Here is a 57671-nt window from a genome sequence, read left to right as displayed (position 1 = left end):
CGTGGATTGCTGCCGACCAACGGCACCTCGGGCGACGCCATTCGCGGTTGGCTCTCGGCCCATCGCGGGGCCGAGGCGCGCGCGGTCATGGCCCTGAACCCGCGCTACATCTTCTTCACCGTCAGTCCCGACGACGGCAAGGAGGCCACGGGCGCCGCCGGCGTCCCCCTGCCCGCGCGCCGCTCGGTGGCCGTGGACCCGTCGCGCTGGACCTATGGCGACGCCGTGTGGATCGAGGCCGACGGCGGCAACCTCATCGGGGCCCGCGCCAGCTATCGCGGCCTGGTCATGGCGCTCGACACCGGCTCGGCCATCCGCGGCCCCGTCCGCGCCGATCTCTACATCGGCCGGGGGGATGCGGCTGGGCAGGAAGCCGGCGCCGTGCGGCATCCCTTGCGGATGTGGCGGCTGACGCCGAAGGGGTGAGGCGGGGAGGTCAGGGCTGCATTCGACCCGAAGCGGAGGTTAGGCGTCTTTATCCGCAACATCGGGGGCATGACGATCCCATCGCTCCACCAGCCACAGGTATCCTGCATATACGGCTAGACCGAAGGCTCCCAATCCCAAAAGCAGCAGTGCCGCTTGATTGCCATCGACGTCCATCGGCCCCGGCATCCAGGCAATCGACAGTGCGGCTGCAATAAAGCCGATTCCGCTAAGTAATGGAGTGAAGGTTAGCGCGAGACGACGAGGCGCATACCAGTTCGGCTGTTTGTTAAATCCCCACTGCATGGGCAGTTTGGCATGACGGCCAAAGCGCATGTTCGCTCGCGTATACATCCATCCGGCCAAGCCAGTATAAATGGCAAGCAGTAAGATCGCTGTGATTTTCATGAGGAAAACATCACACAAACTGCCTATAGGTTCAATAGAACGCCGGTATATATACAGTCGTCGTGTGTCCGCTCCCCACCCTTAGCTGACTTCGCCCTACCGCCGCTTAAGACTGCCCAGGACGCCGCGCAGGAGTTCGCGGGTGATGGTCGAGCCGGCGGTGCGCAGGACGGACTTGGTCAGGGCTTCCATCGGGGTCTGACGGGACGAGGCGCGGGGGCGCGGCGCGGTGCGTTCGCGCGCAGGGGCGGGGGCGGAACGGGCGGCCTTTTCGGCGGCCTTGGCCTCGGCGGCGACGCTGGCGGTTTCGGCCTCGATGCGCTCGGCCTGGGCGCGGCGGGCGTTCAGCACCTCTTCGGCGGACTCGCGGTTGACGGCGGTGTCATAGGTCCCGCGCACCGGGCTGGCGGCCATGACGGCGGCGCGTTCGGCGTCGGTAGCGGGGCCGAGGCGCGAGTCCGGCGGACGGATTTTCGTCTGGGCCACCACGGTCGGGGCCCCCTTCTCATCGAGCGTCGAGACCAGGGCCTCGCCCACCCCCAGCCCCTGAATGGCCTCGGCGGTGTCGAAGGCGGGATTGGGGCGGAAGCTCTGGGCCGCGGCGCGCAGGCCCTTCTGTTCAGCGGGGGTATAGGCGCGCAGGGCGTGCTGCACCCGGTTGCCCAGCTGGGCCAGGACGGTGTCCGGGATGTCGGCCGGGTTCTGGGTGACGAAATAGACCCCGACGCCCTTGGAGCGGATCAGACGCACCACCTGCTCCACCTTTTCCAGCAGGCCCTTGGGCGCGTCGTTGAACAGCAGGTGGGCCTCGTCGAAGAAGAAGACCAGGCGCGGCTTCTCCGGGTCGCCGATCTCGGGCAGCTGCTCGAACAGTTCCGACAGCAGCCACAGCAGGAAGGCCGCATACAGGCGCGGGCTGTTCATCAGCCGGGTGGAATCCAGCACATTGACCTGACCCCGTCCGTCCAGCGAGGTGCGCATAATGTCCTCCAGCCGCAGGGCCGGTTCGCCGAAGAAGGCCTTGCCCCCCTGCTGCTCCAGTTGCAGTAGAGCGCGCTGGATGGCGGCGATGGAGGTGGGCGAGACATTGCCGACTTCGCGGCCGATGGTCTGGGCGTTCTCGCCGACATAGGCCAGCAAGGCGCGCAGGTCCTCGAGGTCCAGCAGCAGCAGGCCCTCCTTGTCGGCGACGTGGAAGGCGACGGTCAGGACGCCTTCCTGCACGTCGTTCAGCTCCAGCATCCGGGCCAGCAGGGTCGGGCCGACGTCGGACACGGTGGCGCGGATCGGGTGGCCCTTCTGGCCGTACAGGTCCCAGAAGACCACGGGCGCCGCCTTGCCGGTCAGGGTCAGCCCCATCTGGCCGGCGCGCTCGGCGAACCGGACCGTATCGCCCGGCTGGCTGATGCCCGACAGGTCGCCCTTCACGTCGGCGCAGAAGACCGGGACGCCGGCCTCGGAAAAGCCCTGGGCCATGATCTGCAGGGTCACTGTCTTCCCGGTGCCGGTGGCGCCCGCCACCACGCCGTGGCGGTTGGCGCGCTTGAACAGCAGGGTTTCAGCGGCGCCCTCGAAGGACTGGCCGAGGAAGAGGGCGGCGGGATTGTCGGTCATTCGGGCGGTCTCCGGCTTCCGGCGCATGGTTATCTGACACGGCGGGGGCTGCAAGGCGGAACCGCGAGGCTTTACAGCGATTGACGCTGTCCCCGACGCCCCCGACAGTCCCGCTCATGAAACTGCCTCTCACGGTTCCGACCTCCTCGGTCGCGCGCAACGCCCTGGTCCTGATCGCCGTCGTGGCGGGCGGGGCGGCGCTCTATTGGCTGCGGGACATCCTGACCCCCCTGGCCATGGCCATCTTCCTGATGATCATGATCGACGGGATGAAGCGCGCCATCGAGCATCGCACCCCGGTGCCGTCGCGCTTCGCCGGGGCGGCGGCCCTGATCGTCGTGGTGATCGGCTTCCTGCTGTCGATCTGGATCATCGTCGACGGGGCGGCGGGCTTCTTCACCGACGCCTCGGGCGCCTCAGCCGGCATCGGCCCCCGCCTGGACCATATCATCGCTGACGTCAGCGGCCTCGTCGGGGTCAAGGACCCCCCGACCCTTCAGGATCTGATCGCCGGCATCGACGTGCGCGGTTGGCTGACCCAGGCGGCGATGCAGGCGCAAGGGGTCGCCTCGGGCGCCTTCTTCGTCATGGTCTATCTGGGCTTCCTGCTGGCTTCGCAGGCGGGCTTTCGGAAGAAGATCGTCGCCATGTTCCCCGACCGGGGCGCGCGCAACGAGGCGCTGGAGGTGTTCAACCGCGTGCGCGGCGGGGTCGAGGGCTATCTGTGGGTCCAGGCCGTCACCGGCGTCATGATCTGCGCCGTGGCCTGGGCCATGATGCGGGCGGTGGGACTTCAGAACGCCGAGTTCTGGACCTTTGTCATCTTCATCGTCGGCTTCATTCCGGTGCTGGGCGGGGCCATCGCCGGCCTCGCCCCGCCCCTGTTCGCCCTGGTCCAGTTCGAGAGCTACTGGCCCGCCCTGATCCTCCTGATCGGTTTGCAGACCCTGCTGTTTGTGGTCGGCAATCTGGTTCAGCCGCGCATGCAGGGCGACAATCAGAACATCGATCCCGTGGTGGTCCTGCTGGCCCTGGCTCTGTGGGGCAAGATGTGGGGCGTGCCGGGGATGTTCCTGTCCACGCCGCTGGCGGTCATGGCCATGGCCATCCTGGCCGAGTTCAAGGGCTCGCGCTGGATGGCGGTCCTGCTCTCCGGCGACGGCGAGCCCTATGCCCCGCGCACGGCGGAGGCGAAGAAGGATCGCGGGGATGGTTGGTTCAAGCGTCTGTGGGGGCGCGGCAAGGCGCCGCATGAAAAAGAACGGAATGAAGGCTGATCCTGCCCTTGATCCGCCATATCTGCCGACTATCTGTTCAATCAGACGACGCGGCCTCCCTCCCCCCCTCCGGCCGCGAAGTCCAGAGGACCGGCGCTCCTTCCCCCTCCTGCGCCGGACCCGAGCAGGCCGTCGAGCGTTTACGTTCGACGGCCTTGTTCGTTTTAGGGCCCGGTTCAACCGGCGCGCCGTGCTGATCCGGGCGGAAATGGGGCGATTGCTGTCGTCATTGTGGCCTTGTGGAGGAGGAAACACTCCGCAGTGGGCCTCTCGCGCAACATGGTGCGCTGCACACAGGAATTCAGGGTCTTAGGCGCCTCTCGCGGCCTAGCCAGTTTCGCCAGCCGCGCTAAGGTGCGCCCGTCAAAATCCCTGCGGCCGCTGGCCGTGCTGTCCGAGACCTCACCATGTCCGCCGCTTCGCGCACTGTTTCCGCCACGCCAGCCACCCTGGAGGCGCTGGAGGCGGCCTATGCGCGCATTGTCGACGGCCCGCCGGGCGCTGCCGAAAAGTCCTTCCTGGCCCAGGCCTTCGACGACTACGCCGCCGATGAGACCCCTGAACTGGGCGGCGACGACCTGGCGGCCCTGCTGGCCCAGGTGTGGCGCTCGGCCAAGACGCGTCAGGCCGGCGAACCGGCCCGCGTCACCGTCGGCGCCCTGGTCGGGGCTGACGGCGCGCCGACCGGCTATGACAGCGTCCTGATCCTTCAGGACGACGCCCCCTTCCTGGTCGACAGCGTCCTGGGCGAGCTGGCTGACGCCGGCGTCACCGTCCGCGCCCTGTTCCACCCGGTGGCCGAGATCGAGGCCGGGCGTCGCGACTCGCTGATCATCGTCATCGTCGATCCACTGCCCCAGGAACGTCGCGACGTTCTGGGCGAAGGCCTGGCCCAGGCCATGGCCGACGTGCGCGCCGCCGTGGGCGACCACGGCGCCATGGTTCAGGCGATGCGCGACGCCGTCGAGCATCTGGAAACCGCGCCGCCCGCCGCCGTCGATCCTGCCGTGCTGGAAGAAAACATCGCCTTCCTGCGCTGGGCCAAGAGCGACCACTTCGTCTTCCTCGGCGCCCGCGACTACGCCTATCCGCGCAAGGCCGACGGCGGTTATGCCGCCGAGGCGCCGCTGGAGGTCTCGGATCAGGGGCTCGGCGTCCTCGGCGATCCCGAGCGCCGCGTCCTGCGTCGCGCCTCGGAACCGGCCGTCCTGACCGCCGCCATGCAGCGTCAGCTGGACCTCAGCGAGCCGGTGACGGTGGCCAAGGCCAATATCCGCAGCCGCGTCCATCGCCGCGCCTACATGGACTATGTCGGGGTCAAGCGTTACGGCGCGGACGGCAAGGCCTCGGGCGAGACCCGTTTCGTCGGCCTGTTCACCGCCGAGGCCTATGACAAGATGGCCAAGGAGGTGCCGCTGATCCGGCGCAAGGTGGCCAACGCTCTGGAGCGCGCCGGCAAGGCCCCGGGCAGCCACAACTACAAGCGCCTGAAGAATATCCTGGAGAATTATCCGCGCGACGAGCTGTTCCAGATCAGCGAGGACGAGCTGCTGGCAACGGCGCTGGGCATCCTGCACCTGTACGACCGCCCGCGCATCCGGCTGTTCTCGCGTCAGGACCCGTTCGACCGCTTCGTCTCGGTGCTCTGCTTCATCCCGCGTGAACGCTTCGACGCCGGCCTGCGCCAGCGCATCGGCGGCATCCTGGCCAAGGCCTGGGGCGGTCGGGTTTCGGCCTGGTATCCGCAGCTGTCGGACCAGCCGCTGACGCGCGTCCACTACATCATCGGCGTCGAGCCCGGCGCCCACCTCAACCCCGATCTCAAGGCCCTGGAGGCCGAGGTGGCCGAGGCCGGCCGCAGCTGGATCGACCGTTTCGAAACCGCCCTGCGCGCCGCCGATGTCGATGAAGTGGCGGTCGGTCCGACCAGCGCCAAATGGGCCGACAGCTTCGGCGTCTCCTACCGCGACCGCTATGACGCCGCCGAGGCCGTGGCCGATCTGGAGCAGTTCGACCGTCTTAACGACGGGTCGACGGGCGACGGCGTCCACGCCGAACCGGTGGCCGTCCGCGCCTTCCGCACGGCGGACGAAAGCACGCTGCAGTTCCGCTTCAAGCTTTACCGTCGCGGCTCGGCCGTGCCCCTGTCCGACGTTCTGCCGATCCTGGCCGACATGGGCCTGAAGACGCTGGAAGAATCGGACCACGTCGTCCGCACCACGGGCGACGCCCCCATCTATATCCACGACTTCCTGCTGGAAGACCCGCGCGGCGAGAGCCTGACCTTCGCCGACATCAAGGCCCCGTTCGAGGCCGCCTTCTCGGCGGTCTGGACCGGCCGCACCGAGAGCGACGGCTTCAACCGCCTGGTGCTGGAGCTGGGCGTCGACTGGCGCGAAGCGGCCTTGATCCGCACCCTCTCCCGCTATCGCCAGCAGACCGGCCTCGACCCGTCGCAGGCGGTGCAGGAAGCGGCCTTGCGCGAGTATCCGACCGTGGCCCGCGCCATCCTGTCGCTGTTCAAGGCCAAGTTCGACCCGGCCCACGGCGGCTCGGTCGCCGACCGCGAAGCCCTGGTCGCCGAGCTGAACGACAAGATCATCGCCCTGTTGCAGGACGTGAAGAGCCTGGATCACGATCGGGTGCTGCGCCGCATCGCCCTGCTGATCGGCGCCGTCAAGCGCACCAACTTCTATCAGGTCGACGCCGAGGGCACGCCCAAGGCGCACATCTCGATCAAGATCGCCTCGCGCGAGCTTGAAGACCTGCCCCTGCCCAAACCCTTCCGCGAAATCTTCGTCTGGGCCCCGCACATCGAGGGCGTCCACCTGCGCTTCGGCCCCGTGGCGCGCGGCGGCCTGCGCTGGTCGGACCGTCGCGACGACTTCCGCACCGAGGTCCTGGGCCTGGTGAAGGCGCAGCAGGTCAAGAACTCGGTCATCGTGCCGGTCGGCTCCAAGGGCGGCTTCTATCCCAAATGCCTGCCGGTCGGCGGCGACCGCGACGCCATCCAGGCCGAGGCCATCCGCGCCTACAAGACCTTCCTGTCCGGTCTGCTGGACATCACCGACAACATCGTCGGCGAGGGCGCGCCCATCCGCCCGGCCAATGTCATGGCCTGGGAAGGCGACGACCCCTATCTGGTCGTGGCCGCTGACAAGGGCACGGCGACCTTCTCCGACATCGCCAACGGCGTGAGCCAGTCCTACGGCTTCTGGCTGGACGACGCCTTCGCCTCGGGCGGTTCCGCCGGCTACGACCACAAGGAGATGGGCATCACCGCGCGCGGCGCCTGGGAGGCCGTCAAGCGCCACTTCCGCGAGATGGGCAAGGACATCCAGTCCGAGCCCTTCACCGTGGTCGGCGTGGGCGACATGTCCGGCGACGTCTTCGGCAACGGCATGCTGCTGTCCAAGGCGACGCAGGTCGTGGCCGCCTTCGATCACCGCGACATCTTCATCGACCCGAACCCGGACCCGGCCAAGTCGTGGGAAGAGCGCAAGCGCCTGTTCGAAACCCCGCGCACCAGCTGGCAGGACTATGACAAGAGCCTGATCTCGGAAGGCGGCGGCGTCTTCTCGCGCGCGGCCAAGACCATCACCCTGACGCCGCAGATCAAGGCCCTGCTGGACATCGAGGCCGACACCGTCGACCCGACGACCCTGATGCAGGCCATCCTCAAGGCGCGCGCCGAGCTGCTCTACTTCGGCGGCATCGGCACCTACATCAAGGGCGCGGGCGAGACCAACGCCCAGGCCGGCGACAAGGCCAACGACGCCATCCGCATCAACGGCGGCGAGGTCCGGGCCAAGGTCATCGGCGAAGGCGCCAACCTGGGCATGACCCAGCTGGGCCGCATCGAATCGGCGCGCGCGGGCGCCCGCATCAACACCGACGCCATCGACAACTCGGCGGGCGTGGACTCGTCCGACCATGAGGTGAACATCAAGATCCTCACCGGCGGCGCCATCGCCTCGGGCCGCCTTAAGGCCGAGGACCGCAACGCCCTGCTGAAGTCGATGACCGACGAGGTCGCCGACAAGGTCCTGGCGCACAACTACGACCAGACCCTGGCCCTGACCCTGCAACAGGCCGAAGGCGCGGATGCGCTGGACGCCCAGCAGGCCTTCATGCAGCACCTGACGGTCCTGGGTAAGCTGAACCGCGCGGTGGAATACCTGCCCGACGACGCCCGCATGGCCGAGATGAAGGCGCAGGGCTCGGCCCTGACTCGTCCCGAACTGGCGGTGCTGACAGCCTATTCCAAGCTGGAGCTGTTCGACGAGATCGTCGGGTCTTCGGCGCCTGACGACGCCTTCTTCGAGCGCCTGCTGGTCCATTACTTCCCGGCCCCGCTGGCGAAGTTCGAAGAGGACATGAAGGGCCACCGCCTGCGTCGCGACATCATCGCCACGGTGCTGTCGAACGAGATCGTCAACATGGCGGGCGCGACCTTCCCCGACCGCCTGCGCGCGGCGGCGGAATGCGACACGGCGGCCATGGTCACGGCCTTTGAAACCGCGCGTCAGGTCTTCCGCCTGGATCAGGCCTGGAACGCCGTCTCGGCCCTGGACCTCAAGATCCCGGCCGAGGCCCAGACGGCCCTCTATCGCGAGATCGCCTTGGTCCTGCGTCGCCAGACCTACTGGCTGGCCCGTCGCGCCGCCCGCACGGAAACCACGGTCGGCGGCATGATCGCCGCCTATCAACCGGCCGCCGACGCCCTGCGCACCGCTGGTCCCGCGGTGCTGTCGCGCTTCGAGCAACAGCGCTTCGAGGGCCGGGTCCAGGCCTTCGTGGCCCTGGGCGCCCCCGAAGACCTGGCGCGCGACATCGCCCTGCTGCGGCCCATGGTGGCCACGGCGGACATCGGCGATCTGGCCAATGAACTGGGCTGGAGCGCCCCGGCCATGGCCCGCCTCTATCACCAGGTGGGCGCCGCCTTCGACTTCGACCGTCTGCGCGTCGCCGCCGGCTCGATCGCGTCGGGCGATCACTTCGATCGTCTGGCCGTGCGTCGCTTGATCCAGGATCTGAGCGCCGAGCAGCAGCAGCTGACCCGCGCCGTGGCCTTGGCGTCGGTCGAGGCGGCGGGCGCGGGCGAGGAAAGCGCGGAACAGGCGGTCGACGCCTGGATCGGCGCGCGCATGGGTCAGGTCGAGGCGCTGCGCGCTGCGGTGGACGAGATCGAAGCCTCGGGCGCCGGCTGGACCTTCGCCAAGCTGACCATCGCCAACGGGGCCATCCGGGAGGTTCTGGGAAGCTAAGAAGCTTCCCAAGAGCGCTAACGCGAGCGACGCGGTCGCTCGCTGCTTGAGCGAGTCTAAGGGCGCTACGCTCGGCTCGCGGAGCCTCGCTACTTGAGCGCATGACCGCGCGCTTCGGCGTCGGTTCAGGGCCCGCTCGTTTCGTCGTTCGCGACGAGGCGGGCGGGCCTTGGCGTTTGGCGCCGCTTCGGGCTAGGTGGACGCCGCTGTTCAGAGATCCGCAAGGCAAGAAGACCCCCATGCCCAGGAAGTTTCTCGTCGTCGTCGACGACAGCCCCGAGTTCGGCGCGGCCCTGGGCTACGCCGCGCGTCGAGCCAAGTCGACCGGCGGCCGCGTCGTCCTGCTGCGCGCCCTGCCCGGGGGCTCGGACGAGCACTGGTCCGGCGTCCGCGACGAAATCCGCCGACAGCAGCGCGAAGAGGCCGAGGCCCTTCTGACCCGCATCGGCGAGGAAGCCGCTGACAAGTCCGGCTCCGCGCCTATCTTCATCATCGAAGAAGGCGATCCCCAGGGCGCCATTCGCAAGACCGTCGGGGCCGACCCCGACATCAAGATCCTGGTCCTCGCGGCGGGCTCGGGCTCGCGCGGTCCGGGGCCTCTCGTCTCCGCCGTGTTGAAACAGGGCGGGGCCTTCACCGGCCGCAAGCTGCCCGTGACCATCGTCCCCGGCGAACTGACCGACGCCGACATCGAGGACCTGGCGTGATTATCAGGGCGCTATCGCTCGCCGCGCGGCGGCTCGCTGCTTGAGCGAGCTTAGGGTCGCTACCGCTCGGCTCGCGGAGCCTCGCTGCTAGAGCGACGATTGGCGCCTCACGCGGCGTCCGTAGGGTCTTGAAGATGTCGCGCAGGGAGCGCATCTCCCGGCCATGTTCATCCAGACCGAACCCACGCCCAACCCCAATGTCCTGAAATTCCTGCCGGGCCGCGACGTGGCGCCCGAGGGCGTTCTGGAATATCGCACCATCGACGAAGCGGCGGCCTCGCCGCTGGCTGAGGCTCTGTTCGAGCTGGAGGGCGTCGAAGGCGTCTTTTTCGGCGCCGACTATGTCTCGGTGACGCGCGCCGCCCAGGGGCTGGAGTGGAGCCAGATGAAGGCCCCCATTTTGGCGGTCATCATGGATCACTTCGTCTCGGGCGCGCCGTTGACGCGCGGCGTCGAGGCGGCGGCTGAAGACGTCGGCGAGGACAGCGAGATCGTCGCCGAGATCAAGGGTCTGCTGGACAGCCGCATCCGCCCCGCTGTGGCCCAGGACGGCGGCGACATCCTGTTCGATCACTTCGATCTGGAAACCGGCGTGCTGCGTTTACGCATGCGTGGCGCCTGCTCGGGTTGCCCCTCCTCCTCGGCCACCTTGAAGTCCGGCGTCGAGCAGATGATGCGCCACTACATCCCCGAAGTGACCAGCGTCGAGCAGGTGATTTAAGGGCGCTACCGCTGTGGGTGCGGTCGCTCTCATGTTTGGGCGCTACCGCTCGCCGCGCGGCGGCTCTCTGCTTGAGCGCGCGAAGCGCCAGGCCGCGTCGGGTCGGGAGATCCCGAAGGGTCGACGACCGCGGCCCACAAGAACGCTCGCGTCGGGTCGAAAAGGCGGAGCCTTTTGACCGCGGCCCCCAAAAATGATGTTTCACATGAAACACTATCGTCCGAACGGGCCGTGGGGCATGATCGCCGCATGGCCCGCTTCAATTCCAATGAGGACGTCGGCGCCGAGGGACGCGCCCTCGGCGAGGCCCTGTCCGCCCTGCGCCGCGAGCGCGGGTTGAGCCAGGCCGAGGCCGGTCAGAGGATCGGCATGACCAGCCAGGGCTGGGGCCTGTACGAGGCCGGCAAGCGCCCCGGTCTATTCCGCCCCGACGTGCAGCGGCGCCTGACGGGCGCTCTGGACGCCACGCCCGAGGATCTGGCGCTTCTGATCGGCGCCGCCCCTGCCCCTCAGCCTAAACCCAGTGTTGACGGCCTTCAGGCGCGCGGTCGCGCCTTTGAAGCCGCGCCGGTCTCCAAGCGGCGGCTGCAACTCTCCACCGACGACCTAGCCCCCTGGGCAGCAGCCGGGACGGTGCTCGAGTACGCACCAGGCCGCTGGCCGCGCCGGGATCAGGGCTGTGTCATCGAGATGGACGACGGCTCTCTGCGGGCGCGCCTCTACGTCCGGTCTGACGAGGCGGAACTGGTGGTGCGCGGCGCCGGCGCCCTGCTGACCATCGAGCGAATTCCGCGCGCCCAGGCCCGCGCCGTCTCGGCGGTCGTCGCGCGCCTGGATGAATGATGAAACGAAACAGTTGTGTTTCATTGGGCTTCATGAAACTCTGCGGTCGTCATCGTCAGGGAGACGCCGCCCATGAACCGCCGTACTCAGGATATCGACGCCGTCGTGGGCTTGCGGATGGCGGCGCGCCGTTCGGCACTGGGCCTGTCGCAGACTGCCCTGGCCGTGCAACTGGGCGTCAGCTTCCAGCAGATTCAAAAATACGAAAAGGGCGCCAACCGCGTCTCGGCCTCACGCCTGCATCAGGTCGCGACAGTCCTGGGCTGTTCGGTGGCTGACTTCTTTCCGCCGCGGACGGACGACGCCGATCCGATGGCGGGACTTCATGCCCTGACCGCGACAGCGGACGGACGCGCCCTGGCCGAGGCCTTTCCGCGCATCGCCGATCCGGCGGTGCGTCAGGCGGTGACACGTGTGGTCGCGGCGCTGGCGTCGGCCTGATCGCCCCGATAGGAAGGCCGCGATGAGAGTTCTGATCGTGGATACGGCGCTGGGCGCCTGTACGGCCGCCGTGGTCGAGGGCGGGCGTCTGCTGGGCCTGCGCACCGAACTGATGACCAAGGGCCATCAGGAGCGTCTGGCCGGCATGACTCGCGACGCTGTGGCTGACGCGGGCGGCGGCTTCGGCGCGCTTGACCGGATCGGCGTCACCGTGGGGCCGGGGTCCTTCACCGGCCTGCGCGTCGGTTTGGCCTTTGCGCAGGGTCTGGGCGCGGCCCTGGCTCGTCCGGTCGTCGGCGTCTCGACGCTGGACGCCCTGGCCGGCTCGGTCGAGGCCGGGGGTCTGGTCGCCGCCGTCATCGACGCCCGCCGGGGTCAGGTCTATGCGCGCCTGTTCCGCGACGGCATCGCCCTGGGCGCGGCCGAGGCCCTGCCGCTGGACGTCGCCGTTGAACGTATTCTCGAGGCGGGCGCCGCGCCGACCCTGGTCGGATCGGGCGCGGTGCTGTTGAGCGAGACCTTCCCTGATCGTCTCGGAAAGGCCGTCTCGGAGCCGCTGGCGGCGCCGACGTCTGAGGCCCTGGCCCGGCTGACCGCCGCCGCCGATCGGGCGAACGCCCCGCCCCGCCCTCTTTATCTGCGCGCGCCCGACGCCACCCCGCCCAGCCGGCTGCCGGGCCAGCCGCGCCCGCCCGCATCGTGACCGAGACCCTCGCCGCCCTCCACGCCGAGGCCTTCGAGACGCCGTGGGACGCCGCCTCGTTGGCGGCCCTGCTGGCCTCGCCGGGCGTCTTCGCGGTTGAGGAAGCGGACGGCTTCATCCTGATCCGGGTCGTGGCCGACGAGGCGGAAATCCTGACCTTGGCCGTGCGGCCCGCCGCCCGCCGCAACGGCCTGGGAGGGCGTCTGGTCGAGACCGCCGTGGTGCGCGCGGCGGCGCTGGGGGCCGAGCGGATGTTCCTGGAAGTGGCCGAGGACAATGTCGCCGCCCGCGCCCTCTACGCCCGCACGGGGTTCACCGAGGCGGGGCGTCGTCGCGGATATTATGCGCGTCCGGATGGAAGTCGCGAGGACGCCCTGGTGCTGGGGCTGAACTTTTCTCGACAGCTTCCATAAGGCGACGGCTCAGCCTATCCTCCGGCCCATGGAACGGATCGAGAAACTTTGCGCCGACCGCGGCATGCGTATGACCGAACAGCGGCGCGTGATCGCCCGCGTGCTGTCGCAGGCCGAGGATCACCCTGACGTCGAGGAGCTGTACCGCCGCGCCTCGGCCATCGATCCGCATATCTCGATCGCCACCGTCTATCGCACCGTGCGCCTGTTCGAAGAGGCGGGCGTAGTCGAGAAGCATGACTTCGGCGACGGTCGCAGCCGGTATGAAGAGGCGGGCGACGACCACCACGACCACCTGATCGACACCAAGACCGGTGAGGTCATCGAGTTCTTCGACGCCGAGATCGAGCGTTTGAAGACTGAGATCGCCAAGCGTCTGGGCTTCGAACTGGTCGGTCACAAGCTGGAGCTCTACGGCCACGCGATCGAGGGCGTCGAGCCGGGCGAACGCGAGGGTCTGATCTACAAGCGTCACGCCGCGCGCGTCGAACCCACGGACAGCTGAGCCTGCGTCTGATCGCCTTGCCGTCGTCGGTTTCGGCGATCATAAGCCGGGCATGACTGATACGCTCGAAAAGCTCGTGGAAACGGCGGATGGCGCGGCTGCTTCGGCGGCGCCCAAACGCCTGTTCATCAAGACCTACGGCTGTCAGATGAACGTCTATGACTCGGAGCGTATGGCCGACGTCCTGCGCCCCCTGGGTTATGCGACCACGGACGCGCCCGAAGGCGCCGACTTCGTCATCCTCAATACCTGCCACATCCGCGAACGGGCCGCCGAGAAGGTCTATTCCGAGCTGGGCAAGCTGAAGCAGATGCGCGAGCGCAAGGTTGCGCGCGGCGACGGCGGCATGACCATCGCCGTCGCCGGCTGCGTCGCCCAGGCCGAGGGCGAGGAGATCATGAAGCGCCAGCCGGCGGTCGATCTGGTGGTCGGACCCCAGGCCTACCACCAGCTGCCGGAACTGCTGACCCGCACGGCGCGGGCGCGCGGCGAGCGCATCGGCGCCGACTTCGCCCCGCATGAAAAGTTCGACGCCCTGCCTGCCGCGCGCGGCGGCGACGGCCCGACCGCCTTCCTGACGGTGCAGGAGGGCTGCGACAAGTTCTGCACCTTCTGCGTCGTGCCCTATACGCGCGGCGCCGAGTGGTCGCGCCCGGTGGCGGCGGTCCTGGCCGAGGCTCGCGCCCTGGCCGACCGAGGCGTGCGCGAGGTCACCCTGCTGGGCCAGAACGTCAACGCCTATGACGGCGAAGGACCGGACGGAAAGCCGTATACGCTGGCGCGTCTGGCCTACGCCCTGGCCGAGATCCCGGGTCTGGACCGCATCCGCTACACGACCAGTCACGCCAACGACATGTCGGATGACCTGATCGCCGCCCACGCCGATCTGGACGCCCTGATGCCCTATCTGCACCTGCCGGTTCAGGCCGGGTCTGACCGGGTACTGCGGCTGATGAACCGCAAGCACGGGCGTCAGAAATACATCGACCTGATCGCTCGCATCCGTGCGGCCCGGCCCGACATGGCCATCGCCGGCGACTTCATCGTCGGCTTCCCCGGGGAGACGGATCGCGACTTCGAGGACACCCTCGATCTGGTGCGACAGGTCACCTATGCGGGGGCCTTCAGCTTCGTCTATTCGCCGCGTCCCGGCACGCCCGCCGCGACCATGGCGGGCCAGGTCGAGGAGGCCGTGGCGCTGGAGCGGCTGCACCGGCTTCAGGCCCTGCTGTTCGAACAACAGACTGTGTTCAACGCCGCCCAGGCGGGCAAGACCCTGAAGGTCCTGTTCGAAAAGAAGGGCCGGTATGACGGTCAGGCCATCGGCCGCTCGCCCTATCTCCAGGCAGTCCACGTCGATAGCGCGGATCATCTTCTGGGCCAGATCGTTCCGGTCGAGATCGTCAGCGGCGCCCAGAACAGTTTGAACGGGCGCCTCGTCGATCAAGGCACTATCTAGCTCGACACGCCTCCGACGAGGCGGCTTATTATTCTGCGTCCCTCAAGCAGCCTCATCCCGCCGGACGAGGCGTTAGGGACCCCAAGAAACGGCCCCTCAAGCAGCCTCGCTCCGCGAGCGAGGCGTTAGGGGCCCAAAAAAGGAAACCTATGGCGCGAGAGTCCGAGTTCCTGTCCCTGAGCGATCAGGCCTTGCGGGCCGTGATCGGCCCCAACAGCCGCCACGTCGCCCTGATCGAAGACGCCTTCAAGGTGCTGGTCGAGGCGCCGGGCGGGGGCGTGTCGATCAACGGCTCGGCGCGGGACCGGGCCCAGGCCAAGCGCGTCGTCGTTGTCCTGGCGACGCGGGCGGATACGGGCGCCGAGATCACCGAGGCCGACGTGCGCATGGCCCTGGGGGCCGCCGTAGCGCAGCCGCGCGCTGATCAGGGCCGGGTCGTGCCGGACGCCATCGCCCTGCCGGTTGGCCGACGCGGCGCGATCGCGCCCAAGACGGCGGCCCAGGCCCGCTATCTGGACCTGCTCAGCCGCTGCGAACTGACCTTTGGCGTTGGACCGGCTGGCACGGGCAAGACCTTCCTGGCGGCGGCCTATGGCGCGAGCCTGCTGCGGCGCGGCCAGGTGGACCGGCTGGTCATCACCCGCCCGGCGGTCGAGGCGGGCGAGAAGCTGGGCTTCCTGCCGGGCGATCTGAACGAGAAGGTCGACCCCTATCTGGCCCCGATCTGGGAGGCGCTGAACGACATTCTCGGCGTCGAGGACGTGCGTCGTCGCCGCGAGAAGGGCGAGATCGAAGCCGCCCCCATCGCCTTCATGCGCGGCCGCACCCTCAGCCACGCCTTCATCATCGTCGACGAGGCGCAGAACACCTCGCGGCTGCAGATGAAGATGGTCCTGACCCGCCTGGGTGAAGGCGCCCGCATGGTCGTCACTGGCGACCCGTCGCAGATCGACCTGCTGAACCCGCGCGATTCCGGCCTGCGCCATGCCCTGCGCATCCTCGAGGACGTGAAGGGGGTAGGCGTTCAGGCCTTCAAGGCCGAGGATGTGGTGCGTCACGCCATGGTCGAGCGTATCGTGCGCGCCTATGACGCCGATGCGGCGCGGGGGCGGCCCGCCGCCGATCTTGAGGACGACGCAGACTGATGATCGAGATCGAGGTCGAGGACGCAGCCTGGACGGCTGCCCTGCCTGATGTGGACGCTGTGGTGCTGCGCGCGGCGACGGCGGCGCTGGGCGCGGTCGAGGGCGACGTGGTGCTGCTGCTGACCGACGACGCCGGGGTGCAGGATCTGAACGCGCGCTTCCGCGACAAGGATCGGCCGACCAATGTCCTGTCCTTCCCGGCGGCTGAGAGCGCCTTTCCGCATCTGGGCGACGTGGTGCTGGGCTATGCCTATTGCGCCGCCGAGGCCGAGACCCAGGGCAAGACCCTCTCCGATCATCTGAGTCATCTGGTCGTCCACGGGGTGCTGCACCTCTTGGGCCGCGACCATGAAGACGAGGCCGAGGCCGAGGAGATGGAGGCCGAGGAGCGCGAGATCCTGGCCGCGCTCGGCGTCGCCGATCCCTACGCCATCGAACACGAGGCTGATGCATGAACGACCGTTTGTCGGCCCTTTGGGGGGGCGTGCTGACGAACCGCTGGGGACGGATCGCCCTGGCCCTGCTGGCCGGCGCCGCCGCCGCCCTGGCGCATCCCCCGTTCGGCATCCTGCCGGGCCTGCTGGGCTATCCGCTGCTGATGCTGCTGGCCGAACGGTCGCGCACGGTGAAGGGCGGCTTCTGGGTCGGCTGGCTGGCCGGATTTTCTTACTTCTTCATCGGCTGCTGGTGGGTGGCCGAGGCCTTCCTGGTCAACAAGGATCAGGCCTGGATGGCGCCCTTCGCCGCCAGCCTTTTGCCCATGGGACTGGGGCTCTTCTTCGGCGCGGCCACGGCTCTCTATCGTCGCTTCGCCCCGCAAGGCGTGCGGCGGGTCCTGCTGTTTGCGGCCCTGTTCGCCATGCTGGAATGGTTGCGAGGCCATGTCCTGACCGGCTTTCCCTGGAACCCGACCGGGGCCAGCTGGCAGGCGGGTTCGGCCATGTCGCAGTTCGCCTCGGTGGCCGGCGTCTATGGCTTGGGGCTGGTTACGCTGGCGGCGGTTTCGGCCCTGGGTCTTCTGGCGAGCGGCGGCCCGCGTCGTCCGCGCCTGATCGCCGCCGGTCTGGGCGTCGCGGTTCTCGCGGGCCTGTTCGGCTTCGGCGCCCTGCGCTTGTCGTCGGCTGAGCGCGTGGACGGCCCGACCCTGGTGCGTCTGGTTCAGGCCGACATTCCGCAAGAATCCAAATGGTCGCCCGAGGCCTATCAGGCCATCGTCGATCGCTACGTCGCCCTGACGGCCCAGCCGGGGGCCGCCCTGCCCGACGTGGTTGTCTGGCCCGAGGGCGCCCTGCCCGCCACGGCCAACGACGTCTTCAACTCCCCGGACGCCCAGGCCATCGCCGGCGCCCTTCAGACGGGTCAAACCCTGCTGATGGGCATCAGCCGCGGTGAGGCGGACCCGACCGCCGAGGGCGGCGCCCGCTACTACAACAGCCTGTTCGCCCTGCATGACGAGGGCGCGGCGGGCCTGCGGATCGGGGCCATCTACGACAAGCACCGTCTGGTGCCCTTCGGCGAATACCTGCCCATGGGCCGTCTGATGAGCCAGATCGGCGTACGCAGCCTGGTCCACGTCCCGTCCGACTTCAGCGCCGGGCCCAAGCCAGCGCCGATCAGCCTAGTCAATGCGCCGAACGTCCAGCCGCTGATCTGCTATGAAAGCCTCTATCCGGGCTTCACCCCGGCCAGCGGCGCGACGCGCCCGGCCTGGATCGTCAATGTCTCCAACGACGCCTGGTTCGGCGCCACCTCGGGTCCGCGTCAGCACCTGAACCTGGCCAGCTATCGCGCCATCGAGACGGGTCTGCCCATCGCCCGCGCCACGCCCACCGGCGTCTCGGCCATGATCGACCCCTGGGGCCGCATCGTGGACGGCAAGCGGCTGGACCCGGGCCATGCCGGGGTCATCGACGTGCGCCTGCCCGAACCGGCGGCCCCGACCCTTTATGGCCGCTGGGGCGACGGCCTGTTCGGACTGCTGTTGGTGCTTATGTTGGGCGGCGGTTTATCCTGGCGACGGCGCAAGGCGCTTGCATGACCAAGATGGACGACGAGGAACGCGAAGACCTCAAGCGAACCCGTCACATCGACGAGCCCTTGGGCGCGCGCCTGCGCGCCCTGCGAGAGGATCGCGGTCTTACGCAGGCCCAGATGGGTCATGAGCTGGGGATTTCCGCCAATCAGTGGGGGCGGCACGAAAGCGGCAAGAACCGTGTCCCGGCGGCGCGGCTTTGGCAGTTCTGCAAAGTGATGAACGTCGATGTGGCCGCCATCTACGAAGGGCTGCCTTTCCAGATTCTGCGGGACGGCGAATACAGCGTCGCGGGAATGGGAGAAAGAGAATGGGCCCCGGGCCTGGCCGGGCATCCGGCGGAGGCGGCGCCCCAACCCCTGGTGCAACGGATCGGCGCCGTCGTGCGGCAGCTCCCCGAAGCGCGTCAGCGCACGGCGCTCGCGATTGTTCGAGCGCTGAAGGGCGAAGAAGAAGGGTGAGCGGACTGTAGGGGGGGCGCCTGCACCCCCATCACGCGAATTGTCGTGACACCGCTGGCTATCCGTCGCATTTCGGGACAATTGAGAAATTGAGTTCGGCGTAGTTTTTAGGCGAGAACGCACGATGGTCAGAGGCTCGGCAGAGGACGGTCCCCATCCGGTAGACCGTCACGTCGGTCGGCGGGTTTGCGACAAGCGCATCGCTCTCGGCTATAATCAAAGCGATCTGGGGCGGGCTCTGGGCCTGACCTTCCAGCAGATTCAGAAGTACGAGAAGGGCGCCAACCGCATCTCGGCCTCCAAGCTCTGGGACATCGCTCGCTTCTTCAAGGTCGATATCAGCTACTTTTTCGAGGGCCTGACGACACCGGCTCCGGGCATGGCCGAGGGCGAGGGCGAGGCCTTCGTGCATGACTTTCCGACCACGCGCCAGAGCATCGAGATCGGTCGTCTGGCGCCGCGTTTGTCGGTACGGCAGCAGAAGCTGATCCTGGACATGATGCGGGAAATGGCCGGCTCCGAGAGCGTCGCCGAAAAGGGCTAGGACGACCAGGCTCGGAATTGAAAAGGCGCGGATCGCTCCGCGCCTTTTTTGCTGTCTGCTGTCCTCTGGGATCAACCAGCCAGGGCGGCTTCCGAGGCCACGATGCGGCTGGCGGCGTGGACCACGGCGCCGATGCGCAGGGCGGCCTGGACCTGAAGGTTGGGCACGCCGTGCTTGCGCAGTTCGCCTTCGTGGGCGTCAAGGCAGGCGCCGCAGCCGTTGATGGCCGAGACGGCGGTGGACCACAGCTCGAAGTCCAGCTTCTCGACGCCCGGGTTGGCGATGACGTTCATGCGCAGCTTGGCCGGCAGGGTCGTGTACTCGTTGTTCTTCATCAGGTGCAGCGAGCGGTAGTAGATGTTGTTCATGCCCATGATGGCGGCGGCGGCCTTGGCCGCGGTCAGGGCCTCGGGCGACAGGACGGTCGCGGCCTGGGCCTCGATGGCCTTGACGACCGGGGCGACGCCGATGGCGTGGGCCGAGGCCAGGAAGCAGCCCCACTTCTGCTGGTCGTTCAGCACGGTCTCATTGGCCAGCGAGGACAGGTTCAGCGAGATGTCCTTGGCGTAGGCCGGGATCATTTCACGCAGGGCGTCGATGGACATGGAAACTTCCTTCAGATCAACGGCGCCGCTTGCGCCGGACACAATATGGGGAGGGCCGACGCCCCCGTCAGGGCTGGGCGTCGGGCATGAAAAAGGCGGCGACAGTCGCCCGCCGCCGCCTCTTCCAGAGGGGGCGGCCCGAACCCTACAAACGCGGTCCGGGCCGTACCTGGGCCAGTACTTAAGCGGCCAGGGTCTCGCCGCCGACCGGGCGGTTGCAGGCGCACAGTTCGTCGGTCTGCAGGGCGTCGACGACGCGCAGCGTGTCTTCCGGCGAACGGCCGACGTTCAGGTTGGTGACATAGACGTGCTGGACGACATTGTGCGGATCGACGACGAAGGTGGCGCGCAGGGCGACGCCGTTTTCTTCGTCCAGGATGCCCAGGTCGCGCGCGAGCTTGCCGCCGGTGTCAGCGAACTGCCAGATGGGCAGCTTGTTCAGGTCAGCGTGGTCGCGGCGCCAGGCCAGCTTGACGAACTCGTTGTCGGTCGAACCGCCGAGTACGACGGTGTCGCGGTCTTCGAAGTCCTTGCCCAGCTTGGCGAAGGCGGCGATTTCGGTCGGGCAGACGAAGGTGAAGTCCTTCGGGTAGAAGAAGATGACCTTCCACTTGCCGTCAAAGCTGTCCTGCGTCAGCGTTTCAAACGCGGAGACGCCGTTTTCTTCATGGTCGTTGAAGCCCGGCTTCACGCCAGTGATCTTGAATTCAGGCAGTTTTTGACCGACGCCCAGCATAGTGGAGCTCCATTCTGACAATATAAGACAGGCGGCGACGCAGGGAGGCGCATCGCCGTTGGGCTTCAGATGGGGGGTGGGGCCGCGGAAGTCAAATCGATGATTTCACAATCACGAATAGATTTTCATTATGGAAGGGCGGTGGACGCCAAGCATGTCTGTTCGGGATGGCTATAAATTTTCCTGCTGAATGACCCAAAGTTTATCGATTTTCCTTTGGCGTCGAAGCGGGCGTAGGCTCCTCGAAACAATCGGCCAACAGGAGGAAAACCATGGACGGACAAGCAGGCGGCCCCACCCCTCTTCACGATCCCAGCAAGGAGCCAGCCGCGCTGCGCTCGCTTCTGGGGCGCACCAACCGCGACTGGTGGCCCAACCAGATCGCGATGGACATCCTGCATCAGCAGGGCAAGTCGGGCGACCCGATGGGCGAAGGCTTCGACTACGCCGAGGCGTTCAAGTCCCTGGATCTGGCCGCAGTCAAGCGTGACCTGACCGCCCTGATGACCGACAGCCAGCCTTGGTGGCCGGCGGACTATGGTCACTACGGCCCCTTCTTCATCCGCATGGCCTGGCACTCGGCCGGCACCTATCGCACCGGGGACGGGCGCGGCGGCGCCGGCGCGGGCCAGCAGCGCTTCGCCCCGCTCAACTCCTGGCCGGACAACGGCAACCTGGACAAGGCGCGCCGCCTGCTGTGGCCGATCAAGCAGAAGTACGGCGCCAAGCTATCGTGGGCCGACCTGATGATCCTGGCCGGCAATGTCGCCATCGAAAGCATGGGCGGCCCGGTCTTCGGCTTTGGCGGCGGCCGCGCCGACGTCTGGGAGCCCGAGAAGGACGTCTATTGGGGCACGGAAGAGAACTGGGTCGGCGACGAAGCCAACCAGACCCGCATCCAGCCCGACAAGGGCATGGCCCTGGAAGACCCCCTGGCCGCCATCCAGATGGGCCTGATCTATGTGAACCCCGAAGGCCCCGGCGGCGTGCCCGAAGCCCTGGCCTCGGCCCGCGACATCCGCGAGACCTTCGCCCGCATGGGCATGAACGACGAGGAGACGGCCGCCCTGACCGCGGGCGGCCACACCTTCGGCAAGGCCCACGGCGCCGGCGACGCCTCCAAGGTCGGCGTCAGCCCAGAGGGGGCCGACATCGCTCAGCAGGGCCTGGGCTGGATCTCGGGCCACGAAAGCGGCATCGGCGACCACACCATCACCTCGGGCATCGAGGGCGCCTGGACCCCCACGCCGATCACCTGGGACATGACCTATTTCGACATGTTGCTGGACCACGACTACGAACTGGTCCGCAGCCCGGCGGGCGCCAAGCAGTGGCAGCCGGTGGGCAATCCGCCGGAGACCCTGGCCCCGGCGGCCCATACGCCGGGCAAGCGCGTGCCGACGATGATGACGACCGCCGACATGGCCTTCAAGATCGACCCGATCTATCGCCCGATCATGGAGCGGTTCCGCGCCGATCCGGCCTATTTCGGCGACGCTTTCGCCCGCGCCTGGTTCAAGCTGTGCCACCGCGACATGGGCCCCAAGGCCCGCTATCTCGGCCCGGACGTGCCGGCTGAGGACCTGATCTGGCAAGACCCGATCCCGCCCCACACCGGACCGGCCCTGTCGGATGCCGACGTCAAGGTCCTGAAAGACATCATCGCGGCGTCCGGCCTGTCGGTCGCCGATCTGGTCTCGACGGCCTGGGCGGCGGCCGTGACCTTCCGCGGCTCGGACCATCGCGGCGGCGCCAACGGCGGGCGTCTGCGCCTGGCCCCGCAAAAGGACTGGGACGTCAACGAACCGGCCCGGCTGGCGCGGGTGCTGAAGGTCTATGAGGAGATCAAGGGCGGCTTGAGCCTGAACGTCTCCATCGCCGACCTGATCGTCCTCGGCGGGGTCGTCGGCGTCGAACAGGCGATCAAGGCGGCCGGTCATGATGTGGCGGTGCCCTTCACGCCCGGCCGCACCGACGCCTCGCAGGAGCAGACCGACGTCGACGGTTTCAAGGTGCTGGAGCCTCGCGCCGACGGCTTCCGCAACTATCTGCAGGTCCGCTTCAACGTCCCGACCGAGGAGCTGCTGATCGACCGGGCGCAACTGCTGGGTCTGACGGCGCCGCAGATGGCGGTGTTGGTCGGCGGCTTGCGGGTTCTGGGCGCCAACCACGGCGGATCGAAACACGGCGTCTTCACCGACCGTCCGGGCCAACTGACCAACGACTTCTTCGTCAACCTGCTGGACATGAGGACCGGCTGGAAACAGGTCGACGGCGAGGGTGACGAGACCTTCGTCGGCACGGATCGTCTGACCGGCGAACAGCTGTGGACCGCCACCCGCACCGACCTGGTGTTCGGCTCCAACGCCCAGCTGCGCGCCCTGTCCGAGGTCTATGCCTCGGCTGACGCGGGCGAGAAGTTCGTGCGGGACTTCGTCGCCGCCTGGACCAAGGTGATGAACGCCGACCGCTTCGATCTGCACTAGGCGCAAAGGAGGCGCCGCAGCCCGGCGGGCTCGCGGCGCCTTTATTCATCAATGGTTTCGATTGTCTTTGAAAACACGATAGAGCGCGCCTATGTGGGGCGGATGCTTCCCACCCTGCGACAGCTCCACTATCTCAAGCTCCTGGCCGAACACGCCTCGTTCAGCCGCGCCGCCGAGGCGGCCCACGTCAGCCAGCCGGCCCTGTCGGCGGGGGTGCAGGAACTGGAGAAGATCCTGGGCGCCCCGGTGGTCGAGCGCACGCGCGGCGCGGTGCAACTGACCGCCGTCGGCGCCGAAGCGGTCAAGCGCGCCGAAGACGTCCTGGCCCGCACCGAGGACCTGGTCGAGGCGGCCAAGAACGCGGGCAAGCCCCTGTCGGGCCGCTTCCGTCTGGGGATCATCCCCACCGTCGCCCCCTTCCTCCTGCCCCGCGCCCTGCCCGGCCTGCGAGACCAGTATCCGGCCCTGCGCCTCTTCATCCGCGAGGACCTGACCCCGCGCCTGATCGCCGGGCTGAAGGCCGGGCAACTCGACGCCGCCGTCATCGCCCTGCCCTATGAGGCGCCGGGCATCGACCACGCCCGCATCGGCGACGACGAGATTCTGGCCGCCGCCCCGGTCGGCCACCCTCTGGCGGGCCTCGGTCCCATCCCCGAGGGGATGCTGAAGTCCGACGACCTGATCCTGCTGGAGGACGGCCACTGTCTGCGCGATCAGGCGCTGGCGGCGGTCAATATCGAGGCCCCGCGCGGCGAGGACGTCTTCGCCGCCACCTCCCTGCACACCCTGGTCCAGATGGTCTCCGCCGGCCTGGGCGTCAGCTTCCTGCCGCAGATGGCCGTGACCGCAGGGCTGGCCGACAACCCCGGCGTCGTCGTCCGCCCCATCTCCGCCGACGCCCCCCGCCGCGAGATCGTCGTCGCCTGGCGCGCCGGCTCCAGCCGCGCCGCCGAAGCCCGCCTGCTGGCCGAGGCCCTCAAACTCGACTAGGCGGCGAGGCGCCGCGGCCCCTTGGCCGCCATGCCGTCCTCTCGCCCCGCCCCACCCACCGCCGTCATCCTCGGGCTTGACCCGAGGATCCAGCGTGGCAGCGCGCTCGACCTTTCCGGCGTCTCGTAGGCGGATGACCCGATCCTCGGGTCAATCCTGAGGATGACGGCCAGCAGCTCAATGCGGATTTGCAGTCAGGTAGGCTGAGGGCCAATGTCCGAGGATGACACCTAAGACCAGCTACGACGCGCTTTTGGACGAAGTCTGCATAACGTGGGGCTTCTGCGGATGTGTGAAGAACGACAAGCCGCTCCATGTCGACGACTTCATCCCTCCCTCCGGGCCTGTAGCGGCGGATCAGTTCGTGGAGTGGGTGTTCCTAGCGGACAATATGAATCCGAACTCCGAACCAGAGAAGTGGCGGGGTCAAAAGGATGCGATTAGGGCTGCATTTGTTGAGCATATGGGCGGAGAGGTCGTTGACGCCGAACGCTTGTGCTGAGGGCTGAACGCCCTCGCCCCCAAACAAGAAGGCCGGCGGATCGCTCCGTCGGCCTTCTAATTTCAGACGACTGCCTGAGACCTATTCAGCCTCGCCGCGCGCCAGGTTGCGCAGGACGTAGGGCATGACGCCGCCGGCCTTGAAGTAGTCCAGCTCGGTCTGGTTATCGATGCGGCAGCGGACCGGGAAGCGGGCCATCTTGCCGTCCGACGGACGGAACATCTCGACCCACAGGTCCTGACGCGGCTTCAGCTTGCCGATGTTGGCGTCGGTCAGACCGCGGATGGTGACGATCTCTTCGCCGGTCAGGCCCAGCTTGGCCCAGCCGTCCTGCTTGAACTGCAGCGGAACCACGCCCATGCCGACCAGGTTCGAGCGGTGGATGCGCTCGTAGCTTTCGGCGATGACGGCGCGAACGCCCAGCAGGCGGGTGCCCTTGGCTGCCCAGTCGCGCGACGAGCCGGTGCCGTATTCCTTGCCGGCGAAGACGACCAGAGGACGGCCTTCCGACTGGTAACGCATGGCTGCGTCATAGATCGACATCGTGTCTTCCGAGGGGAAGTGCTTGGTGACGCCGCCCTCGATGTCGGGGGTGATCTTGTTGCGGATGCGGATGTTGGCGAAGGTGCCGCGCATCATGACTTCGTGGTTGCCGCGGCGGGCGCCGTAGCTGTTGAAGTCCAGGGCGTCGACGCCGTGGTTGGTCAGATAGACGCCGGCGGGCGAGGCCTTCTTGATCGAACCGGCCGGGCTGATGTGGTCGGTGGTGATCGAGTCGCCGAAGATGCCCAGGATGCGGGCCTCGACGATGTCGGTGACCGCCGAAGGCTCCATCGACAGACCCTCGAAATAGGGCGGGTTGGCGACGTAGGTCGACTTGTCGTCCCATTCATAGGTCTGACCGCCCGTGACCTTGATGGCCTGCCAGTGCTTGTCGCCCTTGAAGACGTCCTTGTAGCGCTTGGCGAACATGGCCGGGGTGACGGACTTCTTCTGGATGTCGGCGATCTCTTGCGAGGTCGGCCACACGTCCTTCAGGAAGACGTCATTGCCCTTCTTGTCCTGACCGATCGGGTCCTTGGTGATGTCGATGCGCATCGAACCGGCCAGAGCATAGGCCACGACCAGCGGCGGCGAGGCCAGGTAGTTGGCCTGGACGTCCGGGTTCACGCGGCCTTCGAAGTTGCGGTTGCCCGACAGGACCGAGGTCGCGACCAGGCCGTTGTCGTTGATCGCCTTCGAGATGGCCGGGTCCAGCGGGCCCGAGTTGCCGATGCAGGTGGTGCAGCCATAGCCGACCAGGTTGAAGCCCATGGCGTCCAGGTCTTTCTGGAGGCCGGCGTCGGTCAGATAGTCGGTGACGACCTGCGAGCCGGGGGCCAGCGAGGTCTTGACCCAGGGCTTGACCTTCATGCCCAGGGCATGGGCCTTGCGCGCCACCAGACCGGCGGCGATCAGGACGCTGGGGTTCGAGGTGTTGGTGCACGAGGTGATGGCGGCGATGACCACGTCGCCGTCGCCGACGGTGAACTTCTGGCCTTCGACGGCCACGCGGCCGGCGTCGTTCACGCGACCGAAGACGTCGGTCAGGGCGGTTTCGAAGGCCGGGGCGGCGGTGGTCAGCTCAACGCGGTCCTGCGGACGCTTGGGGCCGGCCAGCGACGGCACGACCGTCGAGATGTCCAGTTCCAGAACATCGGTGAAGACGGGGTCTTCCGAGGTTTCGTCGATCCACAGGCCCTGGGCCTTGGCATAGGCTTCGACCAGGGCGACGCGCGCCTTGTCGCGGCCCGTGGCCGTCAGATAGTCGATGGTGGCTTGGCTGACGGGGAAGAAGCCGCAGGTGGCGCCGTATTCCGGGGCCATGTTGGCGATGGTGGCCTGATCCTCGATGGTCATGCCGGCGATGGCGGGACCGAAGAATTCGACGAACTTGCCGACCACGCCCTTCTTGCGCAGCATCTGGGTGACGGTCAGGACCAGGTCGGTCGCGGTGGCGCCTTCCGGCATCTTGCCCGACAGCCTGAAGCCGATGACTTCCGGGATCAGCATGGGGATCGGCTGGCCCAGCATGGCGGCTTCGGCCTCGATGCCGCCGACGCCCCAGCCCAGAACGGCCAGGCCGTTGATCATGGTGGTGTGGCTGTCGGTGCCGACGACGGTGTCGGGATAGGCGACGGTCGTCTTGCCTTCGGTCAGGGTCCAGACGGTCTGGGCCAGGTTCTCCAGGTTCACCTGGTGGCAGATGCCGGTGCCGGGGGGCACGACGCGGAAGTTGTTGAAGGCCGACGACCCCCAGCGCAGGAAGTTGTAGCGCTCGATGTTGCGCTCATATTCGCGCTCGACGTTCTGGCCGAAGGCCTTGGCGTTGCCGAAGTGGTCGACCATGACCGAGTGGTCGATGACCAGGTCGACGGGGACCAGCGGATTGATCTTGGCGGCGTCGGCGCCCAGCTTGGCCATGGCGTCGCGCATGGCGGCCAGGTCGACGACGGCGGGCACGCCGGTGAAGTCCTGCATCAGCACGCGGGCCGGACGGAAGGCGATCTCGTGCTCGACGGCGCCCTTGTTCTCGATCCAGGCGGCGACGGCCTTCAGGTCGTCTTCGGTGACGGAGACGCCGTCTTCGTTGCGCAGCAGGTTCTCGAGCAGCACCTTCATCGAGCGCGGCAGACGGGAAATCCCGGCCAGACCGGCTTCCTCGGCGGCGGGAAGGCTGTAATAGGCGTACTTCTTGCGCCCGACCGAAAGGTCCTGACGGGTCTTGAGGCTGTCAATCGACGGCATGGAGAGGGTCCTCTGACAAACGCCGCCCGACAATTCGGTTGCGCCTTCGCGCGCTGGACGCCGGGGCACACAGGTCCCAGGCGCGCGCGGCGAAAGCCTGCTGCGGCGCTTGCGCGTATAGTCCTGTGCGCGGGAGCCGTCCATGTATCCACAACGTCCTCGTGGACATTGAGAGAGGTTCGCAAATCGGCGGGGCCATGCTGAAGACGGTCGACATCCAGTCCCTGAGCCTGTCGCGCGGCGAGCGTGTCCTGTTCCACGGCCTGTCGGTGCGGCTTCCGGCGGGCGAGGCCGTGGCCCTTACGGGGGCCAACGGGGCGGGCAAGACCAGTCTGCTGCGGGCTGTGGCGGGCTTTATCCGGCCCGATGCGGGCACGATCACATTTTCCGGCGGGCCGAATGCCGGACCCGGCTTGGACGGCGAGACGCTGGAGCCGGAGACCGCGCGACGCGACGGCGTCCATCTGCTGGGCCACCTCGAAGGCCTGAAGCCGACGCGGACGGCGCGTCAGGAGTTCGACTTTCAGACCGCTTGGCTGGGCGGGACCGGCGCGGCGCGCGAGGCGGCGGTCGCCCGGCTGTCGCTGAAGCCTCTGCTGGATCTGGAGACGAGGAAGCTGTCTGCGGGGCAGAAGCGGCGTCTGTCGCTGGCGCGGCTGATCGCGGCCCCCCGCGCTCTGTGGCTGCTGGACGAGCCCCTGGCCCCGCTGGACGAGCGCTGGCGCACGGTGGCCGCCGAGCTGATGACGGCCCATCTGGCGTCCGGCGGTATGATCCTGGCGGCGGTGCACGACCCCCTGCCTGTCCCGGCGCGCAATCTCGACCTCGGAGGCCTGGCATGAGGGCCGTCCGGGTCCTGTTCGGCCGCGAGCTGTCGCTGGCCTGGGGCGGAGGCGGCGGGCCTCTGCTGGCTTGCGGCTTCATGCTGTGCCTGACCGCCATCCTGCCGCTGGCGGCAGGTGGCGATCCGCGCGTCCTGGCCCCGGCGGCCTCGGGCGCCAGCTGGATGGCCCTGGCCCTGGCCTCGCTGCTGTCGCTGGAGCGGCTGTTCGAGCGCGATCTGGAAGACGGGGCGCTGGACCTCCTGGCGCTCGGCCCCCTGCCGCTGGAGGCGACGGTGGCGATCAAGGCTGTGGCGCAATGGCTGGCCACGGGCCTGCCGCTGGCGCTCGCGGCGCCCGTTGCGGCCCTGGCCCTGGGCCAGCCGGCGCACCTGATCGGCCTGACGGCGCTGGCGGCGGCCATCGGCGGTCTGGGCTTCGCCTTCACCGGGGCTCTCGGCGCGGCGCTGGCGCTCGGGGCCAGGCGCGGGGGGCTGCTGATCGCCGTGGTGGTCTTGCCGCTGTTCATTCCGCCGGTGGTGTTCGGCGCGGGCGCCCTGACGCGGGCGGCCAATGGTCAGGACCCGGCGTCGGCGTTGGCTCTGCTGGCCGCCTATGTCCTGTTCGCCATGGTCATCGCGCCGGTCGCCGGCGCGGCGGCGATCCGCAACGCTCAAGGTTAGCCTTCCTTTGCCGTCATCCCGGACAAGGCTCGCTGGCGAGCCGAAGATCCGGGACCCAGGCGGGGATGTTCTCGCGGGTGTCGATGACGTCCAGAGCCGACGCCTGGGTCCCAGATCGGCCTGGCGGCCGTCCGGGGATGACGGAGAGTTTTAACCGCGCGGCTTCAGCGTGACGTAGAGGGCGCCGTCGCCGCCGTGGCGACGGTGGGCTGAGGCGAAGCCGGACACTACGCCGCGCAGATGCGGCCCGGTCAGCCAATCGTGCACCGAGCTGCGGATCACCCCGCCGCCGCGCCGTCCCTGCCCGGTGATGACCAGAACCGAGCGCAGCCCCCGCGCCTGACAGCCCATCAAGAAACCGCGCAGCTGATCTTCGGCCTCGAACCGGCCGAAGCCGTGCAGGTCGATGCGGGCCTCGATGGGATCGCGTTCACGCGACAGGCGGCGCTGGCGGCGCGGTTCCAGTTCCTCGGGTGTCGGACGGGCGCGGGCCGGCGACGGCGTGGCCGGGGCCGTGAACCCGAGCGCCTCGAAGGTCGGCGTCTGATCGGGTGCATTGCGTTTCTTGCCCGCGACGCCGCGCGCGGGCTTGGCCGCCGCCGAGGCTGGCAGGGGCGCGGCCTCGGGATCAGGCATGACCGCGCCGGGTGTGACGCGCGCGGCCTTGCGGCGTGTGGGCGGGGTCACCGTCCCGGTCACGCGGGCCCAGATACGTTTGTCGTCGTCGGAAGAAGCGGGCGGGCCTTTCTTGGCCACCTCAGTCCTCGTTGTCGTCGAAGACGTCGCCCATGTCGGATCCTGGCCCGGGCTCATGGGCCAGCAGATCACCCGGTTGGCAGTCCAGTTCGCGGCATAGGGCGTCCAGTGTCGAAAAGCGCACGGCGCGCGCCTTGCCGGTCTTGAGGATCGACAGGTTGGCCACGGTCACGCCGACGCGGTCGGCTAGCTCCGTCAACGACATGCGCCGTTCGGCAAGGATTCGGTCGAGTTGGACGCGGATGGCCATGGGGTCAGCTTAACGTTTCCAGATCAGATCGTCAGTTCGGATTCGCGGCGTAGGCGCGCGCCTTCACGGAACACCTCCGCCAGAACAAAAACGACGAGGATGGAGAAGACGGGGGTGAGCAGGTCGCTGATCCCTTGCGGCTCCATGACGCCGGGCGCCAGGCGGGCGGCGACCAGGCCTTGCGCCATCCAGACGCCGCCGGTGACGATGGCCAGGATCAGGCCGATCTGGCGCAGGCGGCGCACATTATCGGGCTGGAAGGGGTCGCCGAGGGTCAGGGTGCGGAAAATCTTGCGCAGGCCGCGCAGGATCATCAGGAAGCCGCCGAAATAGGCGGTCATGGCCCCGACGCCGAACAGCAGCAGCGGGCGGGTCAACGGCATCTGACGACCATCGGCGCCGTCGCTGACGGTCACGTTCAGGTTGTCGATGGGAATGAAGATGGAGGCGATCCAGAGCAGCAGCAGCACGCCGGTGATCAGGGCCAGCAGGACATAGGCCACATCCAGCGCGATCTTCAGCAGGCTGGAGACGGAGCCGGGACCCAATGTTTTGAGCGGGGGGCGCAGCTTGCCGCCGGTCAGGCGCGACGCACTTTTCCCGATGGACGCCAGTTTCGGGAGGTGCATGAAGTCAGGTCTCAGGCCGGGGGGTTCAGGCGGCGATCGCCGCGCGGGGTCCGGCAGACCCTCACGCGGCGCTATTCTTCGCGGTGTTCATGTCGATCGTCAAAGCCCCCGATGCGATCCCGTGTGGGATCACAGGCTCTGGATCAGCAGGGCGACGGCGGCGGCGGGCAGGGAGGCCAGCAGAAGGGCGTTAAAGAAGCCGTGGCCGACGCGGTCCATCCAGATCGAGGTTTTCATCGCTTGCATCGTATCTCTCCGTGGTTGCACGATTTTCGTGCGTTTCTGTTGTGCCGCTGGGTGAACGTTGCGTTGTTTTCGCTTCGTTTGAACGGTGCGACCCCCGTTCTTGAGATTGAAGATAGGGGCGACCCCGTCGAAAAGCACGTTACATATCGTTTAACGATGTTAAACTTCCGCAATGCATCGGACGGGACTAAGGTGGCCCAATGAATCTCAAGCTGATCAAGGGGATGCGGCTGGTGGCCGCGACCCACAATCCCGGCAAGGCGCGCGAGATCGAAGCCCTGCTGGACGGAAATTACAGGATCGTCACGGCTGGCAGCCTCAACCTGCCTGAACCGGATGAGACCGAGAGCACATTCGTCGGCAACGCCATGCTGAAGGCCCGCCACGCCGCTGAGGCCTCGGGCGAGGTCTCGCTGGCCGACGACTCCGGCCTGTCGGTCGCGGCCCTGGACGGGGCGCCGGGCATTTTTTCGGCGCGCTGGGCCGGGCCGGGCAAGGACTTCGTCCTGGCTATGAAGAAGGTCGAGGAACGGCTGGAGGAGATCGGCTCCACCGATCGCCGGGCCTGGTTCACCTCGGCTCTGGCTGTGGCCTGGCCCGACGGCCCCTGCGTTGTAGTTGAAGGCCGCATTGACGGCGAACTGGTCTTCCCGCCGCGCGGCGATCGGGGCTTCGGCTATGACCCTATCTTCCGCCCCGACGGCTCGGACCTGACGTTCGGCGAAATGGACCCGGTCGAGAAGGACGCCATCAGCCACCGCGCCCTCGCCTTCGCCCGGCTCAAGGCGGCGCTGATTGACTGACTAACCATGGCCCTTCTCCCCACCGGGGGAGAAGGTGGCTCGCCCCCGGGCATCGCCTTCGGCGATCCCGAGGACAGGCTCCACGAGACGGATGAGGGGGACGTCAACTCCCTCCTCTACGAAGGCCCGAGATGCTCCACCCGCCCCCTCATCCGAGCGGCTCCGCCGCCCACCTTCTCCCCCGAGGGGAGAAGGGAGAATTGAGCGATACCCTCGCCCTTTACGTTCACTGGCCCTACTGCGCCCGCATCTGCCCCTATTGCGACTTCAACGTCGTGCGCGACCGGGGGCGGGTCGAGGAGCAGGCCGGGCTGGTCCAGGCCATCCTGGCGGACATGGAGGCGCAAGGCTCGCTGGTCGGGCCGCGCCGTCTGGCCTCGATCTTCTTCGGCGGCGGCACGCCCTCGCTGATGCCGCCCGAGGCCGTGGCGGCGGTGATCGCGCGGGCCAAGACGCTCTTTCCTCCCGCTGGCGAGATCGAGATCACGCTGGAGGCCAACCCCACCGACGCCGAGGCAGGCCGCTACGCCGAACTGGCCGCCGCCGGGATCAACCGCCTGTCGATGGGGGTGCAGTCGTTCGACGACGCTGCGCTGAAATTTCTCGGCCGCGACCATTCGGCGGCGGAGGCGCGTCGCGCGGTTCAGACGGCGGCTGCGGCCTTCCCGCGCCTGTCCATCGACCTGATCTACGCCCGACCGGGGCAATCCGTGGCCGACTGGACGGCGGAGCTGACCATGGCCCTGGACCTGGGGTTCGAGCACATCTCGCCCTATCAACTGACCATAGAGCCGACGACGGCCTTCGGCCGGGCCTTCGCGCGGGGTGCGCTGACCCCGCCTGACGAGGATCTGGCGGCGTCTCTCTATGAGGCCACGCAAGAGGTGCTCGAGGGCGCGGGGTTCGAGGCCTATGAGGTGTCCAACCACGCCCGCGACGTGGCGGCCCGGTCCAGCCACAACCTGCACGTCTGGCGCGGCGGCGACTATCTGGGCCTCGGTCCAGGCGCCCACGGACGACTGACTCTTGAAGGCGAGCGGACGGCTGTCGTCGCCCATCGCCGCATCGCCGACTATGTCGCCGGCGTCGCGGTGGGAACCCCCTGGGCCGAGCGCGAGAGGCTGGACGCTCAAGGCGCCGCCGAGGAACGGGTTCTGCTGGGCCTGCGCACCGTCGAGGGCGTGCCGCTGACGCTGCTGCACACCCTGGGCCTGTCGGAGACGGCCGGACCGCTCGCCGACTTGATCGCCGACGGCTTCCTCGGGCTGCAAGACGGCCGCGTCGCCGCCACGGCGCGAGGGCGGCCTCTGCTCGACGCCGTGCTGAAAGCCCTGCTGACCTAGGCGCGCGACCTAGACCCGAAGGGCCGGGGCTGGCAGGGTCGCGCCGATGTCAGACGCCTCCCTTTTCCCGCCGACCGCCCCGCCCGCGCGCTCTGTCGCGCCCGGCCTCTATCTGGTGGCCACGCCCATCGGCAACCTCCGTGACATGACGCTGAGGGCGCTCGATGTTCTGGCCGCCGCCGATCTTGTCCTGGCGGAGGACACCCGCGTCACGGCCAAGCTGCTGACCGCCTATGGTCTGCGCGCCAAGCTGGAGCGTTGCGACGACCACGCCTCGGCGCGCGCCGCCGAGATCGCCGTTGAGCGGCTGAAGGCGGGCGAGGTGGTGGCCCTGGTCTCGGACGCCGGCACGCCCCTGGTCTCGGACCCCGGCTATGTCGTGGCGCGCGCGGCCATCAACGCGGGCCTGCCGGTCCATCCCATTCCCGGCGCTTCCAGCCTGCTGGCCGCCCTCTGCCTGGCGGGCCAGCCCGCCGACCGGGTGCTGTTCGCCGGCTTCCTGCCGCCCAAGTCGGGGGCGCGAAAGACCATGCTGGAGGAGTTGCGCACCGGACGGCAAACCCTGGTCTTCTTCGAAAGCGGCCCGCGTCTGAAGGACAGCCTGACCGACATGGCCGAGGTGCTGGGCGACCGTCCCGCCGCCGTCACCCGCGAACTGACCAAACTCTATGAGGAGGCCGTGCGCGGCACCCTTTCGGAACTGGCCGTCGACCCGCGCTGCGACGCGCCCAAGGGCGAGATCGTCATCGTCATCGGCCCCGGCGAGGCCGAGGTCGCCAGCGCCGCCGACGCTGATGCGGCCCTGACCGAGGCCATGACCCGCCTGCCGCCCGGTGAAGCCGCCGCCGAGGTGTCCAAGGCGCTGAACCTGCCCCGCAAGCCCCTCTACAAGCGGGCGCTGGAAATGCAGGGCCGGGGGTGAAGCCCCGCCTGCGGCCTTCGCTGTCGCCGCCTCGGCCCCCAAAACGGGTAAAGTCGGGCTGGCGTCAGGCGTTGGGCGGACGGTCGCACCGACAGGGCCACGCCGCCGAATGGATCGCCGCCGTCTGGCTGATGCTCAAGGGCTACCAGATCCTGGCCTTTCGTCTGAAAGGCCGCGGCGGCGAGATCGACATCCTGGCCCGGCGCGGCCGCACCCTGGCGGTGGTCGAGGTCAAGCGGCGACGCACGATCGAGGCCGCCATCCTGTCGCTGGGGCCGGAACAGCACGGTCGACTGGCCGCCGCCGGACAGGCGCTGGCCCGCAGCCGCCCCTCGCTGCAGGGCCTGAACCTGAGGATTGATATGGTGGCGCTGGCTCCCGGACGATTTCCGCGTCATCTTTGCGGAGTGACGAGCACAGGAACGGACATCGCGTGACGCGCGACGAAGCCGAGATCATTCTGGCCCAGGCGGGAACCGCCGAGGACGACGGCTTTCCGCTGCTCGAATGCGCCATCGCCTGCGCTATCCACGACTATCCGTTCCGCGATCCCGAGCCGGTCCGCCTGCTGGCCGACCAGGCCGCCCAGAGGGTCAAGGAACGCGCCGCCAACGAAAGCCCCGACGACGCCCTGGCCGAGACCATGGCCTCGGACCTGCGGCTGAACGGCGACCTGCTGAATTACGACCACCCCGGCAACACCGACGTCATCGACGTGGCCGAGCGGAGACGCGGCCTGTCTGCGGCTCTGGTGGTCTTCTACCTCGACGCCGCGCGCCGCGCGGGGCTGAAGGCGGCGGCGGTGGACTTTCCCGGCCACATCCTGTTGCGGGTCGAGACGCCCGAGGGGCCGGTGGCGCTGGACCCCTTCAGCCAGGGCCGTCTGGTTTTGCCCAGCGAACTGACGCGGCGCGCCCTGCTGGCCGGTCTGACGCCGCACGTGGCCGATCGTCTGGACCTGCTGATGGCCCCGGTCAGCGACCGCAAGGCCCTGATCCGGTTGCAGAACGTCCTGTTCGCCCGCGCCCTGATGATCGAGGACTATGACGGCGCCGAACGCTCCGCCCTGCGCCGCGCCCTTCTGGATCCCGAGGATCACCGGCCCTGGCTGGACGTCGCCGCCGCCCGCGAGAAGCAGGGGGCGCTAACTGGCGCTCTGGATGCCCTGTCCCGCGCCCGCGCTGTCGACGGCCCCGCCGACGCCCATCGCGCCAGCATGGACCGGGTGCGGATGCGCCTGAACTAGCCCCGCTCGCTCCGCCGTCATCCTCGGGCTTGACCCGAGGATCGGACGAAGCGGCGCTCTCGACTTTTCCAGCGTCGCGCGGACGGACGGCCCGATCCTCGGGTCAAGCCCGAGGATGACGCTGAAAAGGCAAGGCGATGGTAAAGAGCGGCGCACGCCCTTGCGTCTGGGCTCCTCGCCGCGCATCTGCAAAGCTCAGACGCGTGAAAGGACTTCCATGCTCAAAGTCGCCATCCAGATGGATCCGCTCGAGGCGGTGAACGTCGAGTCCGACACCACCTTCCTGATGGCCCTGTCCGGTCAGGCGCGTGGCCACAAGCTGTGGATCTACGACTTCCGCACCCTGGCGCTGGACGAAGGCCGTCTGTTCTGCCGCGCCCGTCCGGTGACGGTGAACACGGTCCAGGGCGAGCACGCCGACTTCGGTCCTGAAGTGGTTCTCGATCTGGCCGAGGACGTGGACGTCATCCTGATGCGTCAGGACCCGCCCTTCGACATGGCCTATGTCACCGCCACCTATCTGCTGGAGCGCGTGCATCCGAAGACCCTGGTGGTCAACAATCCGGCCGAGGTCCGCTCGGCGCCCGAGAAACTGATCGCCACCCTCTTCCCCGGCCTGCAGCCGCCGACCCTGGTGTCCTCGGACCCGGTCGCCCTGGTCGACTTCCACCGCCGTCACGGCGATGTGGTGCTCAAGCCCCTGCACGGCGCCGCCGGTTCGGGCGTGGTGCGGCTGAAAGCCGACGATCCCAATCTGGAAGCCCTGATCGAGATCCACGCCGCCGGATCGCGCGACCCGCTGGTGATCCAGAAATTCATCCCCGCCGTGGCCAAGGGCGACAAGCGCATCATCCTGATCGACGGTGAGGCGGTCGGCGCCATCAACCGCATCCCGGCCAAGGATCAGGTCCGTTCCAACCTGCGCGTCGGCGGCACGGCGGCGCCGGTCGAACTGACCCCGCGCGACCTGGAAATCTGCGCCGCCATCGGCCCCCATCTGAAGGAACGCGGCCTGATCTTCGTCGGCATCGACGTGATCGGCGACTACCTGACCGAGATCAACGTCACCTCGCCCACCGGCGCCCAGCAGATGCTGAAGTTCTCGGGCGTCGACGCCACGGCCCTGATGTGGGACGTGATCGAGAAGAAGAAGGCCGAGGCGGTCTGAGATTGATCGCATAACGACGCTCTTGCAGTTGCTTTGAGTTCGTGATTTGTTCCCTTCCGGTCAGCGGGAGGGAGCCTATGGTCGCGCGGGTGGTGACGGTCGCTTTCGACGGGGTCGAGGCGCGGCGGGTCGATGTCGAGGTGCAGCAGGTGGCGACGCCCGCCGGGGCCTTCGCCATCGTCGGCCTGCCGGACAAGGCGGTGGCCGAGAGCCGCGAGCGGGTGCGCGGCGCCTTTGCGGGCATCGGCCTGGCCCTGCCGCCCAAGAAGGTCATCGCCAATCTGGCCCCCGCCGATCTGCCCAAGGAGGGCAGTCATTTCGACCTGCCCATCGCCCTGGCCCTGCTGGCCTCGATGGGGGTGATCGCGCCCGACGCCCTCGACGGATGGGCGGCCGTGGGCGAGCTGGGTCTGGACGGACGGATCGCGGCGGTGGGCGGAACGCTGCCGGCGGCCATGGCGGCCGGGGCCATGGGTCTGGGCCTCATCTGTCCCGAGGCCAACGGACCCGAAGCCGCCTGGGCCGGAGACGTGGCCATCCTGGCGCCCCGCTCCCTGATCGGCCTGATCAATCATTTCCGGGGCACACAGGTGCTGCGCGCCCCCGAGCCCGGCCCGGTGACGACGGGGGGCGTCGTCCCTGACCTGCGCGAGGTCAAGGGTCAGGAGAGCGCCAAGCGGGCGCTGGAGATCGCGGCGGCGGGCGGCCACAACCTGCTCTTCATCGGCCCGCCCGGATCGGGCAAGTCGATGATGGCCCAGCGGCTGCCGGGCTTGCTGCCGCCGCTGACGCCGCAGGAACTGCTGGAGACCTCTATGGTCTGGTCGGTGGCCGGTCTGATCCAGCGCGGGGCCCTCACAAGGGATCGGCCCTTCCGCTCGCCGCATCATTCCGCCTCCATGGCCGCCCTGACCGGCGGCGGGCTGCGGGCCAAGCCGGGCGAGGCGTCCCTGGCCCACAACGGCGTCCTCTTCCTCGACGAACTGCCGGAATATTCGGCCCAGGCGCTCGACAGTCTGCGTCAGCCGCTGGAGACCGGCGAGATCATGGTGGCGCGCGCCAACGCCCACGTCCGCTATCCAGCCCGTTTCCAGCTGGTGGCGGCGATGAACCCCTGCCGCTGCGGCCTCGGCGGATCGGGACGCGGGGCCTGTGGCAAGGCTCCCCGTTGCCAGCGCGACTATCAGAACCGCATCTCCGGCCCGATGTTCGACCGCATCGACCTGACGGTGGAGACGCCGCCCGTCACCGCCGCCGACATGGCCCTGCCCCCGCCCGCCGAAGGCACGGCCGAGGCCGCCATCCGGGTGGCGACCGCCCGCGCCCAGCAGGAGGAACGCGTCCGCGCGGCCGGTTTCGACCCCGACAAGGCGCGCGATCAGGCCATCAACGCCCGCGCCTCGGGCGAGACCTTGGACCGCTTCGCCACGCCCGATGACGCTGGGCGCGCCCTGCTGATGCGGGCCGGCGAGGCCGGTGGGCTGACCGCGCGTGGCTGGACCCGGACCCTGCGGCTCGCGCGCACCATCGCCGATCTGGACGGCTCGACCGGGGTGCTGCGTCGCCACGTCGCCGAGGCCCTGATGTATCGCCGCACAACCGTCGGGGCCCAGGGCGATTTCGACCGGCAGACCGCGCACCGCAGCGAGACGCCCGCCTTCTGAGGTCTGAAATCCTCGTTCGGCCACGCTTAACCCTTGGGCGCTACAGTGATCCCTATGGCCCAGGCACGCAGAACGCACGCACCGACCGAGATCACGCCCGCCGCCCGCCCCGGAGCGCCCTCGGACGCGCCGGAACAGCAGTTCCTGCGGCTGATGAGCCATGAGATGCGGACCCCCCTGAACGGGGTGATCGGCATGCTGGGCCTGCTGTCGCGGACCAAGCTGGACGGCGCCCAGCGCGCCTATGCCGAGGCGGCGCAGAAGTCGGCGGAACACCTGCTGGGCCTGGTCAACGACCTGCTGGACTTCGCCCGGCTGGAGGCCGGGGCGCTGGAGTTCGACGCCTCTCCCGTCGATCTGGAAGGCCTGACGCGCGGCGTGGCCGAACTGCTGAGCCCCAAGGCGCACGACAAGGGACTGGAGCTCGTCTGGTCGGTCGCCGCCGACGCGCCCGACGTCATCGCCGACGAAGGCCGTCTGCGTCAGGTTCTGTTCAATCTGGCGGGCAACGCCGTGAAATTCACCGACCGGGGCGGCGTCCGCCTGACAGTCGAACACGCCGGCGGGACCGCCGCGCGCCCGCGTCTGGCCTTCGTCATCGACGACACGGGCCCGGGTGTGCCGGAAGAGGCGCGGGTCCGCATCTTCGACGAGTTCGGCCACGCCGACGCCTCCGACGCCGCCCGCTTCGACGGGGCGGGTCTGGGTCTGGCCGTGGTCCGCCGTCTGGCCCAGGCCATGGGCGGGACGGTCGCCGTGTCCGATCGACCCGACGGCCCTGGCGCCCGTTTCCGATTCGAGGCCCCCTTCCCGGTCGCCGACACTGCGCCGCGCGCCCGTCCGCTGGACGGCGTCGTCGTGGCTGTGCGCACCCCCGACCCCTTCGTGCGTCAGGCGGCCACGGCCCAGATCGAGGCCTCGGGCGGTCGCGTGGCGCGTCAGGCGGGCGTGACCCTGATCGACCACGCCATGGCCGAGGACGGGGCCCTGATGGTCAGGCCGTCGCAGGGCGAGGCCATCATCCTGCTGAAACCCGGCGAGCGCGATCTGATCGACCGCTATCGGGCGGCGGGTTTCCACGGCTATCTGATCAAACCGCTACGTCGGGCCTCCCTGGCCGAGCGGGTGCTGGCGGCGGCGGGGCGCCGCAAGGGCCTGACTGTCGCCGTCGGGCGCGGACCGGACGACGACCGCGTCACGCCTGTGGCCTTCAAGGGCCTGCGGGTCCTGCTGGTCGAGGACAATCCGGTCGGCGCCCTGCTGGCCAAGACCCTGCTGCGCCGCGAAGGCTGCGTGGTCCAGACCGCCGCCGACGGCCATGAGGCCCTGTTGACGCTGAAGGACGCCCGCTTCGATCTGATCTTCATGGACATGCGGATGCCGCGCATGGACGGTCCCGCCGCCGTTCGCGCTTTGAGAGCGCGCGGCGAGCGCACCCCCATTGTGGCCCTGACCGCCAACGCCTTCGCCGAGGACCGCATCGCCTGTCTGGAGGCGGGCATGAACGACCATCTGACCAAGCCGCTGGAGGCCGACGCCCTGCGCGCCGCCCTGACCCGCTGGACGAACGTCGGCAACCGCGCCAAGGTCGGCGCTCAGTAACCACGACCGCCCGTTTCCGGCGGCGTCCGCCGGAGACCTGCATGACCGATACGAAGACGCCCGCTTCCGAGGTTGCGGCCCTGCAACCGTCGCCGAAAGGCCTGGGCGTTCTGAAGGCGGCGTTTCACGAGCGACGCACCCTGGCCATGCTGCTGCTGGGGTTTTCCGCCGGCCTGCCCTTCGCCATGCTGTTCGGCACCCTGAACGCCTGGCTGTCGGATGCCGGCGTGTCGGTGGCCACTATCGGCATTCTGTCCTGGGTCGGCCTGTTCGGCGCCTTCAAATTCCTCTGGTCGCCTTCGGTCGGCCTGACGCCGCCGATCATCGGCAAGATGGGGCGGCGTCGGTCGTGGCTGATCCTGTGTCAGGTCGTTGTGGTGGGGGCGCTGCTGACCATCGCCTTGTCGCATCCGGGCACGGGCGCGATCGCCCTGCTGGCGGGCGCGGCGGCGCTCGGCGCCTTCGCCTCGGCCACACAGGACATCGTTATCGACACCTGGCGGATCGAGGTCGCCGACGAACGCGTGCCAGTGGACTTGCTGTCGACGGTCTATCAGTTGGGTTTCCGCACGGCGGCCCTGATCGGCGGGGCGGGCGCCCTGGTGTTGGCGGACACGTTAGGCTGGTCGACGACCTTCGTCATCGGCGCGGGCCTGATGGGCCTGGGGCTGTTGGGCACGCTGATCGCGCCGGAGCCCAAGCCCGCGCCGAAGCAGGCCATCGCGCGCGAACGTATCGGTTCGCCGCGCCTGCGCATGATTGCTCTGGCCGCCACCCTGCTCGCCTGGGCCTGGGCCGCCTTCATGCTGATCCGTTTCATGGTCACGGCGCTGAGTGTCACGCCGGCGCCGAGCGCGGGTGAGTTCACCGCCACCTGGGGGCCGTGGATCGTCGGCGGCGCCGTTATCCTGCCCGCAGCCCTGGCTGGATTGATCGTCTGGCGCGGCGGCAAGACCGGGCCGGTCCAGGCGGAACGCGACGCGCCACCGTTCTTGAACACCCTGTACGACGCCATTCTGGCGCCTCTGGTCGAACTCATGGGGCGTCTGGGTTGGGGGGCGATCATCGTCCTGGGCCTGATCCTGACCTATCGCATCACCGACGGCGTCTGGGGACCGTTCGCCTTCCCCTTCTACATGGGCGATACGGGCGGGGCGCTGGGCCACACCAAGACCGAGGTCGCTCTGGCCTCGAAGACCTTCGGCGTGGTCATGACCATCCTCGGCATCGGTCTCGGCGGCTGGGCCCTGCTGGTCATCGGCCGGATGGCCAGCCTGCTGCTGGGCGCCGCCTTGTCGGCGGCCACCAATCTGCTGATGATGGATCTGGCGTTGGGCGCGCCGGTCATCCACGGCTTCATGCAGGTCAGCGGCCTCTACAAGCTGTTTGGCTTGTTCCACGTCGGCGAGCCCTTGGCGCGGCTGATGCTGGCCATCGCCGGGGAAAACATCGCTGGCGGTTTCGCTGGGGCGGCCTTCGTCGCCTATCTGTCGGCCCTTTCGAACAAGATGTTCGGCGCTGTCCAGTTCGCGGTCTTCACCTCCCTGGCCCTGCTGATCGGCACCCTTGGCCGGGGGGCTCTGGGCGAGCTGATCGAGCGTCAGGGCTATGCCGCCATGTTCGTCATCGCCGCCTGGCTGGGCGTCATCGCCGTGGTCTTCTGCGCCATGGAGTGGGTGCGTTTGACGGCGGAGCGACGTAGCCTGAATCTGAAAGCCTAGACCCGAAACGCAAATGGGGCGGCCGAAGGCGCCCCACCTGAATAGTCCAGCGACCAAGGCGTGTCGGTCAGTCCTCGACCGACGCGCCCTCGGCGTAGGCGGCGAAGGTGGCGGCGGTCATGATCTCGTTGACCGAGGCGCCCAGGGGTACGATCTGCACCGACTTCTCCAGACCGACCAGCAGCGGGCCGATCACCGTGGCGCCGCCCAGGGACTGCACCAGACGGGTCGAGATGGCCGCCGAATGGATGGCCGGCATGACCAGGACGTTGGCGTCGCCGGTCAGGCGCATGAAGGGATAGTTGGCGCGGGCTTCCGGGTTCAGCGCCAGCTCGGGCGGCATTTCGCCTTCGTATTCGAAGTCGACGTCCATGCTGTCCAGGATGCGGATGGCCTCGCGGACCTTCTCGCCGCGATCACCGGGAGGATCGCCGAAGGTCGAGTAGCTGAGGAAGGCGACGCGCGGCTTGCGGCCCAGCTTCTTGACTGTGGCGGCGGCCTTGATGGCGATCTCGGCCAGTTCGGCGGCGTTGGGCAGTTCGTGGATCGAGGTGTCGGCCACGAACAGGGTGCGGCCCTTGGCCAGCAGGATCGACAGGCCGATCATGCGGTCCGTGACGTCCAGGACGCGGCGGACCTCCTTCAGGGCCATGTTGAAATTGCGGGTCACGCCGGTGACCATGCAGTCGGCCTGACCGCGCGCGACCATGGTGGCGCCGAAGTAGTTGCGGTCCTGATTGATCATGCGCTGCACATCGCGACGCAGATAGCCGCGACGGTTCAGGCGCTCATACAGCCAGTCGGTGTATTCGACATTGTGGCCCGAGGTGCGGGCGTTGACGATCTCGATGCCCAGATCGTCGAAGTTCAGGCCCGCCTCGGCGGCGTTCTGACGGATCAGGTCCTCGCGGCCGACCAGGATGGGGGTGCCCAACTCGGCTTGCTTGAAGGCCCAGGCGGCGCGGATCACCGACTGTTCTTCGCCCTCCGCGAAGACCACGCGTTGCTTGGGTCCCGAGCGCACGGCCGACGAGATCTTCTGCATCAGGGCGGCGGACGGGTCGACGCGCTGCTTCAGCGCGATGCGATAGGCGTCCATGTCCTCGATCGGCTTGCGGGCCACGCCGGTGTCCATCGCCGTCTGGGCGATGAAGGGCGGGATGTACCAGATCAGGCGCGGGTCGAACGGGGTCGGGATGATGTATTCCGGGCCGAACTTCAGCTTGCGGCCGCGATAGGCGGCGGCGACTTCGTCCGGCACGTCCTCACGGGCCAGGGCCGCCAGGGCGTGGGCGCAGGCGATCTTCATCTCATGGTTGATCTGGCGCGCGCGCACATCCAGGGCGCCGCGGAACAGATAGGGGAAGGCCAGGACGTTGTTGACCTGGTTCACATAGTCCGAGCGGCCGGTGGCGATGATGGCGTCAGACCGCACGGACTTGACGTCTTCCGGGGTGATTTCCGGGTCGGGGTTGGCCATGGCGAAGATGATCGGATTGGGCGCCATGGAGGCGACCATTTCCTTGGAGATGGCGCCCTTGGCGGACAGGCCCAGCACCACATCGGCGCCGACCATGGCCTCGGCCAGGGTGCGCAGATGGGTGTCGGTGGCATGCGCCGTCTGCCACTGCGAGACGTTGTCGCGGCCCTTGTAGATCACCCCTTCGCGGTCGCAGATGACGGTGTTCTCGGCCTTGACCCCGGCCGCCTTCATCAGGGCGATGGACGACAGGCCGGCGGCGCCGGCGCCTGACAGGACGACCTTGATGTCTTCCAGCTTCTTGCCGGCGACATGGCAGGCGTTGATCAGGGCGGCGGTCGAGATGATGGCCGTGCCGTGCTGGTCGTCATGGAAGACCGGGATGTCCAGCAGGTCCTGGAGCTGCGCCTCGATCTCGAAGCATTCCGGGGACTTGATGTCCTCCAGGTTGATGCCGCCCCAGGTGTCGCCGATGTTCTTGACCACGGTGACGAACTCGTCCGGGTCGGTGGTCTTGACCTCCACGTCGAAGCTGTCGACGTCGGCGAAGCGTTTGAACAGAACCGACTTGCCCTCCATCACCGGCTTGGAGGCCATGTGACCGAGGTTGCCCAGGCCGAGGATGGCCGTGCCGTTCGAGATGACGGCGACCAGATTGCCCTTGGCGGTATAGTCGTAGGCCTTGTCCGCATCGGCGGCGATGGCCAGGACCGGCACGGCCACGCCCGGCGAATAGGCCAGCGACAGGTCGCGCTGGGTCGCCATCGGCTTGGTAGGGGCCATGGAGATCTTGCCCGGCGTCGGCGCGCTGTGGAACTCCAGGGCGTCGTCGTCGGAGAAGGTCTGTTTGTCGGTCAATTCGGGCATTTCGATCTCGGGAAGGGCAGGCGCCCGTCGTTCCTAGATCGTGGGACGGGTGGGGACAACCGTTGACGCAGCGTCAGGCCGCTGAATGCTCAGCTTTGTGGCAAAAGCCCTGTGCGCTCGGTTTCGACGGGGCCGGTCATGAAGACGTGGCCGGACGCCTCGTCCCAGTCGATGATCAGTTCGCCGCCGTCGACCACGACGGTCGCCTTGCGCTCGGTCAGGCCGCGCCGGGCGGTGGCCACGAGCGCCGCGCAGGCGCCGGTGCCGCAGGCCAGGGTCAGACCCGCGCCGCGTTCCCACACCCGCAGGCGGATATGGCCGCGGTCGATGACCCTGGCGAAGCCGACGTTGACCCCCTCGGGAAACAGCGGGTGGTGCTCGATCAGGGAGCCCGAGCCGCGCACGAAGGCGTCGTCCTGCTGGTCGGTGAAGAAGACGACGTGGGGGTTGCCCATCGAGACCGCGCCCGGCGTGTGCAGCAGGGGGGCGTCGATCGGCCCGACCTGAAGCTCGATGCCGCGCGTGTCCATCTCCTCGGCCAGCGGCACCTCGGTCCAGTCGAGGCGGGGTTGGCCCATGTCCACCGTCACCTGATGATCGCCCGCCCGCCGCGCTGTGGTGGGCCCGCCGAGCGTGTCGATCACCACTTCTTCCTTGCCTGTGGCCTCCAGCAGCAGCCATCCCACGCAGCGCAGGGCGTTGCCGCAGGTCTGGACCATCGAGCCGTCAGCGTTCCACACGCGCATGAAGGCGTCCGCGCTCTCGGACGGCTCGACGCCGATCAACTGGTCAAAGCCGCCGAGGCCGACCTCAGGCGCGGCCAGGGCGCGCACCTCGGCTTCGGTCGGATGAAACGGCGCTTCAAAGGCCTGGACGACGATGAACGCGTTTCCGGCGCCGTTCATGCGGATGTAGGGACGGGCGGCTTGGGTCATGTCCGCTTCATATAGGAATTTTCCGGCTTTCATGTATCGCTGGCGGCGATGGCGTCAGATCAGAGCGAAACCGGCAAATCCGAAGGTCTGCGGCTGAGGGCGCGGCTGCGCTATCTCTATCATGGCGGTCAGCCTCAGGCGGTGAAGTTCCGTCTCATGGTGATCGTCATCGACATCGCCATCATCGGCTTCTTTCTGGCCGCGCCTATCCTCAAGGAGGCGGGCTGGGCTTTCTATGTGCTCGACTATCTGATCGCCGCTGTTCTGGGTCTGGACCTGGCGGCGCGAGCCTATGCCTATTCCGATATCAGGGACTGGTTGAAGCGGCCCATTGTCTGGGTCGATCTGTTTGTCCTGGCCACCCTGCTGTTTCCGATCTGGCTGGCGAATTTCGGCTTCCTGCGGATGCTGCGGCTATGGACCCTGCTCAATTCCGACTTCTTCTGGCGCACGGTGGGGCGGCGCTTCGACGACACCCGGGTCGAGGAGATCACCCGCGCCCTCGCCGCCCTGGTCACCTTCGTCTTCGTGGTCACCGGCTTCGTCTACGCCGCCTTCCGGGGACGGGCCGAGCACATTCACGGCTATCTGGACGCCCTCTATTTCACCGTGGCGACGCTGACGACGACCGGTTTTGGCGACATCACCCTGCCGGGCAACTGGGGGCGGGTCATCTCGATCGTGGTCATGCTGGTGGGCATCACCCTGTTCATTCGCCTGGCTCAGACCCTGATCCGTCCGCACAAGGTCAAGTTCCCCTGCCCCGTCTGCGGCCTGCAGAAGCACGACCCCGACGCTGTTCACTGCAAGGCTTGCGGCGAGATCCTGTGCATCCCGGATGACGGGGCTTGATCGCCCTGCGACCAAAGATGACAGGCTTGTAAGGTTTCCGGCGCTTGCCGCCGCCGTGTCGGCTCGCCAAGGTGCCGCCCGAAATCTGTTGGGGAATGACACATGATCCGCACTCTGGCGTCCGCCGCCGCCCTTCTTCTCGCCGCCGGAGCCGCTCCCGTCGCCATGGCCCATCCGACCGACACCCCCGCTGCCGCCTCGACCGCGCCCGGCTTCGCGACCAGTGACGCGACCGATCCCTACATCTGGCTGGAAGAGGTCGAGGGCGAACGCGCCATGGATTGGGTCAAGGCCCACAACCAGACCTCGCTGGGCACGCTGCAAGGCGACCCGCGCTATGAGGTCCTGCATCAGCAGGCCCTGGACATCGTCCAGTCGCGCGACCGCATCCCTTCGCCCGGCTTCACCCACGACGGCCACATCGATAACTTCTGGCAGGACGCGACCCATGTGCGCGGCATCTGGCGCCGCACGACGCTGGACTCCTATCGCACCGCTACGCCGACCTGGGAGACCATCCTCGACATCGACGCCCTATCGGCCGCTGAGGGCGCCAACTGGGTTTACAAGGGCGCGACCTGCCTGCCGCCCGAGGAACGCTACTGCCTGCTGTCCCTGTCGAACGGCGGCAAGGATGCGGTGACGATCCGCGAGTTCGACAGCGTCACGAAAACCTTCGTCGAGGGCGGCATCTCGCTGCCGGAATCCAAGGGCGGCGCCGCCTGGATCGACAAGGACACGGTCCTGATCTCGCGCGACTTCGGCGAGGGGTCGCTGACGGACTCGGGCTATCCGCGCACGGTGCGCCTGATGAAGCGCGGCCAGAGCGTCGATCAGGCCGTCGAGGTCTTCGCCGGCCAGAAGACCGACGTCTCCGTCTCGGGCTACACCCTGCGCGACGCGGACGGCGTGGTGCAGGCCGTGCTGCTGAACCGGGGGATCAACTTCTATGAGAGCGAAACCTGGCGCCTGAACGCCGACGGCACGACGACCCAGCTGGAACTGCCGCTGAAGGGCAATATCAACGCCCTGGTCGCCGGCCAGATGGTGGTGACCACGGATCAGGACTGGACCGCGCCCTCGGGTCAGGAATTCAAGACCGGCGACGTCATCGCCTGGAACCTGCAAGCCTGGCTGGCCGATCCCAAGACGCCCGCTCAACTGGTCATCCGTCCAGGCGATCGCGAGGCGATCGAGGGCATCAACGCCACCCGCAACACCCTGGTCGTGGCGCTTTATGAAAACGTGCGCGGCTCGGTCTATGTCTATCGTCCGAACCCGTCGGGTGAATGGGCGCGCACGCGCTTGGACCTGCCGCAGAACGTCACCGTCGGCGTCGGTTCGGCCTCGGAACAGGACGACAAGATCTTCGTCAGCGTCGCCGGCTATCTGAACCCGTCCAGCCTTTATCTGGCCGATGCGGCGACCGGCGCGCTCTCGCTGACCAAGTCCCTGCCCGCCAAGTTCGACGCCACGGGCATGACCGTGGATCAGTTCGAGGCCCGCAGCGCCGACGGCACCATGATCCCCTATTTCGTCGTCCATAAGGACGCCATGGCCATGGACGGCTCGAACCCGACGCTGCTCTACGGCTACGGCGGCTTCCAGTCGTCGCTGCTGCCCGGCTATTCGCCGACGGTCGGCAAGTTGTGGCTGGAGCGTGGGGGCGTCTATGTCATCGCCAATACGCGCGGCGGCGGCGAGTTCGGACCCAAGTGGCACCAGGCGGCCCAGCAGGAAAACCGCCAGCGCGCCCACGAGGACTTCCAGGCCGTGGCCCAGGACCTGATCACGCGCGGCGTCACCAGCCAGCCGCATCTCGGGATCATGGGCGGCTCGCAAGGCGGCCTGTTCATGGGCGCCATGCTGACCCAGCGCCCGGACTTGATCAACGCCGCCGTCATCCAGGTGCCCCTGTTCGACATGCTGCGCTTCCACAAGCTCTTGGCCGGCGCCTCGTGGATCGGCGAGTACGGCAACCCGGACATCCCCGAACAGCGCGCCTGGATCGAGGCATACTCGCCCTATCAGAAGCTGGCGGCGGGCCAGCCCTATCCCGAGGTCTTCATCCACACCTCGACCAAGGACGACCGCGTCCACCCCGGCCACGCCCGCAAGGCGGCGGCCCGGCTGGAGGAATTGGGCTATCCGGTCCTCTTCTATGAAAACACTGACGGCGGCCACGCCGCCGGCGCCAACCTGCGCGAAACGGCCCGCCGCATCGCGCTGGAATACACCTATCTGACGCGCCGCCTGATGGACGAACCGGCGAAGCCGTAACCCCTCCCCGCTCACCCCCGCGGAGGCGGGGACCCAGGTTTGAGCCTCACGCTCGAACCTGGGACATGAGCGAACAGTCTGACGGCGGCGGTTGAGCCAAAGTTCTGGGTCCCCGCCTCCGCGGGGATGAGCGGAGAAAACCATGAAGTCCCTGTTCCTGTCCGCCGCCCTGCCGGTGCTGATCCTCGCCGCCTGTCCGGCCCTGGCCCTGGCGCCGACCGACCCGGCCGTCGCCTCTGCGACCACGCCGCCGCCCCATTTCCCGCGGGACCTGACGCCCGAGGGGGTCAAGGCCGCCGACGATCATCTGGCGCTGGAAGAGGTGGACGGGGTCGAGGCTCGCGCCTTCGTCGCCGCCTCGAACGAAAAGGCGTTGGCCGCCCTGACCGGCGACCGCCGCTACGAGCCCTTCCGCCAGCAGGCCGAGGCTATCCTGACAGCCACCGACCGCATTCCCGGCGTCAGCTTCCTGGGCGAGGGCCTAGGCAACTTCTGGCAGGACGCCGCCAATCCCAAGGGCGTCTGGCGTCGCACGACGCTGGACAGCTATCGCACCGCCCAGCCGCAGTGGGAGACCCTGCTGGACATCGACGCCCTGGCCAAGGCTGAAGGCCGCGACTGGGTGTTCAAGGGCGCCAACTGCCTGGCGCCGGACGAGACCCGTTGCCTGATCAATCTGTCGGACGGCGGCAAGGACGCCGTGACGGTCCGCGAGTTCGACCTGACCACCAAGCGTTTCGTCGATGGCGGCTTCGTCATCCCTGAGGGCAAACATCGCCTGACCTGGCTGGACCGCGACACCCTGCTGATCGCCACCGACTTCGGTCCCGGCACGATGACGGAGTCGGGCTATCCCTTCATCGTCAAATCCCTGAAACGCGGCCACCCGCTGGCCCATGCGACCGAGGTTTACCGCGGCCAGCAGTCGGACGGCGGCTACGGCGTCTCGCCCATGGTCTTCCGCGACAAGGCCGGGGCGGTCGAGGCTGTCCTGTTCAGCCGTCCGCTGGACACCTATCGTTCAGAGACCTGGGCCTTGGGCGCCGACGGCAAGCCGCACAAGCTGAATCTGCCGGAACGGGTCGCCGTTGAAGGCGTCATGGCAGGGCGTCTGGTCTTCTCGCCCGAGCAGGACTGGACCCTGCGCGGCGTCGACTACAAGGCCGGCTCCCTGGTGTCCTTGCCGTTTGCTGCGCTGGAGCCGACGGTCGGAATGACGCCCGTCGCCCCGAACGGCCCCTCGCCCGTCATCTTCTCGCCCGGTCCGCGCCAGTCGCTGCAAAACGTGACGGTCTTCTCCGGCAGCATCGTCGCCGTCATCGCCGACAACGTCGTCGGCACGCTGAAGCGCTTCACCCCGAGCGCGAACGGCTGGACCGTGACCGAACTGGCCGTCCCCGCCAACAGCGCCGTGGGTCTGGGCGACAGCTCCAAGTCGAAGGGGCAGGTCTTTGTCTCGACCCAGGGCTTCCTGACGCCGCCAACCCTCAGTCTGGCCGACGTCGCCACCGCCGCCCTGACCGAGCTGAAGTCGGCCCCGGCCAAGTTCGACGCCGCGACCCATGTGGTCGAGCAGTTTGAGGCGACCTCGACCGACGGGACGAAAATCCCCTACTTCGTCACCCGGCCCAAGGACCTGGCGATGGACGGGACCGGCCCGACCATCCTGTTCGGCTACGGCGGCTTCCAGGCCAGCTTCCCGCCCGCCTACAAGCCCGAGATGGGCAAGCTCTGGCTCGAGAATGGCGGCGTCTTCGTCCAGGCCAATATCCGTGGCGGCGGCGAGTTTGGTCCCGCCTGGCACCAGGCGGCCCTGCGTGAAAACCGCCAGCGCGCCTTTGACGACTTCGCCGCCGTGGCCCGCGATCTGGAGCAGCGCGGGATCACCAGCCCGCGCCACCTGGGCATCTATGGCCGCTCGAACGGCGGCGTCCTGACCTCCGTGTCGATCACCCAGCACCCGGAACTGTTCAACGCGGCGGTGATCGAAAGTCCGCTGATCGACATGCTGCGCTATCAGGACCTGCCCGCCGGCGCCTCGTGGATCGGCGAGTACGGCGACCCGCGCATCCCCGCCGACGCCGAGTTCATCGCCCGCTACTCGGCCTATCAGCAGCTGCGGCCCGAGGTGAAGTATCCGCGCGTCTACATCACCACCAATACGCGCGACGACCGCGTCCACCCCGGCCACGCCCGCAAGTTCGCCGCGCGCCTGGGCGATCAGGGCCACGACCATCTCTATTTCGAGGACACGGCCGGCGGTCACTCCAATGACGCCGACCCGGTCGCCAACGCCCGCCGCTGGGCCCGGCACTATGTCTATCTCAGCCAGCAGCTGATGGACTAACCCTCCCCGTCATCCCGGCTCTCCGCTTCGCTGGGCCGGGATGACGAAGTTCAGGCGCTTCTTCCCCTTCACGGTTTTATGAGCGGCGCGGACGGATCGACAGGCTAGGATCGACAGATGACGGCACGGGGTTCGATCAGGTTCGGGATGATAGCCGCCACGGTCGCAGGCGTCGGTCTGCTGACCGCCGCCGCCGGGCCGCCGCGCGAGCGCGACGCCGCGGTCCAGCCGGTGGTGGTCGAGCTGTTCACGGCCCAGGGGTGTTCCGGCTGTCCCGACGCCAACCGCACGCTCGAGGCGGTGGCGAATGCGCCGGGGGTGATCGCCCTGACCTATGGTGTCGGATACTGGGACTACCTCGGTTGGTCCGACACCTTCGCCAAGCCCGAGTTCGCCGCGCGTCAGCAGGCCTATCGTCAGGCGCTGAAGCTGAGGAACGTTTCGACGCCCCAGGTGGTGATCGACGGTCGCCGTCAAGTGTCCGGCGCCCGCTCGCCCGAGCTTCAGGCCGCCATCGACGCCGAGGCCGCCGCTCGCCTGCATCCGCCCGAGATCGAGTTCCGCGAGACCGGCGACCGGGTGGGCGTCGGCTCGGGTCGCCCGCCGCGCGGCGGGGCCGAGATCCTGGCCGTCATCTATCAGCCGGGCCTTCAGACCGTCGAGGTGCGTCAGGGCGACAACCGCGGCCAGCAGGTCCGTCACGTCAATGTGGTGCGCGAAGTGCGTCGTCTCGGCGACTGGAGCGGACGTCCGGTTCTTTTCGCCCTTCCCGGCGATTCTTCCTCTGAAGACAACGTCGTAGTTCTGGTTCAGGCCAAGGCTGACCGGCGCATTCTGTCGGCCGCCCGACGGGCGGAACCGCGGGCCGATTGAACCGCTGACGGAAAGGGTCTAAAGGCCCGCCGCTGTTAATGGGCGCGCCCATCGCGCGGCCCGGAGGTCATGCATGGCTGGGGATACGCCCCGCGGCGACGCGACACCGTCTGCCGCAAACGCTTCCGAAAATCCGCACGCCCAGACTCCGTCTCCGCCCAATCACGGGACCGGATACGGCAAGGCGACCCATCGCGCCCTGATCCTGGGCGCCATCGGCGTGGTCTTCGGCGACATCGGCACCAGCCCGATCTACGCCCTGCGGGAGGCCATCGGCCACGCCCAGAAGGGCGTCGGCGGGGAACTGGCCATTATCGGCGTGGTCTCCCTGGCCTTCTGGGCCCTGATGATCGTGGTGACGTTCAAATACGTCATGTTCCTGATGCGGGCCGACAACAAGGGCGAGGGCGGCACCCTGTCGCTGATGGCCCTGGCCCAGCACGCGGTCGGCCGACGCAGCGCCTGGCTGTTCATCCTCGGCGTCTGCGGCGCGGCCCTTTTCTACAGCGACGGCGTCATCACCCCCGCCATTTCGGTGCTGTCGGCGGTCGAGGGCCTGAAGGACGCGCCCGGCCTGAACGGAGAGCTGGACCCCTTCATCCTGCCGATCTCGGCGGGCATTCTGATCGCCTTGTTTTTGGTTCAGTCGCGCGGCACCGCCGGCCTGGCCCGGTTCTTCGGCCCCATCACCGCCGTCTGGTTCCTAAGCCTCGGCGTGCTGGGCCTGACGCACATCTTTGACGACATCTCGATCCTGCGCGCCCTGTCGCCGACCTATGGCGTCGAGCTGCTGCTCAAGGACGGCTTCCTCGGCTTCGTCATCCTGGGCAGCGTCTTCCTGGCCGTCACGGGGGCCGAGGCCCTCTATGCGGACATGGGCCATTTCGGCAAGGCGCCGATCCGTCAAGGCTGGCTGTTCGTGGTTCTGCCCTGCCTGACGCTGAACTATCTGGGCCAGGGCGCCTTCCTGCTGGCCAACCCCGGGGCGGCGGACAATCCGTTCTGGAACATGGTGCCGCAGATGATCTACTGGCCCATGCTGATCCTGGCCACGGCGGCCACGGTCATCGCCAGCCAAGCGGTCATCACGGGCGCCTTCTCGGTGACGCAGCAAGCGGTCCAACTGGGCCTGCTGCCGCGCATCGACATCCGCAACACCTCCGAGACCCTGGCCGGCCAGATCTATGTCCCGGCGGTCAACAGCCTGCTGATGATCGGGGTCCTCTTCCTGCTTCTGACCTTCCAGTCGTCGCATAATCTGACGGCGGCTTACGGCGTGGCCGTCACCGGCACCATGCTGGTCAACACCCTGATGGCTTGGTCGGTGGTGACCAAGAAGTGGAAGTGGCCGATGTGGGCGGTGCTGGGGACCCTGATCCCGTTCGGCGTTATCGACGGCGTCTTCCTGACCTCCAACCTGCTCAAGATTCCAGACGGCGCCTGGATGCCGCTGGTCCTGGGCGGCGGCCTGGTGCTGATCATGTGGACCTGGGTGCGCGGCACGCAGATCCTGACCGAGAAGACCCGCAAGGACAGCCTGCCGCTCAGCGACCTGATCGAGATGCTGAAGGCCCGTCCGCCGCACCGCGCGCCGGGCACGGCCATCTTCCTGACCTCGGACCCCGAGGTCGCGCCGGTGGCCTTGATGCACAATCTCAAGCACAACAAGGTGCTGCACGAGAAGAACGTCATCCTGACCGTCCACACCGCCGATCGCCCGCGCGTGTCCGACAGCCAGCGGGTGACGATGGAGCCGATCAGCGACGACTTCAAACGGCTGACCATCACCTATGGCTTCATGGAGACGCCGAACGTGCCCCGCGCGCTCGGCCTGTGCCGCAAGCAGGGGCTGAAGTTCGACATCATGTCGACCAGCTTCTTCCTTGGCCGACGTTCCGTGGTCGCCTCGGCGCGTCAGGGCATGCCGTTGTGGCAGGACAAGCTGTTCATCTTCCTGATGCGCAACGCCGCCAATCCGACCGACTTCTTCCATATTCCGCCCGGCCGCGTGGTCGAGTTGGGCACGCAGGTATCCGTATGAGTGGTGGCACCCCCAAGGGCAAAAGTTCGGCGGCGCGCGGTCGCCGCATGGCCGAGAAGTCGCGTCCGCGTCGCGAGGCCCAGCCCGAGATCATCACCGACGATCCCCACGCCGACATCGGCGTCGAAGCCCGTCTGGTCGCCGGCATCCTGCTGAACGCCGCGCTGGAGAAGCGCACAGGTCTGGACGAGGCGCTCAGCCAGTCCCCGGCCAAGGATCTGGCCGGTCCCGATCGCGCCTTCGCTCGCGCCGTGGCCATGGCCGCCCTGCGCCGTCTGGGCGAGATCGATCAGATTCTGGACCGCCGTCTGCAGAAGGCCCCGCCCGCCCCGGTGCGCACCATCCTGCGCGTCGCCCTGGCCCAGACCCTGGTGCTGGGCACCCCCGCCTTCGCCGCCGTCTCGACCGCGGTGAAACTGGCCGAGCGCGACGCCAAGACCCGCCCCTACAAGAACCTGGTCAACGCCGTCCTGCGCGGCGTCGACCGCGACGGTCCCGGCCTGACCACGGCGGAATCCAACCTGCCCGACTGGCTGGCCGCACGCTGGAAGGCGACCTATGGCGAGGCCAATCTAATTGGTCTGGCTTTGGCCACCCGCGACGAGCCCGCCACCGACCTCAGCGCCAAGCCCGGCGTCGATCTGGACGTCCTGGCCCAGGACGTCGAGGGCGAGGTCCTGCCCGGCGGCACGGTCCGTACCGGCAAGCGCGGCGACGTGGCCGGATGGCCCGGGTTCGAGGCCGGCGACTGGTGGGTCCAGGACGCGGCCGCCGCTGTCCCTGCCCGCCTGCTGGGCGCCAAGTCCGGCGAGACCGTTCTGGACATGTGCGCCGCGCCCGGCGGCAAGACCCTGCAGCTGGCCGCCGCCGGCGCCGAGGTCACGGCTCTGGACCGTTCGGCCGCGCGTTTGAAGCGCCTGAAACAGAACTTCGACCGCACCGGCCTGCCGGTCGAGGTCGTGGCCGTGCCCGCCGAGGACTGGGAGGACGACCGCACCTTCGACGCCGTCCTGCTGGACGCCCCCTGCACCGCCACCGGCACCTATCGCCGCAACCCCGAAGTCCTGCGCGCCACCCGCCCCGCCGAGGTCGCCAAGCTGGCCGACGTGCAGCACCGTCTTCTGGATGTCGCTGCCGACAAGGTGAAGTCGGGCGGCCGCCTGGTCTATTGCGTCTGCTCGCTGGAACGCGAGGAGGGCGAGACCCAGATCATCGCCTTCCTGCGCCGCAACCCGGCCTTCCGCACCGTCGCCGCCGTCCCGGCCGAGATCGGCGCCCCCGATGAGGCCCTGACCGCGGAGGGCTGGCTGCGCATCCTGCCCTCGCAATGGGCCGAGCGCGGCGGCGTGGACGGCTTCTTCGCCGCCCGGCTGGAGCGGATCGCCGACTAAGCCAGGTCGGCGTCAGGCCTCATAGCGGCGCTGGCCGTCCAGCCAGGTTTCGCGCACGGGGATGTGGCGTATCCGGGTGGGATCGATCTGGGTCGGGTCCTGGGCCAGGATCACCATGTCCGCCGCCTTTCCGGGCGCCAGAACCCCGGTGAAGTCGCGCTTGCACTGCCAGGCGGCGTCGGCCGTCACCATGCGCAGCGCGGTCTCGACGGGAACCCGCTCGGCGGGATTGAGCACCTCGCCGCCGTCGCGCATGATCCGCGTCACGGCGTTCTCGACCATGCGCAGCGGCTCGATTTCGGTGACGTTCCAGTCCGAGTGCAGCGTGGGACGCAAGCCGCCCCTGAGCGCCGAGGCGCAAGGGTCCAGCCGATCCGCCCGCGCCGGGCCCAGGATGTCGTCGCGGAAGGCGCGGCCCCAGTAATAGACGTGGCCGATCAGGAAGGAGGGCGACAGGCCCAGCCCTTTCATCCGCGCGATCTGATCGTCGTGCAGAAGGGTGCAGTGCTCGATCCTGTGCCGGTGATCGGGACCGGGCAGGTCTTTGAGCACGGCTTCATAGGCGTCCAGCGTGGTGTCGATCCCGGCGTCGCCGTTGGCGTGGACGCAGACCTGCCACCCGTCCTCATGGGACTCGCGGATGACTTCTGTCAGCTGTTCTAGCGTGTAGTTCAGCGAGCCCCGGCTGTCGGAGTTCAGATAGGGCTCGCGCAGATAGCCGCTGCGCCCCTGGTTGGAGCCGTCGGACCAGGCCTTGATGGCCGAGATGCGGAAGCGGTCGTCGCCCATGCCGGGCTTCAACCCCGCCTCCTTCCACAGCTTCATATTGGTGGACACCAGGGTCCCGCCGTAGCGGACGGGCGGATCCTCGCCCATGACCTCGCGCAGGATATCGAGGTCGCCCATGCCTTGGGCGCCGATGCTGCAGTCGAACAGGCCGGTGCAGCCGCGGCTGGCGGCTTTCTGGAACAGCCGCCCGATGGCCGCCCGCGTCTGCTGCGCGTCGGGCATGGGCATCTTCATGATGAAGGCGGCCATGGAGGCGGCTTCTTCCAGCCGTCCGGTCAGGTCACCGTTCGCGTCGCGGATATAGCGCGCCTGGGGCGGGTCGGGCGTGTCGCGGGTGACGCCTGAAATCTCCAGAGCCTTGGAGTTCGCATAGCCGATGTGCCCGTTGGACTCGAGCAGGAAGAGCGGATTGTTCGGCGCGATTCGATCCAGCAGGGCCAGGTCGATCGTCGTGGCTCCGGGGGTGATGGAGGGATCCAGCTGCCAGCCCCGGACCCATTGGTTCGGCCCCGCCTTCGCCGCCGCCTCGCTCAGCTTGGCGATCACCTCTGTCATATCCTTCGAAGCGAAGGGGCCGACGTCGATCCAGTCCTCGAAGGCGACGAAAACGGTATGCATGTGCGGATCGTTCAGCCCGGGCAGCAGGGCGCCGCCCTCCAGGTTGACGAGCTTGGTGTAGGGGGTGCGCAGGCCCTCCAGATCCGACAGGGCGCCGACCGCCAGGATCTTGCCGTCCGCGACGGCGACCGCCTCGGCGCGCGGCCGCGCGGGGTCCATGGTGATGATCGGACCGCCCAGAAACAGGACCTCCGCTCCGCGCTGACGGGGGTTCTGAGGTGCGGCGCGGGCCAGGGACGGCAGGGCGAAGGCGGCGGCGCCTCCGGCCAGAACGCTGCGTCGAGACGCCATCAGGGACGTCAGGGTGGCTAGTCCCGAGTTGCAGGCGTAGCACATGTCGAACTCCGAATTCGGCGTTCCCCGACCTCGCGACTATGACCCCGCATCGCCTCGGAGTCCAACGAAGCCCGCCCTGGCTCCAGTTCTCGTGCTCAGTCGTCGTCTTCGATGGCGTGGATCTGGTCGTCGTCGAGACCGAGGTGGTGACCGATCTCATGGATCAGGACGTGGGCGATGATCTCGGCCAGACCCACGTCGCCGCGCTCGCACCACTCGTCGAGGATAGGGCGGCGGTAGAGGAAGATGCGAGAGGGCTCGGCGGCCGGCCCCATGGCGTCGCGCTCGCCGATGTGGACGCCGGAATAGAGGCCGCTCAGTTCGAAGGGATCCTCGATCTCGAGGTCGGCCAGGGTCTCCTCGTCGGCGAAGTCGTCGACGCGGATGATCACCTCGCCGGCCGCTTGCCGGAACAGGTCGGGCAGGGCGGCGAAGGCGGCTTCGGCCAGCCGGGCGAAGTCATCGAGGGAGGGGGCGTATTGATCGTTCCACGTCTGGGTCATGGCCCGGATATCGCCCGCGCGAGGCTGCGCCGCAATCGGCCGTCTCGCCGCATGGATTTCGACGCAATCAGGGTATGGTAAACGCGAATCGGTCGGGCGAAGGCTCGTCGGTCCGCTTGGTGAGTATCGAGGCGCCCGCAGCGGCGCAGGGGAAGGCATGGCCGAAGCCGACATCGCCTATGTAGCGACCGCAGGAGCCGCGGGTCTGGCGCTGGCGATCAGCGCCTGGGCCTGGCGGCTGCGCAAGCGCCTGGGTCTGCGCGAGGCGGAGGTCGAGGCCTGGCTGTCGGGCGAGCGCGCCCACGCCGCCGCCTGTGAAGGCGCCCTGAACGTGTTTGACGACGTGCGATTGGCCTTGACGCCGCAGGGCGAGGCTCAGTCGGTCTTCGGCGCCCCCGAAGCCCTGGCCGTGCTGGCCCCGGACCGCGAGGGCATGGCGGCGGCCGAAGCCATCGTGGCGGCCCTGAACCAGGCCCATACGGGGCAAATGGACGGCCTGGTCCAGCGCGGCGAGTCGTTCGAGACCCTGCTCGAATGGACCAACGGCGCCTGGGCGGTCGAGGGGCGCGCCCTGGGCGGCTCGGCCTGGCTGCGGCTGTCGAAGCTGGGCGGGGCGGAAACCGCCGCCGACGCCGGTCTGGGCGCCCTGGCCGAGGCCTCGCCGGCGCCGACCTGGGTGGTCGATGGCGCGGGCAAGTTGATCTGGGCCAACCGGGCCTGGCTGGCGGAGGTCCGCGCCGATACCCTGGCCGAGGCCCACGAGGCCGGGCTCACCTTCGATCGCGGCGCCGACCTGATCGTGGCCGAGGCCTCGCGTCTGAACGCGCGTCAGGACGGCTTCCGTTGGGTGTCGTCGGACGGTCGCCGCAAGGCCTGGCGCATCCTCGCCGAGCCGCTGGCCGGGGGACGTGGCGCCGTCATCGCCTTCGCCATCGACATGACCGAGGCCGAGGAGACGCGCGACACCCTGCGCCGTCACGTCGAGGCCCATGACGAGACCCTGAACCATCTGGCCGACGCCGTGGCCATCTTCGGCCCGGCCAAGCGGCTGGCCTTCCACAACACCGCCTTTCAGTCGCTGTTCAACATCGACCCCGCCTGGCTGGACGAGCGCCCGACCCACGCCGAGCTGCTGGATCGTCTGCGCCAGAAGCGTCAACTGCCCGAGGTCATCGACTACGCCGGATGGAAGGCGCACGAGCTGGAATTCTACGGCGCAGCCACGGCTTCGCCCGACGACAGCTGGTCCCTGCCCGACGGGCGGACCCTGCGTGTGGTGCGCCAGCCGCACCCGCTCGGCGGCATCCTGCTGATCTTCTCGGACATCACCGACGAGCTGCAGCTGCGCAGCCGCTACAACGCCCAGATCCAGGTCCAGACGGCGACGCTGGACAAGCTGAACGACGCCGTGGCCGTCTTCGGTTCGGACGGGC

Annotated in this window: 48 protein-coding genes (2 of these 48 running past the window's edge); 36 read left to right on the top strand and 12 right to left on the bottom strand. The window is 68.2% G+C overall.

Going from position 1 to position 57671, the window contains the following annotated elements; genetic code table 11:
* Nucleotides 1-426: the 3' portion of an MltA domain-containing protein gene (locus HNP51_RS03490; RefSeq protein ID WP_184267092.1), read on the top strand. 690 nt of this gene lie to the left of the window's left edge; 426 of the gene's 1116 nt are visible here — the last part of the coding sequence; the start codon falls outside the window, past its left edge; its stop codon occupies nt 424-426.
* A 39-nt stretch (nt 427-465) separates the two neighbouring features.
* On the opposite strand, the gene HNP51_RS03485 is transcribed toward HNP51_RS03490, so the two are convergent.
* Entirely contained in the window at nt 466-834 is a 369-nt protein-coding gene (locus HNP51_RS03485; protein ID WP_184267090.1) for a hypothetical protein, read from the bottom strand.
* A 96-nt stretch (nt 835-930) separates the two neighbouring features.
* Nucleotides 931-2448 (bottom strand): helicase HerA-like domain-containing protein, encoded by a 1518-nt coding sequence (locus HNP51_RS03480; protein ID WP_184267087.1) that lies wholly within the window; start codon nt 2446-2448, stop codon nt 931-933.
* A gap of 116 nt (nt 2449-2564) precedes the next feature.
* Between HNP51_RS03480 and HNP51_RS03475 the strand changes: the two genes are divergently transcribed.
* From HNP51_RS03475 to HNP51_RS03405, 15 genes are all read left to right on the top strand, one after another.
* Nucleotides 2565-3725 (top strand): AI-2E family transporter, encoded by a 1161-nt coding sequence (locus HNP51_RS03475; RefSeq protein WP_184267085.1) that lies wholly within the window; start codon nt 2565-2567, stop codon nt 3723-3725.
* Nucleotides 3726-4132: 407 nt separating this feature from the next.
* On the top strand, nt 4133-8992 hold the full coding sequence (locus HNP51_RS03470) for an NAD-glutamate dehydrogenase (RefSeq protein ID WP_184267083.1): 4860 nt from the start codon (nt 4133-4135) through the stop codon (nt 8990-8992).
* Nucleotides 8993-9231: 239 nt separating this feature from the next.
* Complete coding sequence (locus tag HNP51_RS03465; RefSeq protein ID WP_184267081.1) at nt 9232-9699, top strand: universal stress protein; 468 nt, start codon at nt 9232-9234, stop codon at nt 9697-9699.
* A gap of 163 nt (nt 9700-9862) precedes the next feature.
* Complete coding sequence (locus HNP51_RS03460; protein WP_184267079.1) at nt 9863-10420, top strand: NifU family protein; 558 nt, start codon at nt 9863-9865, stop codon at nt 10418-10420.
* Nucleotides 10421-10669: 249 nt separating this feature from the next.
* Nucleotides 10670-11263, top strand: coding sequence for a helix-turn-helix transcriptional regulator (locus HNP51_RS03455; protein ID WP_184267077.1), 594 nt, complete (start codon nt 10670-10672; stop codon nt 11261-11263).
* A 72-nt stretch (nt 11264-11335) separates the two neighbouring features.
* On the top strand, nt 11336-11704 hold the full coding sequence (locus tag HNP51_RS03450; RefSeq protein ID WP_184267075.1) for a helix-turn-helix domain-containing protein: 369 nt from the start codon (nt 11336-11338) through the stop codon (nt 11702-11704).
* Nucleotides 11705-11726: 22 nt separating this feature from the next.
* Complete coding sequence (tsaB, locus tag HNP51_RS03445; RefSeq protein WP_184267073.1) at nt 11727-12407, top strand: tRNA (adenosine(37)-N6)-threonylcarbamoyltransferase complex dimerization subunit type 1 TsaB; 681 nt, start codon at nt 11727-11729, stop codon at nt 12405-12407.
* The gene (gene rimI, locus HNP51_RS03440; RefSeq protein WP_311769896.1) at nt 12404-12820 is read left to right on the top strand and encodes a ribosomal protein S18-alanine N-acetyltransferase; all 417 of its coding nucleotides are present in this window, start codon (nt 12404-12406) and stop codon (nt 12818-12820) included. Before tsaB ends, rimI begins: the two co-directional genes overlap by 4 nt.
* 28 nt (nt 12821-12848) lie before the next feature.
* The gene (locus tag HNP51_RS03435) at nt 12849-13325 is read left to right on the top strand and encodes a Fur family transcriptional regulator (RefSeq protein ID WP_184267071.1); all 477 of its coding nucleotides are present in this window, start codon (nt 12849-12851) and stop codon (nt 13323-13325) included.
* Nucleotides 13326-13377: 52 nt separating this feature from the next.
* Entirely contained in the window at nt 13378-14784 is a 1407-nt protein-coding gene (gene miaB / locus HNP51_RS03430) for a tRNA (N6-isopentenyl adenosine(37)-C2)-methylthiotransferase MiaB (RefSeq protein WP_184267069.1), read from the top strand.
* Nucleotides 14785-14933: 149 nt separating this feature from the next.
* On the top strand, nt 14934-15929 hold the full coding sequence (locus tag HNP51_RS03425; protein WP_184267067.1) for a PhoH family protein: 996 nt from the start codon (nt 14934-14936) through the stop codon (nt 15927-15929).
* Entirely contained in the window at nt 15929-16384 is a 456-nt protein-coding gene (ybeY, locus tag HNP51_RS03420; protein ID WP_184267065.1) for an rRNA maturation RNase YbeY, read from the top strand. Before HNP51_RS03425 ends, ybeY begins: the two co-directional genes overlap by 1 nt.
* Nucleotides 16381-17967: an apolipoprotein N-acyltransferase gene (gene lnt / locus HNP51_RS03415; RefSeq protein ID WP_184267063.1), complete on the top strand. Its 1587-nt coding sequence runs from the start codon at nt 16381-16383 to the stop codon at nt 17965-17967. The genes ybeY and lnt overlap by 4 nt, the downstream gene beginning before the upstream one ends.
* Complete coding sequence (locus HNP51_RS03410; RefSeq protein WP_184267061.1) at nt 17964-18422, top strand: helix-turn-helix domain-containing protein; 459 nt, start codon at nt 17964-17966, stop codon at nt 18420-18422. The genes lnt and HNP51_RS03410 overlap by 4 nt, the downstream gene beginning before the upstream one ends.
* 124 nt (nt 18423-18546) lie before the next feature.
* Nucleotides 18547-18966 (top strand): helix-turn-helix domain-containing protein, encoded by a 420-nt coding sequence (locus tag HNP51_RS03405; protein ID WP_184267059.1) that lies wholly within the window; start codon nt 18547-18549, stop codon nt 18964-18966.
* Between the two features lie 71 nt (nt 18967-19037).
* Here HNP51_RS03405 and HNP51_RS03400 read toward each other — a convergent pair whose 3' ends face one another.
* Together HNP51_RS03400 and HNP51_RS03395 are read right to left on the bottom strand one after the other, a co-directional pair.
* Entirely contained in the window at nt 19038-19571 is a 534-nt protein-coding gene (locus HNP51_RS03400) for a carboxymuconolactone decarboxylase family protein (RefSeq protein WP_184267057.1), read from the bottom strand.
* A gap of 181 nt (nt 19572-19752) precedes the next feature.
* Nucleotides 19753-20307: a peroxiredoxin gene (locus HNP51_RS03395; protein ID WP_114817069.1), complete on the bottom strand. Its 555-nt coding sequence runs from the start codon at nt 20305-20307 to the stop codon at nt 19753-19755.
* A gap of 272 nt (nt 20308-20579) precedes the next feature.
* Between HNP51_RS03395 and katG the strand changes: the two genes are divergently transcribed.
* Nucleotides 20580-22793, top strand: coding sequence for a catalase/peroxidase HPI (gene katG / locus HNP51_RS03390; RefSeq protein WP_184267054.1), 2214 nt, complete (start codon nt 20580-20582; stop codon nt 22791-22793).
* 102 nt (nt 22794-22895) lie between these two features.
* Nucleotides 22896-23783: a hydrogen peroxide-inducible genes activator gene (locus HNP51_RS03385; RefSeq protein WP_184267052.1), complete on the top strand. Its 888-nt coding sequence runs from the start codon at nt 22896-22898 to the stop codon at nt 23781-23783.
* 583 nt (nt 23784-24366) lie between these two features.
* Here HNP51_RS03385 and acnA read toward each other — a convergent pair.
* Nucleotides 24367-27072 carry an aconitate hydratase AcnA gene (acnA, locus tag HNP51_RS03380; protein ID WP_184267050.1) on the bottom strand — a complete coding sequence of 902 codons (2706 nt, stop codon included), beginning with the start codon at nt 27070-27072 and terminating at the stop codon, nt 24367-24369.
* Between the two features lie 197 nt (nt 27073-27269).
* Between acnA and ccmA the strand changes: the two genes are divergently transcribed.
* Together ccmA and ccmB are read left to right on the top strand one after the other, a co-directional pair.
* Nucleotides 27270-27914 carry a heme ABC exporter ATP-binding protein CcmA gene (ccmA, locus tag HNP51_RS03375; RefSeq protein ID WP_184267048.1) on the top strand — a complete coding sequence of 215 codons (645 nt, stop codon included), beginning with the start codon at nt 27270-27272 and terminating at the stop codon, nt 27912-27914.
* A complete protein-coding gene (gene ccmB / locus HNP51_RS03370) occupies nt 27911-28576 on the top strand; it encodes a heme exporter protein CcmB (protein WP_184267046.1) in 666 nt (221 codons plus the stop codon). Before ccmA ends, ccmB begins: the two co-directional genes overlap by 4 nt.
* A 150-nt stretch (nt 28577-28726) precedes the next feature.
* On the opposite strand, the gene HNP51_RS03365 is transcribed toward ccmB, so the two are convergent.
* Genes HNP51_RS03365 through HNP51_RS03355 form a run of 3 tightly spaced genes read right to left on the bottom strand, consistent with a single transcriptional unit; the run spans nt 28727 to nt 30211 of the window.
* The gene (locus HNP51_RS03365; RefSeq protein WP_311769895.1) at nt 28727-29332 is read right to left on the bottom strand and encodes a Smr/MutS family protein; all 606 of its coding nucleotides are present in this window, start codon (nt 29330-29332) and stop codon (nt 28727-28729) included.
* A gap of 1 nt (nt 29333) precedes the next feature.
* Nucleotides 29334-29582 (bottom strand): helix-turn-helix transcriptional regulator, encoded by a 249-nt coding sequence (locus HNP51_RS03360; protein ID WP_184267042.1) that lies wholly within the window; start codon nt 29580-29582, stop codon nt 29334-29336.
* A 23-nt stretch (nt 29583-29605) separates the two neighbouring features.
* Nucleotides 29606-30211 carry a DUF2975 domain-containing protein gene (locus HNP51_RS03355; RefSeq protein ID WP_184267040.1) on the bottom strand — a complete coding sequence of 202 codons (606 nt, stop codon included), beginning with the start codon at nt 30209-30211 and terminating at the stop codon, nt 29606-29608.
* Between the two features lie 446 nt (nt 30212-30657).
* Here HNP51_RS03355 and rdgB point away from each other — a divergent pair, with 446 nt between their 5' ends.
* The 9 genes from rdgB (at nt 30658) to HNP51_RS03310 (ending at nt 40926) form a co-directional block, all read left to right on the top strand.
* Entirely contained in the window at nt 30658-31260 is a 603-nt protein-coding gene (rdgB, locus tag HNP51_RS03350; RefSeq protein WP_184267038.1) for an RdgB/HAM1 family non-canonical purine NTP pyrophosphatase, read from the top strand.
* A 200-nt stretch (nt 31261-31460) separates the two neighbouring features.
* A complete protein-coding gene (gene hemW / locus HNP51_RS03345) occupies nt 31461-32603 on the top strand; it encodes a radical SAM family heme chaperone HemW (RefSeq protein ID WP_260398292.1) in 1143 nt (380 codons plus the stop codon).
* Nucleotides 32604-32649: 46 nt separating this feature from the next.
* Nucleotides 32650-33525, top strand: coding sequence for a 16S rRNA (cytidine(1402)-2'-O)-methyltransferase (gene rsmI / locus HNP51_RS03340; RefSeq protein WP_184267034.1), 876 nt, complete (start codon nt 32650-32652; stop codon nt 33523-33525).
* On the top strand, nt 33522-33962 hold the full coding sequence (locus HNP51_RS03335) for a YraN family protein (RefSeq protein WP_311769894.1): 441 nt from the start codon (nt 33522-33524) through the stop codon (nt 33960-33962). The genes rsmI and HNP51_RS03335 overlap by 4 nt, the downstream gene beginning before the upstream one ends.
* The gene (locus HNP51_RS03330; protein WP_184267032.1) at nt 33959-34771 is read left to right on the top strand and encodes a transglutaminase family protein; all 813 of its coding nucleotides are present in this window, start codon (nt 33959-33961) and stop codon (nt 34769-34771) included. The genes HNP51_RS03335 and HNP51_RS03330 overlap by 4 nt, the downstream gene beginning before the upstream one ends.
* 217 nt (nt 34772-34988) lie before the next feature.
* The gene (gene gshB / locus HNP51_RS03325) at nt 34989-35939 is read left to right on the top strand and encodes a glutathione synthase (protein WP_184267030.1); all 951 of its coding nucleotides are present in this window, start codon (nt 34989-34991) and stop codon (nt 35937-35939) included.
* Between the two features lie 77 nt (nt 35940-36016).
* Nucleotides 36017-37603, top strand: coding sequence for a YifB family Mg chelatase-like AAA ATPase (locus HNP51_RS03320; RefSeq protein ID WP_184267028.1), 1587 nt, complete (start codon nt 36017-36019; stop codon nt 37601-37603).
* 54 nt (nt 37604-37657) lie between these two features.
* On the top strand, nt 37658-39205 hold the full coding sequence (locus tag HNP51_RS03315) for a response regulator (RefSeq protein ID WP_184267026.1): 1548 nt from the start codon (nt 37658-37660) through the stop codon (nt 39203-39205).
* 41 nt (nt 39206-39246) lie between these two features.
* On the top strand, nt 39247-40926 hold the full coding sequence (locus HNP51_RS03310) for an AmpG family muropeptide MFS transporter (RefSeq protein ID WP_184267023.1): 1680 nt from the start codon (nt 39247-39249) through the stop codon (nt 40924-40926).
* Between the two features lie 67 nt (nt 40927-40993).
* On the opposite strand, the gene HNP51_RS03305 is transcribed toward HNP51_RS03310, so the two are convergent.
* Both HNP51_RS03305 and dapF read right to left on the bottom strand, forming a co-directional pair.
* Nucleotides 40994-43273 carry an NADP-dependent malic enzyme gene (locus tag HNP51_RS03305; RefSeq protein ID WP_184267021.1) on the bottom strand — a complete coding sequence of 760 codons (2280 nt, stop codon included), beginning with the start codon at nt 43271-43273 and terminating at the stop codon, nt 40994-40996.
* 89 nt (nt 43274-43362) lie between these two features.
* On the bottom strand, nt 43363-44208 hold the full coding sequence (dapF, locus tag HNP51_RS03300) for a diaminopimelate epimerase (RefSeq protein ID WP_184267018.1): 846 nt from the start codon (nt 44206-44208) through the stop codon (nt 43363-43365).
* A 48-nt stretch (nt 44209-44256) separates the two neighbouring features.
* On the opposite strand from dapF, the gene HNP51_RS03295 reads away from it, so the two are divergent.
* From HNP51_RS03295 to HNP51_RS03270, 6 genes are all read left to right on the top strand, one after another.
* Nucleotides 44257-45060 (top strand): potassium channel family protein, encoded by an 804-nt coding sequence (locus HNP51_RS03295; protein ID WP_184267016.1) that lies wholly within the window; start codon nt 44257-44259, stop codon nt 45058-45060.
* A gap of 102 nt (nt 45061-45162) precedes the next feature.
* Nucleotides 45163-47340 carry a prolyl oligopeptidase family protein gene (locus HNP51_RS03290; protein ID WP_184267014.1) on the top strand — a complete coding sequence of 726 codons (2178 nt, stop codon included), beginning with the start codon at nt 45163-45165 and terminating at the stop codon, nt 47338-47340.
* 142 nt (nt 47341-47482) lie between these two features.
* Nucleotides 47483-49687 (top strand): prolyl oligopeptidase family protein, encoded by a 2205-nt coding sequence (locus tag HNP51_RS03285; protein WP_184267012.1) that lies wholly within the window; start codon nt 47483-47485, stop codon nt 49685-49687.
* Between the two features lie 117 nt (nt 49688-49804).
* Nucleotides 49805-50560, top strand: a complete 756-nt coding sequence (locus HNP51_RS03280) for a thioredoxin family protein (protein WP_184267010.1) — start codon at nt 49805-49807, stop codon at nt 50558-50560.
* Between the two features lie 73 nt (nt 50561-50633).
* Nucleotides 50634-52601 (top strand): potassium transporter Kup, encoded by a 1968-nt coding sequence (locus HNP51_RS03275; RefSeq protein WP_184267008.1) that lies wholly within the window; start codon nt 50634-50636, stop codon nt 52599-52601.
* The gene (locus tag HNP51_RS03270; protein WP_184267007.1) at nt 52598-53992 is read left to right on the top strand and encodes an RsmB/NOP family class I SAM-dependent RNA methyltransferase; all 1395 of its coding nucleotides are present in this window, start codon (nt 52598-52600) and stop codon (nt 53990-53992) included. Before HNP51_RS03275 ends, HNP51_RS03270 begins: the two co-directional genes overlap by 4 nt.
* A gap of 12 nt (nt 53993-54004) precedes the next feature.
* Here HNP51_RS03270 and HNP51_RS03265 read toward each other — a convergent pair whose 3' ends face one another.
* Both HNP51_RS03265 and HNP51_RS03260 read right to left on the bottom strand, forming a co-directional pair.
* Nucleotides 54005-55735 (bottom strand): amidohydrolase, encoded by a 1731-nt coding sequence (locus HNP51_RS03265; RefSeq protein WP_184267004.1) that lies wholly within the window; start codon nt 55733-55735, stop codon nt 54005-54007.
* A gap of 95 nt (nt 55736-55830) precedes the next feature.
* Nucleotides 55831-56238, bottom strand: coding sequence for a metallopeptidase family protein (locus tag HNP51_RS03260; protein ID WP_184267002.1), 408 nt, complete (start codon nt 56236-56238; stop codon nt 55831-55833).
* Between the two features lie 157 nt (nt 56239-56395).
* Between HNP51_RS03260 and HNP51_RS03255 the strand changes: the two genes are divergently transcribed.
* Nucleotides 56396-57671, top strand: the 5' portion of a protein-coding gene (locus tag HNP51_RS03255) for a PAS domain-containing sensor histidine kinase (protein WP_184267000.1). 1037 nt of this gene lie beyond the right edge of the window; the window shows 1276 of its 2313 coding nt (coding positions 1-1276); the start codon lies at nt 56396-56398; its stop codon lies beyond the right edge, outside the window.

Source organism: Brevundimonas bullata, assembly GCF_014207965.1.
In the GTDB taxonomy this organism is placed as follows: Bacteria; Pseudomonadota; Alphaproteobacteria; order Caulobacterales; family Caulobacteraceae; genus Brevundimonas; species Brevundimonas bullata_A.
Note: the sequence above shows the minus strand (reverse complement) of the source record. Positions and strands in the feature narration are given on the sequence as shown.

Bases quoted from the DNA above. Each gene is read 5' to 3' on its own strand.
- katG (WP_184267054.1), top strand. From the start codon at position 20,580: ATGGACGGACAAGCAGGCGGCCCCACCCCTCTTCACGATCCCAGCAAG.
- acnA (WP_184267050.1), bottom strand. From the start codon at position 27,072: ATGCCGTCGATTGACAGCCTCAAGACCCGTCAGGACCTTTCGGTCGGG.
- HNP51_RS03270 (WP_184267007.1), top strand. From the start codon at position 52,598: ATGAGTGGTGGCACCCCCAAGGGCAAAAGTTCGGCGGCGCGCGGTCGC.
- HNP51_RS03475 (WP_184267085.1), top strand. From the start codon at position 2,565: ATGAAACTGCCTCTCACGGTTCCGACCTCCTCGGTCGCGCGCAACGCC.
- HNP51_RS03400 (WP_184267057.1), bottom strand. From the start codon at position 19,571: ATGTCCATCGACGCCCTGCGTGAAATGATCCCGGCCTACGCCAAGGAC.
- HNP51_RS03285 (WP_184267012.1), top strand. From the start codon at position 47,483: ATGAAGTCCCTGTTCCTGTCCGCCGCCCTGCCGGTGCTGATCCTCGCC.
- HNP51_RS03310 (WP_184267023.1), top strand. From the start codon at position 39,247: ATGACCGATACGAAGACGCCCGCTTCCGAGGTTGCGGCCCTGCAACCG.
- HNP51_RS03435 (WP_184267071.1), top strand. From the start codon at position 12,849: ATGGAACGGATCGAGAAACTTTGCGCCGACCGCGGCATGCGTATGACC.
- HNP51_RS03295 (WP_184267016.1), top strand. From the start codon at position 44,257: ATGGCGTCAGATCAGAGCGAAACCGGCAAATCCGAAGGTCTGCGGCTG.
- HNP51_RS03450 (WP_184267075.1), top strand. From the start codon at position 11,336: ATGAACCGCCGTACTCAGGATATCGACGCCGTCGTGGGCTTGCGGATG.
- miaB (WP_184267069.1), top strand. From the start codon at position 13,378: ATGACTGATACGCTCGAAAAGCTCGTGGAAACGGCGGATGGCGCGGCT.
- HNP51_RS03290 (WP_184267014.1), top strand. From the start codon at position 45,163: ATGATCCGCACTCTGGCGTCCGCCGCCGCCCTTCTTCTCGCCGCCGGA.
- ccmA (WP_184267048.1), top strand. From the start codon at position 27,270: ATGCTGAAGACGGTCGACATCCAGTCCCTGAGCCTGTCGCGCGGCGAG.
- HNP51_RS03455 (WP_184267077.1), top strand. From the start codon at position 10,670: ATGGCCCGCTTCAATTCCAATGAGGACGTCGGCGCCGAGGGACGCGCC.
- HNP51_RS03410 (WP_184267061.1), top strand. From the start codon at position 17,964: ATGACCAAGATGGACGACGAGGAACGCGAAGACCTCAAGCGAACCCGT.
- HNP51_RS03320 (WP_184267028.1), top strand. From the start codon at position 36,017: ATGGTCGCGCGGGTGGTGACGGTCGCTTTCGACGGGGTCGAGGCGCGG.
- HNP51_RS03360 (WP_184267042.1), bottom strand. From the start codon at position 29,582: ATGGCCATCCGCGTCCAACTCGACCGAATCCTTGCCGAACGGCGCATG.
- HNP51_RS03280 (WP_184267010.1), top strand. From the start codon at position 49,805: ATGACGGCACGGGGTTCGATCAGGTTCGGGATGATAGCCGCCACGGTC.
- rsmI (WP_184267034.1), top strand. From the start codon at position 32,650: ATGTCAGACGCCTCCCTTTTCCCGCCGACCGCCCCGCCCGCGCGCTCT.
- tsaB (WP_184267073.1), top strand. From the start codon at position 11,727: ATGAGAGTTCTGATCGTGGATACGGCGCTGGGCGCCTGTACGGCCGCC.
- HNP51_RS03355 (WP_184267040.1), bottom strand. From the start codon at position 30,211: ATGCACCTCCCGAAACTGGCGTCCATCGGGAAAAGTGCGTCGCGCCTG.
- HNP51_RS03260 (WP_184267002.1), bottom strand. From the start codon at position 56,238: ATGACCCAGACGTGGAACGATCAATACGCCCCCTCCCTCGATGACTTC.
- HNP51_RS03315 (WP_184267026.1), top strand. From the start codon at position 37,658: ATGGCCCAGGCACGCAGAACGCACGCACCGACCGAGATCACGCCCGCC.
- lnt (WP_184267063.1), top strand. From the start codon at position 16,381: ATGAACGACCGTTTGTCGGCCCTTTGGGGGGGCGTGCTGACGAACCGC.
- HNP51_RS03425 (WP_184267067.1), top strand. From the start codon at position 14,934: ATGGCGCGAGAGTCCGAGTTCCTGTCCCTGAGCGATCAGGCCTTGCGG.
- HNP51_RS03480 (WP_184267087.1), bottom strand. From the start codon at position 2,448: ATGACCGACAATCCCGCCGCCCTCTTCCTCGGCCAGTCCTTCGAGGGC.
- dapF (WP_184267018.1), bottom strand. From the start codon at position 44,208: ATGACCCAAGCCGCCCGTCCCTACATCCGCATGAACGGCGCCGGAAAC.
- HNP51_RS03265 (WP_184267004.1), bottom strand. From the start codon at position 55,735: ATGTGCTACGCCTGCAACTCGGGACTAGCCACCCTGACGTCCCTGATG.
- HNP51_RS03465 (WP_184267081.1), top strand. From the start codon at position 9,232: ATGCCCAGGAAGTTTCTCGTCGTCGTCGACGACAGCCCCGAGTTCGGC.
- ybeY (WP_184267065.1), top strand. From the start codon at position 15,929: ATGATCGAGATCGAGGTCGAGGACGCAGCCTGGACGGCTGCCCTGCCT.
- HNP51_RS03305 (WP_184267021.1), bottom strand. From the start codon at position 43,273: ATGCCCGAATTGACCGACAAACAGACCTTCTCCGACGACGACGCCCTG.
- HNP51_RS03470 (WP_184267083.1), top strand. From the start codon at position 4,133: ATGTCCGCCGCTTCGCGCACTGTTTCCGCCACGCCAGCCACCCTGGAG.
- ccmB (WP_184267046.1), top strand. From the start codon at position 27,911: ATGAGGGCCGTCCGGGTCCTGTTCGGCCGCGAGCTGTCGCTGGCCTGG.
- HNP51_RS03385 (WP_184267052.1), top strand. From the start codon at position 22,896: ATGCTTCCCACCCTGCGACAGCTCCACTATCTCAAGCTCCTGGCCGAA.
- HNP51_RS03275 (WP_184267008.1), top strand. From the start codon at position 50,634: ATGGCTGGGGATACGCCCCGCGGCGACGCGACACCGTCTGCCGCAAAC.
- HNP51_RS03485 (WP_184267090.1), bottom strand. From the start codon at position 834: ATGAAAATCACAGCGATCTTACTGCTTGCCATTTATACTGGCTTGGCC.
- gshB (WP_184267030.1), top strand. From the start codon at position 34,989: ATGCTCAAAGTCGCCATCCAGATGGATCCGCTCGAGGCGGTGAACGTC.
- HNP51_RS03460 (WP_184267079.1), top strand. From the start codon at position 9,863: ATGTTCATCCAGACCGAACCCACGCCCAACCCCAATGTCCTGAAATTC.
- HNP51_RS03395 (WP_114817069.1), bottom strand. From the start codon at position 20,307: ATGCTGGGCGTCGGTCAAAAACTGCCTGAATTCAAGATCACTGGCGTG.
- rdgB (WP_184267038.1), top strand. From the start codon at position 30,658: ATGAATCTCAAGCTGATCAAGGGGATGCGGCTGGTGGCCGCGACCCAC.
- HNP51_RS03405 (WP_184267059.1), top strand. From the start codon at position 18,547: ATGGTCAGAGGCTCGGCAGAGGACGGTCCCCATCCGGTAGACCGTCAC.